Origin of the sequence: Streptomyces spinoverrucosus (assembly GCF_006539505.1) — a bacterium.
In the GTDB taxonomy this organism is placed as follows: domain Bacteria; phylum Actinomycetota; class Actinomycetes; order Streptomycetales; family Streptomycetaceae; genus Streptomyces; species Streptomyces spinoverrucosus.
In genome coordinates, this window is the sequence record NZ_BJND01000007.1 from 283,838 (window position 1) to 339,012 (window position 55,175).

General features: G+C 70.8%; 55 protein-coding genes and 2 pseudogenes (1 of these 57 cut by a window edge). 19 read left to right on the forward strand and 38 right to left on the reverse strand.

All coding sequences use genetic code 11. The annotated features are described in order from the left end of the window. From SSP24_RS05700 to SSP24_RS05720, 5 genes are all read right to left on the reverse strand, one after another. Positions 1-868 carry the 5' portion of an RNA polymerase sigma factor gene (locus tag SSP24_RS05700; RefSeq protein ID WP_141307661.1) on the reverse strand. Its footprint begins 344 nt before the window's first position, so only the first 868 of its 1,212 coding nucleotides appear in the window; its start codon is at positions 866-868; the stop codon falls past the left edge of the window. Further along, a complete protein-coding gene (locus tag SSP24_RS05705) occupies positions 865-1,221 on the reverse strand; it encodes a YciI family protein (RefSeq protein ID WP_141307662.1) in 357 nt (118 codons plus the stop codon). The genes SSP24_RS05700 and SSP24_RS05705 overlap by 4 nt, the downstream gene beginning before the upstream one ends. Before the next feature lie 12 nt (positions 1,222-1,233). Continuing rightward, positions 1,234-1,716: a VOC family protein gene (locus SSP24_RS05710; RefSeq protein ID WP_141307663.1), complete on the reverse strand. Its 483-nt coding sequence runs from the start codon at positions 1,714-1,716 to the stop codon at positions 1,234-1,236. A 106-nt stretch (positions 1,717-1,822) separates the two neighbouring features. After that, positions 1,823-2,500 carry a response regulator transcription factor gene (locus tag SSP24_RS05715; protein WP_141307664.1) on the reverse strand — a complete coding sequence of 226 codons (678 nt, stop codon included), beginning with the start codon at positions 2,498-2,500 and terminating at the stop codon, positions 1,823-1,825. Between the two features lie 265 nt (positions 2,501-2,765). Then, entirely contained in the window at positions 2,766-4,040 is a 1,275-nt protein-coding gene (locus tag SSP24_RS05720) for a sensor histidine kinase (protein WP_174864597.1), read from the reverse strand. 171 nt (positions 4,041-4,211) lie between these two features. On the opposite strand from SSP24_RS05720, the gene SSP24_RS05725 reads away from it, so the two are divergent. The 3 genes from SSP24_RS05725 (at position 4,212) to SSP24_RS45265 (ending at position 5,502) form a co-directional block, all read left to right on the forward strand. Further along, on the forward strand, positions 4,212-4,412 hold the full coding sequence (locus SSP24_RS05725) for a hypothetical protein (protein ID WP_141307666.1): 201 nt from the start codon (positions 4,212-4,214) through the stop codon (positions 4,410-4,412). A 127-nt stretch (positions 4,413-4,539) separates the two neighbouring features. Then, positions 4,540-4,926 carry a guanyl-specific ribonuclease gene (locus SSP24_RS05730; protein WP_141307667.1) on the forward strand — a complete coding sequence of 129 codons (387 nt, stop codon included), beginning with the start codon at positions 4,540-4,542 and terminating at the stop codon, positions 4,924-4,926. Positions 4,927-4,989: 63 nt separating this feature from the next. Further along, positions 4,990-5,502, forward strand: a complete 513-nt coding sequence (locus SSP24_RS45265; RefSeq protein ID WP_373306633.1) for an alpha/beta fold hydrolase — start codon at positions 4,990-4,992, stop codon at positions 5,500-5,502. Here SSP24_RS45265 and SSP24_RS05740 read toward each other — a convergent pair. After that, the gene (locus tag SSP24_RS05740; RefSeq protein WP_141307767.1) at positions 5,499-6,497 is read right to left on the reverse strand and encodes a LacI family DNA-binding transcriptional regulator; all 999 of its coding nucleotides are present in this window, start codon (positions 6,495-6,497) and stop codon (positions 5,499-5,501) included. The genes SSP24_RS45265 and SSP24_RS05740 overlap by 4 nt on opposite strands. A 280-nt stretch (positions 6,498-6,777) precedes the next feature. On the opposite strand from SSP24_RS05740, the gene SSP24_RS05745 reads away from it, so the two are divergent. Continuing rightward, the gene (locus SSP24_RS05745; protein ID WP_141307668.1) at positions 6,778-8,847 is read left to right on the forward strand and encodes a glycoside hydrolase; all 2,070 of its coding nucleotides are present in this window, start codon (positions 6,778-6,780) and stop codon (positions 8,845-8,847) included. Between the two features lie 104 nt (positions 8,848-8,951). Here SSP24_RS05745 and SSP24_RS05750 read toward each other — a convergent pair whose 3' ends face one another. The 3 genes and pseudogenes from SSP24_RS05750 to SSP24_RS05760 all read right to left on the reverse strand — a co-directional run bounded on the left by SSP24_RS05750 (position 8,952) and on the right by SSP24_RS05760 (position 14,153). Further along, entirely contained in the window at positions 8,952-12,422 is a 3,471-nt protein-coding gene (locus tag SSP24_RS05750) for a S8 family serine peptidase (RefSeq protein ID WP_141307669.1), read from the reverse strand. Positions 12,423-12,596: 174 nt separating this feature from the next. After that, complete coding sequence (locus SSP24_RS05755; RefSeq protein WP_141307670.1) at positions 12,597-13,220, reverse strand: dihydrofolate reductase family protein; 624 nt, start codon at positions 13,218-13,220, stop codon at positions 12,597-12,599. A gap of 107 nt (positions 13,221-13,327) precedes the next feature. Continuing rightward, positions 13,328-14,153 (reverse strand): annotated as a pseudogene (locus SSP24_RS05760) (AIM24 family protein). A 100-nt stretch (positions 14,154-14,253) separates the two neighbouring features. Here SSP24_RS05760 and SSP24_RS05765 point away from each other — a divergent pair. Beyond that, entirely contained in the window at positions 14,254-15,030 is a 777-nt protein-coding gene (locus tag SSP24_RS05765) for an SDR family NAD(P)-dependent oxidoreductase (protein WP_141307671.1), read from the forward strand. 58 nt (positions 15,031-15,088) lie between these two features. Here the strand turns inward: SSP24_RS05765 and alc are convergent, their stop codons facing one another. Together alc and allB are read right to left on the reverse strand one after the other, a co-directional pair. Beyond that, positions 15,089-16,204: an allantoicase gene (gene alc / locus SSP24_RS05770; protein WP_141307672.1), complete on the reverse strand. Its 1,116-nt coding sequence runs from the start codon at positions 16,202-16,204 to the stop codon at positions 15,089-15,091. 32 nt (positions 16,205-16,236) lie between these two features. Then, positions 16,237-17,571: an allantoinase AllB gene (allB, locus tag SSP24_RS05775; protein ID WP_141307673.1), complete on the reverse strand. Its 1,335-nt coding sequence runs from the start codon at positions 17,569-17,571 to the stop codon at positions 16,237-16,239. Positions 17,572-17,853: 282 nt separating this feature from the next. Between allB and SSP24_RS05780 the strand changes: the two genes are divergently transcribed. The 3 genes from SSP24_RS05780 to SSP24_RS05785 all read left to right on the forward strand — a co-directional run bounded on the left by SSP24_RS05780 (position 17,854) and on the right by SSP24_RS05785 (position 19,651). Then, positions 17,854-18,651, forward strand: coding sequence for an IclR family transcriptional regulator (locus SSP24_RS05780; RefSeq protein ID WP_141307674.1), 798 nt, complete (start codon positions 17,854-17,856; stop codon positions 18,649-18,651). A 131-nt stretch (positions 18,652-18,782) separates the two neighbouring features. Further along, the gene (locus tag SSP24_RS43880; RefSeq protein ID WP_229864758.1) at positions 18,783-19,043 is read left to right on the forward strand and encodes a hypothetical protein; all 261 of its coding nucleotides are present in this window, start codon (positions 18,783-18,785) and stop codon (positions 19,041-19,043) included. Between the two features lie 41 nt (positions 19,044-19,084). After that, positions 19,085-19,651: a helix-turn-helix domain-containing protein gene (locus SSP24_RS05785; protein WP_229864757.1), complete on the forward strand. Its 567-nt coding sequence runs from the start codon at positions 19,085-19,087 to the stop codon at positions 19,649-19,651. An 86-nt stretch (positions 19,652-19,737) separates the two neighbouring features. Here the strand turns inward: SSP24_RS05785 and SSP24_RS05790 are convergent, their stop codons facing one another. The 7 genes from SSP24_RS05790 to SSP24_RS05815 all read right to left on the reverse strand — a co-directional run bounded on the left by SSP24_RS05790 (position 19,738) and on the right by SSP24_RS05815 (position 26,718). Continuing rightward, positions 19,738-20,928: a thiolase family protein gene (locus SSP24_RS05790; protein WP_141307675.1), complete on the reverse strand. Its 1,191-nt coding sequence runs from the start codon at positions 20,926-20,928 to the stop codon at positions 19,738-19,740. Then, positions 20,925-21,566, reverse strand: coding sequence for a CoA transferase subunit B (locus tag SSP24_RS05795; RefSeq protein ID WP_141307676.1), 642 nt, complete (start codon positions 21,564-21,566; stop codon positions 20,925-20,927). Before SSP24_RS05795 ends, SSP24_RS05790 begins: the two co-directional genes overlap by 4 nt. After that, positions 21,563-22,321 carry a CoA transferase subunit A gene (locus SSP24_RS05800; RefSeq protein WP_141307677.1) on the reverse strand — a complete coding sequence of 253 codons (759 nt, stop codon included), beginning with the start codon at positions 22,319-22,321 and terminating at the stop codon, positions 21,563-21,565. Before SSP24_RS05800 ends, SSP24_RS05795 begins: the two co-directional genes overlap by 4 nt. A 2-nt stretch (positions 22,322-22,323) precedes the next feature. Further along, a complete protein-coding gene (locus SSP24_RS05805; protein WP_141307678.1) occupies positions 22,324-24,087 on the reverse strand; it encodes an FAD-dependent oxidoreductase in 1,764 nt (587 codons plus the stop codon). 17 nt (positions 24,088-24,104) lie between these two features. After that, positions 24,105-24,365: a dioxygenase family protein gene (locus tag SSP24_RS43885; RefSeq protein WP_373866235.1), complete on the reverse strand. Its 261-nt coding sequence runs from the start codon at positions 24,363-24,365 to the stop codon at positions 24,105-24,107. A gap of 19 nt (positions 24,366-24,384) precedes the next feature. Beyond that, positions 24,385-26,040 carry a maleylacetate reductase and hydroxyquinol 1,2-dioxygenase domain-containing protein gene (locus SSP24_RS05810; RefSeq protein ID WP_244951787.1) on the reverse strand — a complete coding sequence of 552 codons (1,656 nt, stop codon included), beginning with the start codon at positions 26,038-26,040 and terminating at the stop codon, positions 24,385-24,387. A gap of 387 nt (positions 26,041-26,427) precedes the next feature. Next, positions 26,428-26,718, reverse strand: a complete 291-nt coding sequence (locus SSP24_RS05815) for a DUF5955 family protein (protein WP_174864598.1) — start codon at positions 26,716-26,718, stop codon at positions 26,428-26,430. 226 nt (positions 26,719-26,944) lie between these two features. Between SSP24_RS05815 and SSP24_RS05820 the strand changes: the two genes are divergently transcribed. After that, positions 26,945-27,547: a nucleotidyltransferase family protein gene (locus SSP24_RS05820; protein WP_141307680.1), complete on the forward strand. Its 603-nt coding sequence runs from the start codon at positions 26,945-26,947 to the stop codon at positions 27,545-27,547. A 184-nt stretch (positions 27,548-27,731) separates the two neighbouring features. Further along, complete coding sequence (gene aceB, locus SSP24_RS05825) at positions 27,732-29,357, forward strand: malate synthase A (RefSeq protein ID WP_141307681.1); 1,626 nt, start codon at positions 27,732-27,734, stop codon at positions 29,355-29,357. Between the two features lie 16 nt (positions 29,358-29,373). On the opposite strand, the gene SSP24_RS05830 is transcribed toward aceB, so the two are convergent. The 6 genes and pseudogenes from SSP24_RS05830 to SSP24_RS05855 form a co-directional block, all read right to left on the reverse strand. Beyond that, the gene (locus SSP24_RS05830; RefSeq protein ID WP_141307682.1) at positions 29,374-29,670 is read right to left on the reverse strand and encodes an Rdx family protein; all 297 of its coding nucleotides are present in this window, start codon (positions 29,668-29,670) and stop codon (positions 29,374-29,376) included. Beyond that, the gene (locus SSP24_RS05835; RefSeq protein ID WP_141307683.1) at positions 29,667-30,581 is read right to left on the reverse strand and encodes a HipA family kinase; all 915 of its coding nucleotides are present in this window, start codon (positions 30,579-30,581) and stop codon (positions 29,667-29,669) included. The genes SSP24_RS05830 and SSP24_RS05835 overlap by 4 nt, the downstream gene beginning before the upstream one ends. Before the next feature lie 79 nt (positions 30,582-30,660). After that, positions 30,661-31,689, reverse strand: a complete 1,029-nt coding sequence (locus SSP24_RS05840; RefSeq protein ID WP_229864756.1) for a tyrosine-type recombinase/integrase — start codon at positions 31,687-31,689, stop codon at positions 30,661-30,663. Between the two features lie 90 nt (positions 31,690-31,779). Further along, complete coding sequence (locus SSP24_RS05845; RefSeq protein ID WP_141307685.1) at positions 31,780-32,172, reverse strand: hypothetical protein; 393 nt, start codon at positions 32,170-32,172, stop codon at positions 31,780-31,782. Positions 32,173-32,188: 16 nt separating this feature from the next. Beyond that, the gene (locus tag SSP24_RS05850; protein ID WP_141307686.1) at positions 32,189-32,944 is read right to left on the reverse strand and encodes a transposase family protein; all 756 of its coding nucleotides are present in this window, start codon (positions 32,942-32,944) and stop codon (positions 32,189-32,191) included. Between the two features lie 96 nt (positions 32,945-33,040). Continuing rightward, positions 33,041-34,271, reverse strand: a pseudogene (locus SSP24_RS05855) (IS701 family transposase). Between the two features lie 167 nt (positions 34,272-34,438). Between SSP24_RS05855 and SSP24_RS05860 the strand changes: the two are divergent. Next, on the forward strand, positions 34,439-34,843 hold the full coding sequence (locus SSP24_RS05860; RefSeq protein WP_141307687.1) for a type II toxin-antitoxin system PemK/MazF family toxin: 405 nt from the start codon (positions 34,439-34,441) through the stop codon (positions 34,841-34,843). 203 nt (positions 34,844-35,046) lie between these two features. Next, positions 35,047-35,250 carry a cold-shock protein gene (locus tag SSP24_RS05865; protein WP_141307768.1) on the forward strand — a complete coding sequence of 68 codons (204 nt, stop codon included), beginning with the start codon at positions 35,047-35,049 and terminating at the stop codon, positions 35,248-35,250. A gap of 586 nt (positions 35,251-35,836) precedes the next feature. Here the strand turns inward: SSP24_RS05865 and SSP24_RS05870 are convergent. After that, positions 35,837-36,229: an ArsR/SmtB family transcription factor gene (locus tag SSP24_RS05870; protein ID WP_141307688.1), complete on the reverse strand. Its 393-nt coding sequence runs from the start codon at positions 36,227-36,229 to the stop codon at positions 35,837-35,839. Positions 36,230-36,328: 99 nt separating this feature from the next. Between SSP24_RS05870 and SSP24_RS05875 the strand changes: the two genes are divergently transcribed. Beyond that, positions 36,329-38,299, forward strand: a complete 1,971-nt coding sequence (locus tag SSP24_RS05875; RefSeq protein WP_141307689.1) for a heavy metal translocating P-type ATPase — start codon at positions 36,329-36,331, stop codon at positions 38,297-38,299. Further along, positions 38,296-38,715 carry a (2Fe-2S) ferredoxin domain-containing protein gene (locus tag SSP24_RS05880; RefSeq protein ID WP_141307690.1) on the forward strand — a complete coding sequence of 140 codons (420 nt, stop codon included), beginning with the start codon at positions 38,296-38,298 and terminating at the stop codon, positions 38,713-38,715. The genes SSP24_RS05875 and SSP24_RS05880 overlap by 4 nt, the downstream gene beginning before the upstream one ends. Before the next feature lie 24 nt (positions 38,716-38,739). On the opposite strand, the gene SSP24_RS43350 is transcribed toward SSP24_RS05880, so the two are convergent. From SSP24_RS43350 to SSP24_RS05915, 8 genes are all read right to left on the reverse strand, one after another. Beyond that, positions 38,740-39,504, reverse strand: coding sequence for a methyltransferase (locus tag SSP24_RS43350; protein WP_174864599.1), 765 nt, complete (start codon positions 39,502-39,504; stop codon positions 38,740-38,742). 224 nt (positions 39,505-39,728) lie between these two features. Beyond that, positions 39,729-40,736 (reverse strand): ABC transporter substrate-binding protein, encoded by a 1,008-nt coding sequence (locus SSP24_RS43355; protein WP_373306631.1) that lies wholly within the window; start codon positions 40,734-40,736, stop codon positions 39,729-39,731. 23 nt (positions 40,737-40,759) lie between these two features. Further along, positions 40,760-41,533 (reverse strand): ABC transporter ATP-binding protein, encoded by a 774-nt coding sequence (locus SSP24_RS05895; RefSeq protein ID WP_141307693.1) that lies wholly within the window; start codon positions 41,531-41,533, stop codon positions 40,760-40,762. Between the two features lies 1 nt (position 41,534). Next, the gene (locus SSP24_RS05900; protein WP_141307769.1) at positions 41,535-42,554 is read right to left on the reverse strand and encodes a FecCD family ABC transporter permease; all 1,020 of its coding nucleotides are present in this window, start codon (positions 42,552-42,554) and stop codon (positions 41,535-41,537) included. Positions 42,555-42,763: 209 nt separating this feature from the next. Beyond that, positions 42,764-44,047, reverse strand: a complete 1,284-nt coding sequence (locus tag SSP24_RS05905; protein WP_229864755.1) for an MFS transporter — start codon at positions 44,045-44,047, stop codon at positions 42,764-42,766. Continuing rightward, positions 44,044-44,289 (reverse strand): hypothetical protein, encoded by a 246-nt coding sequence (locus SSP24_RS05910; RefSeq protein WP_141307694.1) that lies wholly within the window; start codon positions 44,287-44,289, stop codon positions 44,044-44,046. Before SSP24_RS05910 ends, SSP24_RS05905 begins: the two co-directional genes overlap by 4 nt. Before the next feature lie 39 nt (positions 44,290-44,328). Continuing rightward, positions 44,329-44,499 (reverse strand): hypothetical protein, encoded by a 171-nt coding sequence (locus SSP24_RS42740; RefSeq protein ID WP_167529510.1) that lies wholly within the window; start codon positions 44,497-44,499, stop codon positions 44,329-44,331. Further along, on the reverse strand, positions 44,496-45,296 hold the full coding sequence (locus SSP24_RS05915) for an ABC transporter ATP-binding protein (protein ID WP_141307695.1): 801 nt from the start codon (positions 45,294-45,296) through the stop codon (positions 44,496-44,498). The genes SSP24_RS42740 and SSP24_RS05915 overlap by 4 nt, the downstream gene beginning before the upstream one ends. 212 nt (positions 45,297-45,508) lie before the next feature. On the opposite strand from SSP24_RS05915, the gene SSP24_RS43890 reads away from it, so the two are divergent. The 3 genes from SSP24_RS43890 (at position 45,509) to SSP24_RS05925 (ending at position 47,597) form a co-directional block, all read left to right on the forward strand. Further along, positions 45,509-46,138, forward strand: coding sequence for a hypothetical protein (locus tag SSP24_RS43890; RefSeq protein ID WP_229864754.1), 630 nt, complete (start codon positions 45,509-45,511; stop codon positions 46,136-46,138). Beyond that, entirely contained in the window at positions 46,033-46,695 is a 663-nt protein-coding gene (locus tag SSP24_RS43895) for a sensor histidine kinase (RefSeq protein ID WP_229864753.1), read from the forward strand. The genes SSP24_RS43890 and SSP24_RS43895 overlap by 106 nt, the downstream gene beginning before the upstream one ends. 86 nt (positions 46,696-46,781) lie before the next feature. Next, positions 46,782-47,597 carry an alpha/beta fold hydrolase gene (locus SSP24_RS05925; protein ID WP_141307696.1) on the forward strand — a complete coding sequence of 272 codons (816 nt, stop codon included), beginning with the start codon at positions 46,782-46,784 and terminating at the stop codon, positions 47,595-47,597. A gap of 28 nt (positions 47,598-47,625) precedes the next feature. Here the strand turns inward: SSP24_RS05925 and SSP24_RS05930 are convergent, their stop codons facing one another. Beyond that, positions 47,626-48,699, reverse strand: a complete 1,074-nt coding sequence (locus tag SSP24_RS05930; protein WP_141307697.1) for an NAD(+)/NADH kinase — start codon at positions 48,697-48,699, stop codon at positions 47,626-47,628. Positions 48,700-48,868: 169 nt separating this feature from the next. Then, positions 48,869-49,519 (reverse strand): FMN-dependent NADH-azoreductase, encoded by a 651-nt coding sequence (locus tag SSP24_RS05935; RefSeq protein ID WP_141307698.1) that lies wholly within the window; start codon positions 49,517-49,519, stop codon positions 48,869-48,871. Positions 49,520-49,642: 123 nt separating this feature from the next. On the opposite strand from SSP24_RS05935, the gene SSP24_RS05940 reads away from it, so the two are divergent. Next, on the forward strand, positions 49,643-50,014 hold the full coding sequence (locus tag SSP24_RS05940) for a winged helix-turn-helix transcriptional regulator (RefSeq protein ID WP_141307699.1): 372 nt from the start codon (positions 49,643-49,645) through the stop codon (positions 50,012-50,014). A gap of 53 nt (positions 50,015-50,067) precedes the next feature. Here the strand turns inward: SSP24_RS05940 and SSP24_RS05945 are convergent, their stop codons facing one another. Beyond that, positions 50,068-50,811 (reverse strand): SDR family oxidoreductase, encoded by a 744-nt coding sequence (locus SSP24_RS05945; protein WP_141307700.1) that lies wholly within the window; start codon positions 50,809-50,811, stop codon positions 50,068-50,070. 95 nt (positions 50,812-50,906) lie between these two features. Further along, on the reverse strand, positions 50,907-51,890 hold the full coding sequence (locus SSP24_RS05950) for a hypothetical protein (RefSeq protein ID WP_141307701.1): 984 nt from the start codon (positions 51,888-51,890) through the stop codon (positions 50,907-50,909). Positions 51,891-52,043: 153 nt separating this feature from the next. On the opposite strand from SSP24_RS05950, the gene SSP24_RS05955 reads away from it, so the two are divergent. Beyond that, positions 52,044-52,493, forward strand: a complete 450-nt coding sequence (locus SSP24_RS05955) for a MarR family winged helix-turn-helix transcriptional regulator (RefSeq protein WP_141307702.1) — start codon at positions 52,044-52,046, stop codon at positions 52,491-52,493. Between the two features lie 43 nt (positions 52,494-52,536). Here the strand turns inward: SSP24_RS05955 and SSP24_RS05960 are convergent, their stop codons facing one another. Beyond that, the gene (locus tag SSP24_RS05960) at positions 52,537-54,975 is read right to left on the reverse strand and encodes a SpoIIE family protein phosphatase (protein ID WP_141307703.1); all 2,439 of its coding nucleotides are present in this window, start codon (positions 54,973-54,975) and stop codon (positions 52,537-52,539) included. Positions 54,976-55,175 lie beyond the last annotated feature (200 nt).

The following is a 55,175-nucleotide window of genomic DNA, read 5'->3' on the forward strand; positions in this document are numbered from 1 at the left end:
CGGCCTGGAGCTGGTACGGACCCGGTCGCCGCGCCTTCGCCGCGCGGGTCAGCAGCCGGGTGGCGTCGCCGATCGCCTCCCGGTCCCACCGGGACCGGTCCTGGTCCTGGAGCAGCACCAGTCCGCCCTCGGGGCCGAAGCGGGCGGCCGTGCGGGCGCGGTGCAGCCGGATCAGCGCGAGCAGTCCCGCCACCTCCGGTTCGGCCGGCATGAGCCGGTGGAGCAGGGTCGCCAGCCATTCGGCGTCGTCGACGAGGTCGCGTGACTGCGCCCGCTCGGCGGTGGACAGGTAGCCCTCGTTGAACAGCAGGTAGATGACCGCGAGGACGCCGGACAGGCGGGCGCCCAGCTCGTCGGCGTCGGGGATCCGGTACGGGATGCCCGCATCCGTGATCTTTCGCTTGGCGCGGGTGATCCGCTGGGCCACGGTGGATTCGCGTACGAGGAACGCGCGGGCGATCTGGGCGGTGGTCAGCCCGCACACCACGCGCAGGGTGAGCGCGATCTGCGCCTGCTGGGACAGCGCCGGGTGGCAGCAGGTGAAGATCAGCCGCAGTCGTGCGTCCGGTTCCGGCTGGACCGGCCACTGGAGCTCTTCCAACTGCTTCAGCTGCTCCACCTTGCTCCGGTACCTGCTCTCGCGGCGCAGCAGGTCCAGGCCGCGCCGCCGGGCGACGGTGAACAGCCAGGCGTCCGGCCGCTGGGGGATGCCGTCCGCCGGCCAGTGCCGGAGGGCGGCCAGCACGGCGTCCTGGACCAGATCTTCCGCCGTCGCGAAGTCCCCGGTCACATGCACGAGCGCGGCCGCCAGCCGGCCCGCGTGCTCTCGCACCACGCGGGCCAGCTGGTCGTGCGGCGCCTGAGTCATCCGACCGGAGTGGTGACGTCCACCGGGCGGATCTCCACGACCGGGCAGCCCGGCCAGGACTTGGCGATGCGCAGCGCCTCGTCGAGGTCGGCGACGTCGATCTCCACGTAGCCGCTGATCACCTCCTTGCCCTCCACGAAAGGACCGTCGACGACGACCGGATCGCCGCCCTCCAGCCGTACCGTCGTCGCGGTTTCCGCTGGCTGGAGCTTCTGGCCGCCCGTGATCCTGCCCGCGTGGGCCTCCCACCACTCGTGGACCCGCGCGAACGCCCGTTCCCGTTCGGCCGGTCCCATCGCCTGCAGTTCGTTGGCGAACTGCTCGGTCTCCACGAACATCAGCACATACTTCATGCGCTCCACCTCCTAGCCCTCGGCCCCGCTGTGCAGGTCGGCCAGCCGTCGCGCCATCTCGTCCGGCGCCACGTCCTCCACGTGCGTCGCGACGACCCATCCATGCCCGAAGGGGTCCACGATGTAGCCGTCCCGGTCGCCGTAGAACTGGTCCTGGGGCGGCCGCTGGAGCGTCGCGCCGCGCTCCACGGCCCGGGCGACGACGGCGTCCACCTCCTCGACGTACAGGAACAGGAACGCGGGCGAGCCGGTCAGGCCGCCGGCCGGCGGTGCCTTGGTGCCCCGCTCCGGCGACTCGTCCTCGACGATGACGACCGAGTCCCCGATCTGCACCTCGGCGTGGGCTACGGTCCCGCCCGGGCCCGGGAAGCGCATGCGTTCGGTCGCCCCGAACACCTCGGCGTAGAAGTCGAGGGCCTTCGCCGCGCCCTGGACGATGAGACAGGGGGTGATGCGACGGTATGCGTCCGGGATCGGTTTCGGCTTGGTGGTCACGGGGGTGTGCCTCCACTGGGTCGACGGGCTTCATGCCCTCTCACCAGTAAGACGTCCGGCGTACGCCCCGATACGACACCCCGCCGAGGAAGTTTTCGCCGGGACGCTAGTCCCCGTCCCCGTCTGCGTCGAGGAGTCCCGCGTCGTACGCCAGCAGCGCGATCTGTACGCGGTTGTTGAGGTCGAGCTTGGCGAGGATGCGGGAGACGTGGGTCTTGACGGTGGCCACGCTCATGAACAGCTCCGTCGCGATGTCGGCGTTGGCCAGGCCCCGGCCGACCGCGACGGCGACCTCGCGCTCGCGGTCGTTGAGGGCGGCGATGCGTTCCCGCGCGCGGGCGCGCCGGGTGTCGGCGGCGGTGCCGGCCGCGTGCTCCATCAGCTGGCGGGTGACGGTGGGCGACAGCACCGGGTCACCGGCGGCGACCCGGCGCACGGCGTCGAGGATCTCGGCGGGCGGGGTGTCCTTGAGGACGAACCCGGCGGCGCCCGCGCGCAGCGCCCGCAGCACCTGTTCGTCGGCGTGGAAGGTGGTCAGGACCACGACCTGAGGGGCGTCCGGACGGGCGCGCAGCCGCTCGGTGGCGGTGAGGCCGTCGACCGTCGGCATCCGGATGTCCATCAGTACGACGTCCGGGCGCGTGCGGTCGACGAGCGTCTCGACCTCGCCGCCGTCGGCGGCCTCGCCGACGATCCGGATGTCGTCGGCGCCGCCCATCATGAAGGACAGTCCGGCCCGCACCAGGGGGTCGTCGTCGACGAGAAGCACTCTGATCGCAGTCATGGCCCTCACGTAATCACGGTTGCGTCGGGCGGCCGGCACGGTCCTGCTGCAGGGCGGGCAGCGCGGCGTGCGCAGCGGCGGTGCCTGCCGCCCGGCCGCAGGGTGGCCAGTGCGGCTGGTACGGACCCGGCCCCCCGAAACTCACTGTGCTGCCCCCTCCCGGAACGCGCCCTCCTGATGGCCGCACCGCCGTCGGCCCAACACCACCACCACGCACTGCTCAACTGCCCTCCCGCGACAGCGACATGGGAGGATACGTGATCGCTCACGGGCCGGGCGCACCCCACGGCAGCCAGGCCCGCACCTCGAAGCCCCCGTCCGGCCGCGCCCCGTGCTCCAGCCGTCCCCCGGCCAGCGTCGCGCGCTCGGTCAGGCCGATCAGGCCCTGCCCGGAGCCGGGGACGTGGGGGACCTCGCCGTCGGGGGCGGGGTTGCGCACGCTGATGGTGAGGCCCTCGCCCGGCGCGCCGGTCACCGACACCGTGACCTCGGTGCCGGGGGCGTGCTTGCGGGCGTTGGTCAGCCCCTCCTGGGCGATGCGGTAGGCGGTGCGGCCGATCGAGGCGGGGACGGCGGCCGGGTCGGTGACCCGCAGGCCGAGGGTGACCTTGGTACCGGCCTCGCGGGACTCCGCGACCAGCGCGTCGAGGGCGGCGAGCGTCGGCTGGGGACGGCCCGCGTCATCGGGCTCGCCCGCCCGCAGGACGCCGATGATCTCCCGCAGGTCCTGCAAGGCCTCGTGCGCGCTCTCCCGGATGACACCGGCGGCCCGCGCGACCTCCTCGCGGGGCGCGTCCGGCCGGAACTCCAGCGCGCCCGCGTGCACGCTCAGCAGGGTCAGCCGGTGGGCCAGCACGTCGTGCATCTCGCGGGCGATGGCCTCACGCGCGAGCCGCTGCGCCTGCTCGGCGCGCAGATGGGCCTCCGTCTCGGCGCGCCGGGCGCGGTCGCGCAGGCTGAACATCAGCTGCCGTTTGGACCTGACGAGCATGCCCCAGCCGATGACGCAGACGGCGAGCAGCACGGTGAACGCGACGGCCACCAGGTACGGCAGGTCGGGTTCCGGACGCAGCCAGAAGAAGAGCGGGATCAGGGCGGTGGAGATGCCGCCGATCCAGGCCACGTACCGGAAGGGCCGGTGCACCGCGAGGGTGAAGAAGGCGACCATGCCGACGCCGCCCGCGGTGTTGGAGATGAAGCCGACCGGGATCATCGCGATCGCGAGCCCGACCGGCCAGCGGCGGCGCAGCCACACCGCGGCGCAGGACAGCGCTCCGAGCCACTGGTCGACGACCAGGAGGGCGTGCGGGGTGTTCTCCGGGGTCATGGAGTCCGCGGCCAGCAGGCCGACGACGATGGCCACGAAGAAGCAGGAGAAGTCGACGAGCCAGTCGCGCGCAGTGCGCCGGGGCCGTCGGCCGGGCTGTCCGGCGTCGAGGTCGAGCGCGTGGATCAGGGCGGACGGGAACAGCCACCGGCGCCCCTCGAACGCCGGCGCCGTCTGCGCCGTCCTGTCACCTTGACCTGTCACGGTCGACAAATCTACGCAGGTGCCGGACCCTGCCGCCGCCCCGCGGGCGGGATCGCCGACCAAAGTCGGCGCACCGGCTACTTTCGGCGCGGTCGCGGGCGAAGATCACCGACTTCGGTCGGCCGTGCCTCGCCCCGCGGCCGATGCGTGCGGGGGGCCCACGGGGCGAGGGTCGTTCCCATGAAGCAGTTGCTGGAGTTTCTCGGAGTGATCGCCCTGGCGCAGGGCGTCATGGGTCTGGTGCACGAGTTCACCGACTGGGACATCGGCCTCGTTCAGCGGGTCGGCTTCCTCGACGGATACGAGATCTACGCGAGCGCCGCCCTGGTCGTACTGGCGTTCGCGCTGTTCGCCGCCGCGGAGAGCCGACGGTCCGGCTGAGCCCGGCATGCAGACGACATGGAGGCGTCATGGGCAGGTTAACTTCCCGAAAACTCATCGGACTTGACGGGAAAATCCGCGGAGCTGTCGTTGACATGCCCCTGTCTACGCGCGTCATCATGAGGGCATGAGATTCCCCCCACGAATCACCCGCATCGGCACCGCGGCCGCCGTCCTGTCCGCCCTCCTCATCGGCGGTACCGTCACCGCCACCCCGGCGGCCGCGGCTGTCGGCAGCATTTGCTACAGCGACCTGCCCTCCCAGGCGTACGACACGCTCGATCTCATCGAGCAGGGCGGCCCCTTCCCCTACTCGCAGGACGGCACCGTCTTCCAGAACCGGGAAGGCATCCTGCCCAGCCAGTCCACGGGCTACTACCACGAGTACACGGTGATCACCCCGGGCTCGTCGACGCGGGGTGCGCGCCGCATCGTCACCGGTGAGGAGTACCAGGAGGACTACTACACCGCGGACCACTACGCCTCGTTCGACCTCATCGACTACGACTGCTGAGGGAACGGCGCCACCAACTGGAGGTCCGGTCGGTGCTCACCGGTTCCGGTCGGCGGCCTGCTTGTGGCGCTGGTAGTTCGCGTACGGCCGGGGGCGGTCGCGCTGAGCATCTGTGACGGCGCGCAGATCGGCCTCCGGGGGCGCCGCGCCGCGCAGCAGGGCATTGAGGACCGCCTCGGTGTGGGCGCGGACGGCATGGACGGGAGCGAGATCGCTGTCCGCCGGGACCTAGTCACCTGCCTCCCCGCACAGGCGGTCACCCGCTGCGGAGTGTCGAACGGCGCTCCGGTCGGCTTCCGCCTTGCGCTCCGTCACCCCGAGCGCGTCGCCGGGCTGGTCGTGCAGAACGGCAACGCCTACCTGGAGGGACTGTCGGACACGGCCCACGATTTCATCGCGCTCACCCCGGAGACTCCTGGCGCCGAGGCCACGATCCTCGGCCTGTTCACCCTGGCCGCCACGCGTGCCCAGTACGAGGGCGCAGGCGTGGCTGCGCGCGCATCGCCCGCCGACACTGATCGCCTCACCGCCCGCTTCCTCGACCGCACCTGGGCATGCCCCCCTCGCCACGGCTAGCGTGCAGGCGGCGGTGCCGTGCTGTGGCGCAGTACGAGTCGGGTCGGGACGAGCGTCGTACCGTGTTCCGTCCCGTGAGGTCCCGCGTGCCGCATCTTGCTGAGGACTCCCTCGACGCAGAGCCGTCCCACCTCGGCGAAGTCCTGGTGGATGGTGGTGAGGGGAGGCAGGAAGGACGCCGCCTCCGGGATGTCGTCGAAGCCGACGACGCTGACGTCGTCGGGAACCCTCCGGCCGCGTTCGTGCAGGGCGCGCAGCAGGCCCAGTGCCATCTGGTCGTTGGCGGCGAACACCGCCGTGCAGTCCCGCCGGTCGGCCAGCCGGAGACCGGACCGGTAACCGGATTCGGCCGACCAGTCGCCGCGCACCAGAGGTGGCGGAACGCGGCCCGCCTCGGTGAGGGTGCCACGCCATGCGTTGGCACGGCGCTGGGCGGCGAAGGAGTCCTCGGGACCGGCCAGGTGCCACACCGTGTCGTGGCCGAGGTCCAGCAGATGTCGTACGGCGTCACGGGCTCCGCCCGCCTGGTCGGTGTCGACCACGGTGTAGCGGTCACCGGCGTCCGAGTCGGCCACCACCACCTGGACGCCGGGCGGCAGCGAGACGGTCGCCGCGTCGAGCAGGTGGATCTCCATGATGACGATGACGGCGTCCACGGCGAGTTCCCCCAGCCGGGAGAAGGCACCGTTCACCTCGTCCTGGGTGGGAACGGCGACGGGCAGGAGCGTGACGGCGTAACCGTGTTGGGCGGCGGAGGTGGCGATCGCCTCCAGGGTGCGGATGTTCCCCATGGTGGAGAGGGAGAAGGTGATCACGCCGAGGGTGCGGAACTCGCCGCGCCGGAGCGCCCGTGCCGCGCTGTTGGGTCGGTAGCCCAACTCCCGCATCGCGGCCAGGACCTGCCGACGGGTCTCCTCGGTCACTCCGGGGAAGCCGTTGGAGACACGGGAGACCGTCTGGGAGGAGACGCCGGCGAGCCGGGCCACGTCCGCCATGGAGGCGCCCTGCCGGGGGCGGGCGGCACGCCTTCTCGTACGGGCTCCCTCACCGTCGGCTGTGTCCACCCCTGCCCCTCCGTTCCCCGGCTGCGCAACTTTCGGTCCGGAACGACTCCTTGACCGTCGCGATTCGGACAGTGTAGACATCGCGCCAGCGCATGTTTACGTAAACATTCCGTGTCGAAATCGTACGAGAACGTATCGAACCGTACCGAACCGGACCGCACGCACCGCACCGCACCGCACCAACACAGGCCACGGAGTTGGAGTACTCGATATGGCACACCGCACCCGCAAGAGAAAGCTCCTGGGCGCCGTCGGCATCACCGCCCTCGCGACCGGAACCGTGCTGGCCACCACCTCACTGCCCGCCGCGCACGCCGAGACGACGGCTGCCGCGGCTTCGGTCACCGTCCGGCCCGACCCCTCCTACCAGCAGGAGAGGTTCGAGGGCTGGGGCACCAGCCTGGTCTGGTTCGCCAACGCCACCGGCGACTACCCGCCCGCGATACGGGAGAAGCTCTACCGGCTCCTCTTCAGCGACGACGGCCTCAACCTGAACATCGCCCGGTACAACATCGGCGGCGGCAACGCCCCGGACGTCAAGGACTACCTGCGCCCCGGAGGAGCGGTCGAGGGCTGGTGGAAGGCCCCGGCGGGCACCACCCGCGAGGACGTCGACTGGTGGGACGCCGACGACCCCGCCGACTGGAACAAGAACGCCGACGCCACACAGCGCTGGTGGGTGGACCGCATCAAGAAGGACATCACCCACTGGGAGACGTTCAGCAACTCGCCGCCGTGGTTCATGACGGTGAGCGGCTATGTCTCCGGTGGCTTCGACTCGTCGAAGGACCAGCTCAAGACCGAGTCCGTCGACGACTTCGCCGAGTACCTGGTGGGCGCCACCGAGCGGCTGGAGAAGGCGCACGGCATCAAGGTCGACACCCTGGACCCGTTCAACGAGCCGAACACCCCCTACTGGGGCACGCGGCTCGGCGAGGACGGCGAGCCGGTCGGCGGCCGTCAGGAAGGGGCCCACATGGGTCCCGAACTCCAGCAGCAGGTGCTCCGCGCGCTGGCCCCCGCCCTGGAGAAGTCCCGGACCGGCGCGGACATCTCCGCGATGGACGAGACCAACCCCGGCACCTTCGCCACGAACTGGAACTCCTACCCCCAGGAGGTCCGCGACCTCGTCGGCCAGATGAACGTCCACACCTACGGCACCGGCCAGCGCACCACCGTGCGCGACCTGGCCAAGGCCGCGGACAAGCCGCTGTGGATGAGCGAGGTCGAGGGCGACTGGGGCGACGGCCAGAGCTTCACGGACATGCGGCCCGGCCTCGGTCTGGCCCAGCGCATCGTCGACGACCTGCGTGAACTGGAGCCCCGTGCCTGGGTGTTCTGGCAGCCCGTCGAGGACTACGACAACATGAAGCCCGGCGGCGAGTCCGCGAAGGGCGGCAACTGGGGCGAGATCCAGATTCCCTTCAGCTGCACGTCGAAGGACACCCTGGAAACCTGTCCGATCTACACGAACACCAAGTTCGACACCGCCCGCAACTTCACCCACTACATCAAGCCCGGCGACCGGCTGATCAAGACGGACGACACCTCCAGCACCGCCGCGCTCTCCAAGAAGGGCGACGCGGCAACCGTCGTCCACGTCAACAGCACCACCGAGGCCCGTAACGTCACCCTCGACCTGTCGAAGTTCGGCCGTGTCTCCTCCCGTGCCACCGTGACCCCGGTGGTGACCAGCGCCGACGGCAAGCTGGAGCGGCAGAAGCCCGTCCGGGTCACCGGCAAGCAGGCCACCGTCACCGTGCCCGCCCAGTCCGTGACCTCCTTCCTCGTCAAGGGAGTGTCCGGCGTCGCCAAGGACGCGGCCGAGCTGAAGAAGGGCCACACCTACCGGCTGACCGGCGTCCAGAGCGGCAAGGACCTCACCATCGCCGACAACGGCACCGGCCTCGTCATCAAGAGCGCGAACTCGGCCGACCCCAGTGGTCAGCAGTGGCGGCTGGAGCAGATCAGCGGCACCGACAACCGCAAGCGGTACGTGTTCACCGAGGCCGCGGAAGGAAAGCGCCTGGCCATCCGCGACGGCGCCCTGGTGGCCGAGCGGGACGAGGGCCGCCGCGACAGCGCCGCTCAGTGGATCATGTCCACGACCGGTGACGGCACCTGGACCCTCGTCAACGCCGCCACCGGCCAGCTCCCGGACGTCTTCGGCCAGTCCACCAGCGACGGCGCCACCGTCGGTGTGTGGTGGCCGAACTCCGGCTCGAACCAGCGCTGGAAGGTGACCGACGTGACCGGCGATGCGGGTGCACGGACCGAGTAGCGCGTCAGCCCTGTAGCACCTCGTAACGGGCATCCCTCTGCGACGCCCCCGCCTCCCGCCGAATCGCGGCGGGAGGCGGGGGCGTCGCGTCATCGGGTGCCGCGTCAGCGGAAGCGGACCCGCACGCTCTCGCGTGCCGTCTCGGTGCCGCGTTCCACCAGACGTACGACGATCGTGCGGTGCCCTGCGCCGTACGACGACGTGGTCAGCCGGAACGACCAGTCGGCCAGGCCCTCGGCGGGACGCCAGGCGGCCGGGTCCACGGGAGCGTTGCGGCCGACGACCTGCCACTCGACCCGGGCGTCCGGGACGACCTGGAAACTCGTCCGCGTGGCCTGCGACGGCGTGCCGTCCCGCACCGCACGGGCGTACAGCACGTGTTGGCCCACGCCGAGGCGCCCGGCATCGGCACGCCAGGTGCCGGTGGCCTCGTCGAGCTTCGCGGAGATCGGGGAGGCGAAGCTGTCGTCGTCGACGGACACCTGAACGCGGCGGGTTTCCGGACGGCCCCCCACACCTTCCGGGTCGGTGCCGACGTCGGGGAACGAGAACCGGCCGCCGGCCACGACGATCTCGCCCTCGCGGACCTCGCCGCCGTCCGCGGGTGCCTCGATGGTGGCGCCGAAGTCGAGGCTGGAGGGCGGTAGCGCGGCCGGGTCGACCGTGACCCTCGTGGCGTGGTCCCCCTCGTAGCCGACTGCGAGCAGCGCCGTGGTGTCGGACAGCAGTTGGACGGTCAGCTGCTCCTCGGTGAAGGCGTGCCCGACGGTCTCGAACTCGATGGTGAGTTTCGCCCAGGAGCCGGTGACCGGCTGGGTGGTGGCCTTGCCGCGCCCGATCTCCCGGTCGGTGGCGAGCAGGACGACGGACGGGCCGACGAGGGCCGCCGGGGCCCGGGTCCGCACATACAGCTCGGCCCGTACCTTCGAGCCCGCGGCGAGCGACGCGTTCAAGGAGTCCGTGGACGGGTGCGCGGCCGTGGGCAGATACGGCGCCGCGGAGGACAGCGTGTCGCCGACCGCGCAGCCGTCCGCGTCGCCCGCCCGGTCGGTACGGTCCATGGTCCGCTCGCCGGAGCAGTCCGGCCCCTGGTGCAGGTAGTAGCTGAACGCCTGCTCGGAGAACGGCTTTTGGTCCTGGTCCTGTTGCTCCGCGGCCAGGGCCCTGCGCAGGACGCCCAGGGTGCCGTCGAGCGTCGCGACGTCGTCGAGACCGGCCGATACGCCGCTCGGCAGCGGTGCGGGGTCCTCGGTTCCGTCCCCGTCCCGGTCGTAGCCGCCCCAGATGCTGTCCCGGACGGCCCGGTCGGCGGCGAAGAAGTCGTCCTCCACGGGGCGTTCGGGCAGCAGGGCCCGGCCGAGCAGGACGTCCGTGGCGCGGCGCGCGGTCTCGGGCGTGGCGGCGCCGTACCCCTCGAAGAGGACGTTGCCGGCCGTGTATGGGGAGGCCAGTGGCCAGCTCGCGGAGGGCAGGTTGTCCTCGCCGAGCGGGAAGGCGTTCTTCAGGACGGCCTCGCGCAGCTCGCCCCGGGTCAGCCTGCCGTCCTTCAGGTACACGCTCTCGTCGAGCGCGGCGCCTTCGGCGACGACCTGGCCGCCCTTCTGCCCGGCCCGGGAGTCGCCGATCGCCTCGCGCACCCGCTGCAGTGTCGTACCGAAGACACCGGCTGTGTACGGCGTGGCGGCCGAGGTGCCGCTGAACTGGTCCTGGCACAGGACACCGGTGTGGCAGGCGGAGGGGAGGCTTCCGATGCCCCAGGAGGAGAGGTGCACGGGGATCCCGTCGCCGACGACGGCCCGCTGGTCGTCGCGGCGCAGCGCGCCGACGGTGATGTTCCAGTCGGGTCCGGTCTGGTCGGAGTGCCAGGTGCTGACGGGCACGTCGAAGGCGTTGCCGACGCCGTTGCCCGCGGCGAACAGGACGGTCTGGCCGCGCTCGGCGGCCTCCTTGGTGACTTCCTCGCCGCTGACGATGGGGCCGACGGGGGCGCCTCCGACGTACCCGAAGGAGTGCGAAGTGATGTCCACCCAGGGGTACTTGGTGGCGACGGTCTCGTCGAGTCCCTCGACCATGACGAGCAGGCAGCTCGGACAGTAGCCGTAGCGGTTGCCGGCCGAGACGGAGGCGGAGCCGGTGCCGTGTCCGTTGTCGTCGAGGACCGGACGGGCGCCGTCGACGCTCGACGAGTACGCCCCGATGATCTTCGTGCCCGGGATCCAGTGGAGCTGTCCGCCCTTCACCTGCTCGCCGGTCCACAGGTCCTTGTCCTCGTCGGGCAGATAGCCCTTGCCGAGGGTGACGGGGATCGCGGGGGCGGAGGCCGGGTAGCCGGGGATGTACTCCGAGGGGTGCCGGGTGAAGTTCTTCGTCAACGCCAGGACGTCCGGGTCGGGGTAGGTGCGGGCGGAGAACTCCAGGTGGTACGGGTTGATGCCGGTGTCGGCGATGCCGATGACGGTGACCGGTGGGGCCGCGTCGAGCAGGTCGGCGTCACCCACGAGCACGGAGGTGGTCTCGCGCCGTTCCAGACCCCGGGCGTCGGTGGCTTTGAGGGTGACGAGGTGGCGGCCGTCGGGCAGTTCCGGGGTGACGGTGTTGCCCGTGCCGTCGTCGAAGCGGCCGTCGCCGTCCAGGTCCCAGGCCGCGGCCACGGGGTCCGTGCCGCCGGTGACCGTGCCGCCGAGCCGCTGCTCGGTGCCCGTCTCGAACCTGTACGGGCCCCCGGCCTTCACCTCGGGCCGCGGGTCGGCGGAGACCTCGTGGGCGACGACCTGCGCCGTCACGTCGGCCGTGACGGTGGCCCATTTGACGGCTACGACCTTCCAGGTGCCCTCGGCCGGGGAGGCCACGGACGTCTTCTCCGGGTGCCCGGCCGACTCCGACCGCGCCACGACCTTCCCGGTCGGGTCGGTGACCCGCAGGTCGTAGTCCTGCTCCGGCGTCGTCCAGGACAGGGCGACGTCCAGGGACCGCACACCGGAGGGCACGTCGAAGGGGAACTCGACGGTCTGCTCGGCGGGGAAGACACCGGGTGTCGGGTCGGTCCTTGTCTCGTCGAGCAGTTCGCTGCTCGTCTGCTCGCCCACGACGGCCTTCACGGTGTCGCTCGTGCCGGCGCCCGCGGCATCGGTGACGGTGAGCCGGATCTCGTACGTCCCTGGAGCCAGCCCTGTCGTGTCGAAGGCGGGGCTCGCCGAGTCCGCGCCGGTCAGCTTGCCGTGCTCGGTGGTCCAGGACCAGGTGTAGGGGGCGGTGCCGCCGTAGGCGCTGCCGAGGAGGGGGGCCTTGTCGCCTGCGACGACGAAGGGGCTGTCGCCCGCGTCCGCGTGCAACGGCAAGGTCTCCACGGGTGGTGGGGCGCCGGTGCGTGCCGTACCGGCCACGTCGACCGTCCCGCTCACCGGCTGCTTGACCGTGCCGTCCGCGGTGACGTGCTGACCGCCGACGGACGTGACCGCGACGAGGGGGCCGTCCGCCGCGACGGCACCCGCGGCGGGCAGCAGCGACAGGGACAGGGCCAGCGATGTGACGGCGGCGAGGCGGCGTCTGCGAGATCCTCGGGATGAACCAACCACATGAACTCCTGGCAGTAGTAGACGCACCGGCTGACCCGGGCGCGCCTCCTGAGCGGCCGGTCAACCGGGCGTTGCCCGATCATGTGGGGGTGGCGAACAGAACCTACCCTTCCGGATACAGCCCGTACACAGGTTCGCGTGAACACGGGAACGTGAACCGAGGGGGAGCGACGTCTATGCGTTCTCGGGGAGGTCGAACGAGCCGTACTCGGGGCGTCCGGCCAGGTCGTACGTCTGGATGGACACGCCCGTCGAGGTGATCCGGCCGCCGGTGTGCCGGAAGGCGGTCGGGACGATGCCTTCGGTGAACAGGCGGCGGCCGGCGCCGAGCACGACCGGGAAGGTCAGCAGGTGCACGGTGTCGACGAGGCCGAGGTTGAGCAGGGACTGGGCGAGCGCGCCGCTGCCGTGCACCTGGAGCTCGCCGTCGGTGTTCTCCTTCAGGGCGGTGACCTCCTTGGCGAGGTCGCTGATGACGGTCGTGCCGGACCACTCGGGGTCGGTGAGGGAGGCGGAGGCGACGTACTTCGGCATGCTGTTCAGCCGGGAGGCGATCAGGTTGTCGGGGTCGGTCACCTTCGGCCAGTACGCGGCGAAGATCTCGTACGTACGGCGGCCGAGGAGGAACGCGCCTACCTGCTGGAAGACCTCGTCGATGAACTGTCCGAAGTCGTCGTCGGCGTAGGGAAAGACCCAGCCGCCCTGCTCGAAGCCGTCGCGGGTGTCCTCCTGGGGGCCGCCCGGGGCCTGGTAGACGCCGTCGAGGGTGACGAAGCTGTTGAGAACGAGCTTGCCCATGGGGTGCCTTCTTCCTGGATCCGTGTGGGGTGGGGTCTGCGTTCATCAGGTTTCATCAGGTCTGACCCCATCGGCACCCGCAACTCATCGGTGGCCCGCGCGAAAACTCAGCCGGCGTGCGTTGAGAACAGTCCTCCCGTGGGGCCCTGCTTGTCGCCGCCCTGGGCCTTCTTCAGCGCGTTGGCGAGGCCCTCGATGGTCATCGACTGCAGGATGACGCTGCCGTTGCCCTCCAGGGTCGCCAGCGATAGGCCCTCGCCGCCGAACACGGCGTTCATCAGGCCCTGGCGGTTGAGGCCGCCGACGCGCTGGACGCCGTACTCGATGCCCTCCTCGAAGGCCACCACGCAGCCGGTGTCGACCTCGATGCGGCCGCCGAAGTCGGCCGGGTTGAGGTCGATGAAGTTGCCTGCGCCCGCGATGATCACCGTGCCGCGCCCGGTGAACTTCTCCAGGATGAAGCCCTCGCCGCCCTTCATGCCGGTCCGCCCGCCCTGGAAGGCGATGCCGAACTCGACGGTGGACTCGGCGGCCACGAAGGCGTCCTTCTCGGCGAACCACGCGCGCTTGCCGTCGAGTTCCAGGGCGCGCATCTCACCAGGGAGGACGCCCGCGAAGCCGACGGTGCCCTCGCCGCCCTGCGCGGTGAAGTACTGGAACGCCAGCGACTCGCCCGCCAGCGCACGCTGGCCGACCTGCATGGCGGTGCCCATGGCCTGGCGCAGCAGGCCGCCCATGCCCGCCGCGGCGGCGCCCGGATCCGCCGCCCTGTGTCGCGCCGCCGGCCGACGGGCCGGTCAGCCGGGTCTCCATGGTCACGTTCGCGGTTTTGAACAGGAACTTTCCCGCCTCGCAGTACACGGTCTGGCCCGGTCGCAGGGTGACGACCGCCATCTGCATGGCGTTGCCGACGATCTCTTGCTGAAGTGTCACGTGGGGAGAACGCGGGAGGTGAGGCCGGGAGTTCCTGGCGCGCCACGTCGGTGTCCGTTCGCCGCCAGCACTCTCGTGGGGTCGCCGCTGGAATGGGCGTATGACTTCTCAAGCGACCACGAATGTAACTTCTCAGGCTTACAGGACAAGCCTCGACGGCAAAGTGGCCCTGGTGACCGGCGGCAGCCGCGGGATCGGTGCGGCGACGGCGGTGCGGCTGGCGCGGGAGGGCGCCGACGTGGCCCTGACGTACGTGAACGGCAAGGAGGCGGCGCAGGACGTCGTACGGGCCGTCGAGGCGCTGGGGCGCCGGGCGGTGGCGCATCGGGCGGACGGTGGCGACGCGGCCGAGGCGACGGGGGCCGTGGAGCGTGCGGCGGAGGCGCTCGGTGGGCTCGACGTGCTGGTGAACAACGCGGGGGTCGGGGTGCTGGGGCCGTTGGAAAGCCTGTCGCTCGCCGACGTGGACCGGGTCCTTGCGGTGAACGTCCGGGGCGTGTTCCTGGCCTCCCAGGCGGCGGCCGCGCGGATGACGGAGGGGGGCCGGATCATCACTATCGGATCCTGTATGGCCCAGCGGGTGCCGGGGCCCGGCGGGACGCTGTACGCGACCAGCAAGGCGGCGCTGATCGGGCTGACCAAGGCGCTGGCCAGGGAGCTCGGCGGGCGCGGGATCACGGCGAACATCGTCCATCCCGGGCCGATCGACACCGACATGAACCCGGCCGACGGGCCGTACGCGGCCGGTCAGGCGGCGATGACCGCGCTGGGCCGGTTCGGGACGGCCGAGGAGGTGGCGTCCATGGTCGCCCACCTCGCGACCACCTCGTACGTCACCGGCGCCGAGTTCTCGATCGACGGCGGCCACGCGGCATGAGCGACGCGGGGCGCGCCGGTGCTGTCCGGGCCGGCGCGCCCCGCGAGCCGAACGGGCGTCAGCCGCCCAGTTCCTGGTGCCGGGCCGCCAGGTGTGTCCTGCCCTCCTCCGTCAGGGACCCGAACAGGCGTAGGCGGGAGATGCCGCCGTCCGGGAAGATGTCCACGCGCGCGTGCGTGCCGACGGCGGGGGCCGGGAGTACGAAACGGTGGTTGGTGTCGGGCTGGAGGCGGGTTCGGGGCAGGGCCTCGGTCCAGTCGCCGTCCTCGCCGTCCCGCACGGACACCGACGCCCAGCCCGCGCTGTTGCCCTTGAGGTACGCGGTGTCGATCTCGATCGCGCGGATCTGGGACTGGGACACCAGGCGGTAGCGGATCCAGTCGTGACCCTGGTCGCGGCGGCGGCGCGTCTCCCAGCCGTCGTCCATCTTGCGGGAGCGGCCCGGCTGGATGGTGTTGGTCGCCGGTGAGTAGAAGAGGTTCGAGGCGTCCTCGACCTGACCGCCGTTCTCCAGGGCGACCACGTCGAAGGTGCCCAGCACCGAAAGCCACTCGGGGTCCGGTACCACCTCGCCGTACACGCGCAGGCGCGCGATGCCGCCGTCGGGGTGCTGGTTGACCCGCAGGTGCGTGAAGCGCTGCTCGGCCGCGACGGCGAAACCGTTCGCCGCGTGGCCGCCGATCGGTGTGCGCGGGACGAGCGTCGTCCACTTAACGTCGTCGGCCAGCAGTTCCTCGGGGGACGGGGAGCCGGGGACCGACGCGCCCTCGATGGACACGGACTGCGGGTAGTTGCCGCGGAAGTGGGCGGTGTCGACCACGATCCCGCGGATCACACCGGGCGCGCCGAGGCGGATCAGCGCCCAGTCGTGGTCCTCGGCGGTCGGCCATGGGTGCTCGGCGGACGCGCCCCGGCGGCGCCGAGTCTCCCAGCCGTCCATGATCTTGCCCTTGTGCCCGAAGTGCTCGGGGTCGAACTCGGCGCGCTCGGGCACCAGCAGGTTCTCGCGCTGGGCGAAGAACTCGTCGTTGGCGGCGATGACACCCGCGCCGAGCCGGCGGTCGGCGAGGTTGGCGTACTGGGTGAAGGGGAAGTCGGCGGTGCGGTAGTCCGCGTACGGGTCGCCGCCTCCGTAGGGGCTCGCGTCGCCGGTGAAACTCGGTATCGCCGTCACGGTGATCAGTTCTGCCTTTCAGACGTCGGGATTCAGGGGGTACGGGTGAGCAGTCGCCCCTTCGGATCGGTGAACTCGCCGTCCGCCACGATGCGCTGCCCACGCAGCCAGGTGGACTTCACAACGCCGCTGAGGGTGCGCCCGGCGTACGCCGTGACGCGGTTGCGGTGCTGGAGGGCGGCCGGGTCCACGGTGAAGGTCTCGTCGGGCGCGAGGACGGCGAAGTCGGCGTCCCGGCCTGCCTCGATGGCGCCCTTCTGGCCGAGCCCCACGAGCTCGGCCGTCCGCGTGGACATCCAGCGGACGACGTCCTCCAGGGTGTGGCCGCGCTTGCGGGCCTCGGTCCAGACCGCCGGCAGGCTCAGTTGGAGGCCGGAGATGCCGCCCCAGGCGGTGGCGAAGTCGTTCGTCTTGAGGTCGGCGGTCGACGGGGAGTGGTCGGTGACCACGCAGTCGATGGTGCCGTCGGCCAGCGCCTGCCACAGCAGGTCCTGGTTGGCGGCCTCGCGAATCGGCGGGCAGCACTTGAACTCGCTGGCGCCGTCCGGGACTTCCTCGGCGGTCAGGGTGAGGTAGTGCGGGCACGTCTCGACGGTGACGCGCACGCCCTCCGCGCGGGCGGCGGCGATCAGCGGCAGCGCGTCGCTGGAGGACAGGTGCAGTACGTGCACGCGCGCGTGGAGGCGTTTCGCCTGGGCGATCAGGTGGGCGATCGCGGTGTCCTCGGCGTCGCGCGGACGGCTGGCGAGGAAATGGGCGTACTTGGGGCCGCCCTGCTGCGGGGCGGCGGACAGGTGGTGCGGGTCCTCGGCGTGCACGATCAGCAGGCCGCCGAAGGAGGAGATCTCGGCCATGGACCGGGCGAGCTGCTCCTGGTCGAGGTGCGGGAACTCGTCCACGCCGGACGGCGACAGGAACGCCTTGAAGCCGAAGACCCCGGAGTCGTGCAGCGGGCGCAGGTCCTTGACGTTGTCGGGCAGCGCGCCGCCCCAGAAGCCGACGTCGATGTGCGCCTTGTCCCGGGCCACCTGCTGCTTGGTGCGGAGGTGGTCGACCGTCGTGGTCGGCGGCAGGGAGTTGAGCGGCATGTCGACGAGGGTGGTGATGCCGCCGGCCGCCGCGGCGCGCGTGGCGGTCCAGAAGCCCTCCCACTCGGTGCGGCCGGGGTCGTTGACATGCACGTGGGTGTCGACGAGGCCGGGCAGCAGCACGTGGTCGCCGACGTCCTCCACCCGGGCGGCCTCGACCGGGGCGTCGTACGGCAGTACGGCGGCGATCTTTCCGTCGGCGACCGCGACGGACGCGGGGTGCGTCCCCTCGGGCGTGATGACGCGCGTCGAGCGCAGCACCAGTTCAGCGTCGGACACCCGGACCCCTCTCCTAGCCGCCGTCCCGGCTCCCGAGACATCCGGGAAACGGGATTTACTTCCGCGTAACGGAATTCAACGTTCTGTTGAAGGAGTCTTCACTCCCGCCCGCGCACCGTCAAGGGGCACACTTCTCCACAGTGCACCCACGGCGCCCACTCTGGACGTTTCCACAAAGCGGAATTACAATTCCAGCAAGCAGAACGTAGCTACGCACAAGCGGGGAGTCAACCGGCTGCCGGGTACGCTTCTGCCTCCTGTCAGCCTCGAAAGGAACGCGCCGTGCCGACGTCCAGCGCCAGCACCACCGATGCCGCCAAGTCCGCCAACGGCGGCGGCGTCCAGTCCCTTGAGCGCGCCTTCGACCTGCTGGAGCGGATGGCGGACGCGGGCGGTGAGGTCGGCCTGAGCGAGCTCTCGGCGAGCAGCGGGCTGCCGCTGCCGACCATCCACCGGCTGATGCGCACCCTGGTCGCGTGCGGGTACGTCCGCCAGCAGCCCAACCGGCGCTACGCGCTCGGCCCCCGTCTGATCCGGCTCGGCGAGTCCGCCTCCCGCCTGCTCGGCACCTGGGCCCGCCCCTACCTCGCCCGACTGGTCGAGGAGACGGGCGAGACAGCCAACATGGCGCTGCTCGACGGGGACGAAATCGTTTACGTCGCCCAGGTGCCGTCCAAGCACTCCATGCGCATGTTCACCGAGGTGGGCCGGCGTGTCCTGCCGCACTCCACGGGCGTGGGCAAGGCGCTGCTCGCCGGCTTCCCGGACGAGGAGGTGCGCTCGCTGCTGGCCCGCACCGGCATGCCCGCCGCGACGGAGAAGACGATCACCACGCCGGAGGGCTTCCTCGCGGCGCTCGACGACGTCCGCCGGCTCGGCTACGCCCTCGACGACAACGAGCAGGAGATCGGCGTCCGCTGCCTGGCGGTTTCGGTGCCCGACTCCCCCACCGCCGCCGCGATCTCCATCTCGGGCCCGGCGGGCCGGGTGACGGAGGCGGCGACGGACCGCATCGTGCCGGTGCTCCAGCAGGTGGCTACGGAGCTGTCCGAGGCACTGGTCAGCCAGAACCCCGCCTGACGCCGCCGAAGGGACGGCACGGCCGGTGGCCGTACTCTCAGCGCCGCGGCCGCGCGCCCGCGCCACGATCCCACCCGAGTCGCCATGATTGAGCATTCAACTAGCTTGATGGTGCCCGAGGAGGTCGCACCGTGGCAGAGCTCGGACTCAGCGACACAGTGGGGATCCTGCGCATGCCCGGCGTGCGGCCCAGGTACACGAGCGCGGGGCTCGGATGGGAGCACCTCTACCTCTCCGCTCAGAAGGAGCAGTCCTACCGGGCGACGTTCGACCCCGCATCCACCCATCTGCTCATCCTGCACCTCAGCGGACCGGTCACCGTGCGCCGGGTGAGGGCACCACGGCGCGGTCGAGGACCGTCCCGGCCGGTGGCCTGTTCCTGCAGCCGGTAGGCCGGGAACTCAGCGTCGAGCTGGGCGGCCCCCTGGACACCGTGCACGCCTACCTCACGGATCAGGCGCTGCGCGAGGCCAACGAGGGACGGCCCGTCGAGCTGTCCGAAGAACTGGGTGCCACCGATCCGCTCGCCGAACAGCTCATGATCGCGTTGGACGTCGCGGTGCGCCGCTGGGAGCCGTCGGCGCGCACGTACGTGGACCACCTGACCGGCATGCTCGCCGCGCAGCTCGCCCGGCGGCACGCGGCCCGCCCCGCCGGGCCGGCGCCTGTCCGCTCCGGGCTCTCCGCCCGGCAGCTGGCCGCCGTGCGGGAACTCATCGGGGAGCGGCTGGCCGAGCCGCTGCCGATCGCGGACCTGGCCGCTGCCGCCTCGCTCAGTGTCAGTCAGTTCACGCGCCAGTTCCGCGCGAGCACGGGCCAGTCCCCGCACCAGTACCTGCTCGGCCTGCGCCTGGAACACGCGTGCCGGCTGCTGCGCACCGGGTCCGCGCCGATCGGGCAGGTGGCCGTCGAGTGCGGGTTCTCGCATCAGGAGCACCTGACCAGGGTGATGCGCGCCCGCCTGGGCACCACCCCGGCCGTCGTGCGCCGCGACGGCTGAGAGGGCGACGTCGCCCCTCCCCGGCCGACGTTCCCGCACCACCGCCCTCCCCCGGCCGACGTTCCCGCACCACCGCCCTCCCCCGGTCAGCGTTCCAGCACCAGCGCCAGCGCCTGTCCCACTCCGATGCAGAGTGCCGCCAGGCCCGTGCCCGTGCCGGCCGCGGCCAGCTGGTGGGCGACCGCGCCCGCGACGCGCGCACCGGAGGCGCCCAGCGGATGTCCGATGGCGATGGCGCCACCGCGCGGATTGACGATGGACCGGTCGAGCTCCGGGAGCGCCGCCAGACAGGCCAGCACCTGGGCGGCGTAGGCCTCGTTGAGCTCGATTGTGCGCAGGTCGGCCGCATCGACCCCGGCCTTGGTCAGGACCTTGCGGATGGCGTCCACCGGACCCAGCCCGAAGTACTGCGGCTCGATGCTCGTGACCGCCGGCGCCCGCACCCGGGCCAGCGGTTCGCGGCCGATCGCCGCGAGCCCCTCCTCGTCGGCGAGCAGCAGCGCGGACGCTCCGTCGTTCAGCGGTGAGGCGTTGCCGGCCGTGATGGTGCCGTCGGGCAGGAACGCCGGTTTCAGCTTCGCCAGGGCCTCGAGGGAGGTGGTGTCGCGGATGTTCTCGTCGCGCGGAAGGTCCACGCCGTCGACGGCGACGACCTCGCCGTTGTAGAGGCCGTCACGCCAGGCGGCCGCGGCGTTGCGGTGGCTGGCCAGGGCGAAGGCGTCCTGCTCCGCGCGCGTCACGCCGTACTTGGCGCCCACCAGCTCCGCACTCTCACCGAGGGGGATCGTCCACTCCCCCGGCATCTTCGGATTGACCATCCGCCACCCCAGGGTGGTGGAGTGGAGCTGCTGATCCTTCGCCGGGAAGGCCCGGTCCGGTTTCGGCAGCACCCACGGGGCGCGGCTCATGGACTCCACGCCGCCGGCGATGGCGACGGAGGCGTCGCCGAGGGCGATGGCGCGGGCCGCCTGGACGACGGCCTCCATGCCGGAACCGCAGAGCCGGTTGACCGTGGCGCCGGGCACGCCCACGGGTAGCCCGGCCAGCAGGACGGCCATACGCGCCACGTTCCGGTTGTCCTCCCCGGCTCCGTTGGCGTTGCCGAGCAGCACGTCGTCGATGCGGGCCGGGTCGAGGCCGGGGCTGCGCTCCACGAGGGCGCGCAGCACGCCGGCGGCCAGGTCGTCCGGGCGTACGCCGGACAGCGCGCCGCCGTAACGGCCGAAGGGGGTGCGCACGGCGTCGACGACGTACACGTCCCGCGGTTGTTCGATCATTGGGGGCTCCTCACGATGAGAGACACGGGCGTGGCCGCGACGACCTGTTCTGCCGTCACGCCCGGCGCTGTCTCGACGAGTGCGAGTCCCCGCGGGGTGACGTCGAGCACGCACAGGTCGGTGATGACGCGATCGACGCAGGCCCGTCCGGTCAGCGGAAGCGTGCACTCCTGGACGATCTTGGAGCTGCCGTCCTTGGCGGTGTGCTCCATCAGCACGACGACCCGTCCCACGCCGTGCACGAGGTCCATGGCGCCGCCCATGCCCTTGATCATCTTTCCTGGGACGGCCCAGTTGGCCAGGTCGCCGCGTGCCGAGACCTGCAGCGCACCGAGGACGGCGGTGTCGATGTGGCCGCCGCGGATCATGCCGAAGGACAGCGCGGAGTCGAAGAACGACGCCCCCGCCCGTACCGTCACCGTCTCCTTGCCCGCGTTGATGAGGTCGGCGTCGACCTCGTCCGGTGCCGGGTACGGTCCGACACCGAGCAGGCCGTTCTCGGAGTGCAGGACGACGTCCACGCCCGCCGGCAGGAAGTCCGCCACCAGCGTGGGCAGCCCGATGCCGAGGTTGACGTAGTCACCGTCACGCAGTTCGCGTGCGGCTCGTGCCGCCATCTCCTGTCTGCTCCAGCTCATCGCTCGCGTACCGTCCTCTTCTCGATGCCCTTGTCGGCCGCCTGCTGCTGGGTCAGTGCCACGACCCGCTGGACGAACACGCCCGGCAGGTGCACCTCGTCGGGGTCGAGTTCACCCGGCTCGACCAGCTCCTCCACCTCGGCCACGGTGATGCGGCCGGCCATGGCGGCGAGTGGGTTGAAGTTGCGCGCCGCCCGGTGGAAGACGAGGTTGCCGTGCCGCTCGCCGCGGGCGGCCCGGACGAGGGCGTAGTCCGTGGTGACGGCGTGCTCCAGGACGTGCTCCACACCGTTGAACACGCGTGTCTCCTTGGGCGGCGAGGCCACGGCGACCGAGCCGTCGGCGGCGTAGCGCCGCGGCAGGCCGCCCTCCGCCACCGGGGTGCCGACACCGGCCGGTGTGAAGAACGCGGGAATGCCACTGCCGCCTGCCCGCAGCCGCTCGGCGAGCGTGCCCTGGGGAATCAGCTCGACCTCCAGCTCACCTGCGAGGTACTGGCGGGCGAACTCCTTGTTGTCACCGATGTAGGAGCCGGTGACCCGGCTGATACGGCCCGCCGCCAGCAACACGCCGAGACCGCGCCCGTCGACGCCGCAGTTGTTCGACACGACGGTGAGATCTGTCGCGCCGGACTCGTACAGCGCGCCGATGAGGACCTCCGGCACACCGCTCAGTCCGAATCCGCCGACGGCGAAGGACCGTCCGTCCGTGACGTCCGCCAGGGCCTGCGCGGCCGTGGCCACCTGCTTGTCCATGGTCACCGCCCCAGGACCCGGCGCAGGGCGCCGAGCAGCTCGTCGCGCGCTTCCGGCGCGGTTTCGGGTGCGGTGTCGCGGCGCCAGGCCACGTAGCCGTCCGGGCGCACCAGCAGCACCCCGTCCTCGGCTGCCTCGCGCACCCTGTTCCACTCGCCGTAGGCGTCACGGCAGTCGTCGTCGCCGACGCGCACCGATCGCAGGGATATGCCGAGCTCGTCGCGGCAGGAGGCCACCGCCGCGTCCCACACCCCGCCCGAGAGCCCCGTCAGCACGGTGAACTCGCCCTTGCCGACGACGTCGAGGGTGGACACCCGCTCGCCGTTGCTGTCCACGAGCCACGCGTGGGGCAGCTTGGCACCCGGCCGGGTCGTCGGACGAGCCACCAGCTCCGGGTCGTTCTCCCACTCCTCGGCGGGACAGTCGTCGGCGAGGACCGCGCCGGAGACGTAGCGCTGGTTCATCTCGACACCGTGCGCGTTGAACTCGTAGTTCTTGAGCTGGATCGCGTCCTCCAGCAGCCGGCGCCGCTTGGCGCCCTCGGCGGTACCGGCCCGCAGTGCCGCGATCCCCTCGGCGATGGCCCGCTCGTCGCTGTCGGCACCGACGCCCAGCGTCTCGAAGACCGGTCCGAACTGGTCCCGGCTGAGGTTCGCGCGTTCGACGATCTGCCGTCCCACGGGGGCGCGTTCGGCCGAGTAGCTGTCCAGCAGTACCGGTCCGGCCTCGCCGCGGATCACCATGGCGAGCTTCCAGGCCAGGTTGTACGCGTCCTGGACCGAGGTGTTGGAGCCGAGCCCGTTGGACGGCGGGTGGCGGTGCACCGCGTCGCCCATGCAGAACACCCGCCCGGACGAATAGGCCGAAGCGTAGGTGTGGTTGACGGTCCACAGGGAGGTGGACGTGATCTCCACGGGCAGGTCCGGGTCGCCGATGAGGTCGCGTACGATCCGGCGGGCCTCCTCCTCGTCGACCGAGGGCGGCGGCTGCTCGATGTCGTAACCCCACACCAGCAGCCACTCGTTCCACGGCCGGACCATGCGGACCAGGCCCATGCCGATGCCGCCGGTCGCCGCGCCCGGCCGCAGCACCCAGTACAGGACGCTGGGACGGTGGGCGCAGTACTGGGCGAGGTCGGCCTTGAAGACGATGTTCATGCTGCCGGCCTTGCCCATGCGCCCGTCCATGGGGAGGCCGATCTGCTCGGCGACGGTGCTGCGTCCGCCGTCGGCGCCGATCAGATAGCGGGCCCGTACGGTGAACTCGTCACCGCGGACCCGGTCGCGCAGCAGGGCCGTGACGCCGTCCTCGTCCTGCGTGAGGCTCAGGAACTCGGTGTCGAAGCGGATCTTGGCGCCGCGGGCCGCCGCGTTGGTGGTGAGAATCGGCTCGAGGTAGGTCTGCGGCAGGTCGATCATCTGGCACGGGCTGGCCGACGTGTACTCGGTCAGGGAGCCGGGCCCCGTGCCCCAGCTGCGGATCCGGCCGATCTCCTCGCCCTTGAGCGCGGTGCACAGCACCGTGTCCCCCATGATGTGGGACGGGCTGCCGTGCGCCAGCGCCTCGGCTTCGACGCCCAGGTCGCGCAGCACCTCCATCGTGCGCTGATTGGTGATGTGCGCTCGCGGGGTGTTGGCGAGCCAGCCGTACTTGGTGACGAGGAGGGTGCGGATGCCGTAGGTGGCCAGCAACAGGGCGGCCGAGCCACCGGCGGGGCCGCTGCCGACAACGAGGACATCGGTGTCGTAGCTGTCCGTGCGGGTCATGAAAGTCTTCTCCTCGTTCAGTCGGTCACGGGGGCGATGCGGAAGGAGTGGTCCAGACGGCGCCACTCCCCGTCGACGCTCCGGCCGTCCGGGGTGGGACCGGCCTGCGCGACGAAGTCGACGATGAGCTGGTCCTTCACGCCGAATACCGTGTCGCTGTCGAGGTACGAACCGCCGGCCACGAACAGCTGCGTGACGAGCCGGCGATGGCCGGGAGCGTCGATCATGAAGTGCAGGTGCGGCGCCCGGTAGGGATGACGGCCGACCGCGGAGAGCATCTGTCCCACGGGGCCGTCCTCAGGGATCGGGTACTCCGAGGGCAGGATCGACCAGAACGTGAGCCGCCCCCTCGGCGTCGCTGCGCAGCCGGGCCCGCAGGACGGGCCCGTCCAGCTCCGGCAGCTGAACGTCGTAGAAGCCGTCCTTGTTGGACTGCCATACGTCGACGACCGCGTCCTCGACCGGCACCCCGGCCGTGTCGGTGACGCGTACGTCGACCCACAGCGGTGTACCGGGCAGGCCGCCGGAGATGTCGCTGCCGTGCGCGGCCTCGGGCGGTCCCTCCACGTAGAAGGGGCCGAGGACGGCGGACGGGGTGGTGTCCGGGGTACGGGAGTTGGTCAGCAGATCCACGGCGCTGGAGACGCCCAGCACGTCCGAGAGCAGCACGAACTCCTGCCGGGTCGGGCCGCACAGCTGTCCCGTCCGGGTGAGGAAGTCGATCGCGTACTGCCATTCCGCCTCGGTGACGTCCTGCTCGGCCACGAAGGAGTGCAGATGCCGTACGAGACCGGTGAGCAGCGCGCGGACCCGGGCGTCGGGCGCATGCGCGAAGCTCGCCACCACCTTCTCGGTGAGCCGGGCCGGCGAGGAGTCGGTGGCGGCGGGCTCCGGGCTCCGGGGACGGCGGCCGTGCCAGGCGTCGGCCAGCAGGCCCTCGATGCCTTGGGCGGTCAGTTCCCGGGGGTTCGGGTACGGCGTCGCCACGGCCAGCTCGGCCGCGCGGCCCAGCTCCGGCTCGGGCATGCCCAGACCGCGCAGCGAGGTCGGCCCGCCAAGCGCGGCGATCAGGTCGTACACGCCGCTCGGAGCGTCGGGCACGTCCAGCGCCCGGGCGATGCGGCGCATGGCGTCGGGGGCGGCGGGCGCGTTGTAGGCCATCGCGTGCGGCAGGATCACGGTGTGCGTCTCGGCGTGGGGCAGGCCGAAGCTGCCGCCCAGGGTGTGGCAGAGCTTGTGGTGCAGGCCCATGCCCACCGTGGCCAGGCAGGCACCGGCGAGCCAGGCGGCCTGCAGCAGGTCGGCCCGCGCCTCCCGGTCGGCGGGGTCGGCGGCCAGCCGGGGCAGCGCCCGCCCGATGAGGGTGATCGCGTCGAGGGTCCGGCGGTCGGTGACCGGGTCGGCGTCTGCGGAGTACAGCGCCTCCACGGCGTGTGCCATGGCGTTCACGCCGCTGGTGATCGACATCGGCAGGGGCAGGGAGAGCGTGAAGTCGACGTCGTAGACGACTGTCTCGGGCAGGATCGCGGCCGAGGACCGGGTGACCTTGTGTCCGTCCCGCGTCTCCCCGAGCACGGGGGTCACCTCGGATCCGGCGTACGTGGTCGGTACGACCACCTGGGGCAGGTCCGTGCGCAGCGCGAGCGCCTTGGACAGGCCCGTGGTCGAGCCGCCGCCGACGGACACGAGGCAGTCGGCGCCCGCCTCCTTCAGTACGACGAGCGCCGCTTCCGTCACCCCGGTCGGCGTGTGCATGGTGGCGCCGTCGAACTCCGCCGCCACCAGGGCGCCGAGGGCGTCCCGGACCCGCGCGGACGCCTCCGCGAGCGGCGGGCTGGAGAGCAGCAGCACCCGGGAGCCGCCGAGCCGTCGCACCTCGTCGGCGAGGTCGCCGACAGTGCCGGAGCCGAAGAGCACCCGTGCCGGATGGGAAGTGTGCACGAACGTCCGCATGGTCCATCGCCTCCGTGGGTCGGCCTCATCGCCGTTGTGCCTGGCCACCGAGTGTGCGGGTTACGCGCGGGTCAACTTCTGCACGATCGGCGCGTGCCGTTGCACGAAAGACGCATGGGCGCGGGCGGCGTCGGGAGGGGACGCGGATCGGCCGGAGGCCGGCCGCCCGCTACCTCGCAGACCGCGACCAGGGCCTGTCGTTTGGATCAGGCCGGCTGAGAGAGACTGCGCCTTTCGGCTGACCCGAGCGGGGGCGATGGGGGTGTCCCCGCGCGAGCTCGTTCGAGCGTGGGGGAGTCGGCGACCGACGACAACACGGCTGGGGTACCCCCTCTGGGGGAGCGCGTGCCAGACCCCGCGACGCCGACATGATCCAAACGACAGGCCCTAGCCTCGCACCGGCGGCTCGCCGAACAGGTCCACCGCGTTCCGTACGTCCGACAGCCCCCGCGACAGGGCGCTCACCGACCCGATCGCCCCGGCGATCAGCAGCAGGGACCGGCGCAGTCGCGGGACCTCGGGCGTGCCGTCGGCGGTCATCGCGGCGAGCGCCGCGAGTTCGTCCTCGGCGACGGCACGGTCGGGGAACTCCACGGGATGCGCGGCGAGTTCACGGCGCAGCCGGGACACGGCGGTCCGCAGTTCCGCCACCCTCGGGTCCTCGTCGCTGCCGGTCACTGGCCTCTGCCCCAAGCTCCGCAACACAGCTCTCCCCCCTCCGTGCAGGCCCGGCACGCCGTTGTGCACAGTCACGCCCTGCTCCCCCATGCGCCCCCGTGATGCCGGTCGTGCGCCGGGGGACGCGGGCCAGTAAACGCCACCGGGTGCGGATCCGCCACCGCGAGGACCGAAATTCAGTCCATGGACACCGTCCGGCCCGTGCAGGGTCAGGTATGCAGGACCCATGACGGACAAGAACGAACGCCCGGTCGCCGCCCTGTTGCTCGCCGCGGGCGGCGGACGCCGGCTCGGCGGCCGACCCAAGGCGCTGCTCGAACACCGGGGCCGCCCGCTGGTCGAACACGCCGTCGCGGTGCTGCGCGCGGGCGGATGCGCCCGCGTGCACGTGGTCCTGGGGGCGCACGCCGACGCCGTACGGGAGCGGGCGGAACTGTCCGGCTGTGTGCTGGTGGAGAACCCGGAGTGGGAGCAGGGCATGGGCTCCTCGCTGCGCGCCGGGCTGGACTCACTCGCCGGCACGGGGGCCCGGGCCGCACTGGTGTCGCTCGTCGACCAGCCCGGGATCGGACCCGAGGCGGTCGCTCGCGTCCTGGCCGCCTACACGGACGAGTCCTCGCTGGTCTCGGCCGCCTACGACGGCGTACGCGGCCATCCCGTGCTCTTCGGCGCCGCGCACTGGGCGGACATCACGGCGACTGCGACCGGCGACCGAGGGGCACGCGCGTACCTGAAGGAGCACGCGTCCGGAATCCGTCTCGTGGAGTGCGGTGACGTGGCGCGGCCGTACGACATCGACACGGCGGCCGACCTGAAGCACCTTGAGTGAACGGGGTGGCACCCAGCGCCACCTTGCCTCGACTCAGAGAATCTCGACATCAACAAACCATTGAAGTTCCACGATGAGAAAACTAATATCCACTGACCAGAAGCACCCGACCGCACAGCGGGTGCGATACACCCCATTCGTGCCTCCTGGCACCCGGTGCCACCGCTGAAGGAAGTGACAGCTCATGTCCGCACCAGCGCCGTCTCCGCTGGCCATCGTCGACGCCGAGCCCCTGCCCCGGCAGGAGGAGGTCCTCACCGACGCGGCGCTCGCCTTCGTGGCCGAGCTGCACCGCCGGTTCACGCCCCGGCGTGACGAACTCCTCGCCCGCCGCGCGGAACGCCGCGCCGAGATCGCCCGCACCTCCACCCTCGACTTCCTCCCGGAGACCGCACAGATCCGCGAGGACCCCACGTGGCGCGTGGCGCCCGCCCCGGCCGCGCTGAACGACCGCCGGGTCGAGATCACCGGCCCCACCGACCGCAAGATGACCATCAACGCCCTCAACTCGGGCGCGAAGGTCTGGCTCGCGGACTTCGAGGACGCCTCCGCCCCCACGTGGGAGAACGTCGTCCTCGGCCAGCTCAACCTGATCGACGCCTACACCCGGAACATCGACTTCACGGACCCCAGGTCCGGCAAGTCGTACGCGCTCAAGGCCGACGAGGAGCTGGCGACCGTCGTCATGCGCCCGCGCGGCTGGCACCTGAACGAGCGTCACCTCGTGGGCGCGAGCGGCACCCAGGTCCCGGGCGCCCTGGTCGACTTCGGCCTGTACTTCTTCCACAACGCCCAGCGCCTGCTGGACCTCGGCAAGGGCCCGTACTTCTACCTGCCGAAGACGGAGTCGCACCTGGAGGCCCGCCTCTGGAACGAGGTGTTCGTCTTCGCGCAGGACTACGTCGGCATCCCGCAGGGCACCATCCGGGCCACCGTCCTGATCGAGACGATCACGGCGGCGTACGAGATGGAGGAGATCCTCTACGAACTCCGCGACCACGCCTCCGGGTTGAACGCGGGCCGCTGGGACTACCTCTTCTCCATCGTGAAGAACTTCCGCGACGGCGGCCCGAAGTTTGTCCTCCCGGACCGCAACGCGGTGACGATGACGGCCCCGTTCATGCGCGCGTACACGGAGTTGCTGGTCCGCACCTGCCACAAGCGCGGCGCGCACGCGATCGGCGGCATGGCGGCGTTCATCCCGTCCCGCAAGGACGCCGAGGTCAACAAGGTCGCCTTCGAGAAGGTCCGGGCCGACAAGGACCGTGAGGCGAACGACGGCTTCGACGGCTCCTGGGTCGCCCACCCCGACCTGGTCCCGATCGCCATGGAGTCCTTCGACAGGGTGCTCGGCGACAAGCCCAACCAGAAGGACCGGCTGCGCGAGGACGTCGAGGTCAAGGCGGAGGACCTGATCGCCATCGACTCCCTCGACGCCAAGCCGACCTACGCCGGCCTGGTGAACGCCGTGCAGGTCGGCATCCGCTACATCGAGGCCTGGCTGCGCGGCCTGGGCGCGGTGGCGATCTTCAACCTGATGGAGGACGCGGCCACCGCCGAGATCTCCCGCTCGCAGATCTGGCAGTGGATCAACGCGGGCGTGGTCCTCGACAACGGCGAGCAGGTCACCGCCGAGCTGGCCCGCAAGGTCGCCGCCGAGGAGCTGGCGGCCATCCACGCCGAGATCGGCGAGGAGGCCTTCGCGGCCGGAAACTGGCAGCAGGCCCACGACCTGCTGCTGAAGGTCTCCCTCGACGAGGACTACGCCGACTTCCTGACGCTCCCGGCGTACGAGCAGCTCAAGGGCTGAGGCGCTTAAGAACCGCTCACTTGTCCGAGTGGCCCAGGGACTTCCCCGGGGCCACTCGGTCGCGTACGAGCCGCTTGACCGCCGTCGGCTCCGGGAAGCCCTGTTCCCGCCGGTCCCACACCACCTCGTCGTTCACGCGCACGACGAAGACACCGCCCGTGCCGGGCTTGAGGGACAGCTCGGTCAGTTCGGCCTCGAAGGTCGTCAGCAGCTCCTGCGCCAGCCAGGCCGCCCGCGGCAGCCACCGGCACTGGGTGCAGTACTCGATCTGCACACGCTGGTTCTCCCCTACGGGCTGGCTCTCGGACGTCATCCCGGATGCACCGACCAATCCTGTTCCGCGGCCGGTTTGCCGTGCAGGTCGGGGACCTGCTTGAGCCATTTCGGCCTGCCTCGCTGTGTCCTCGCCGCGCGCAGGGCCTCCTCGGCGGCGATCTCCTCCCGGGTGGGGAAATCAGTCGGCAGCCAAACGTCGGACGCCCGCACGCGCGCGTGCAGGTAGCCGACGTATGCCTCCCGGACCTCCTGGGGCGTGGCGAAGTCCAGCTCGCCGAGCAGCCAGGCGTCCGGTACCTCCGACACGACCTCGCGCAGCAGCTCCTCGGTCACCTTGGGCGCCAGCTCGGCGTTCGCGGCCCGTACGTCGGGCGCGTAGTGGCCGAGGGCGTGATGGCGGAAGTCGTACGACTTCTCGGGCGCCGACAGGTCCCAGCGGTGGTGGAAGACCAGGGCCGCGCCGTGGTCGATCAGCCAGAGCCGGGGCGGGGCGATGCCGAGCGTCGGCCAGATCATCAGGTTCGAGCTGTGCACCGTACGGTCGACGTTCGCGGTCAGCGCGTCGAGCCAGACGATCCGTCCGGCCTCCAGCGGATCGACCCGGAAGGCGTCGGCGACCTCCGGCGTGAAGTCCCGCGCGCCCGGCAGATAGTCCATGCCCAGATTGACGCCGGCGCTGGACGCGTGCAGGTTGCGTACCTCCTGGTGCTCCTCGTGCCCGGCGATCACCGGGTCGAAGTGCACCAGGACCAGCTCCGGGAAGCGCAGCCCCAGCGCCCGCGCCAGCTCACCGACGATCACCTCGGCGACCAGCGCCTTGCGGCCCTGCGCGGAGGCGGTGAACTTCACGACGTACGTGCCCAGGTCGTCGGCCTCTACGACGCCCGGGACGGAGCCGCCGGATCGCAGGGGCTCGATGTAGCGGGTGGCAGTGACCTTTCTCAGCATCTTCAAAGGTCCCACAGCTCGATTGCCTTACATTTCACGGCCAGCTCCAACGCGGTGCAATCCGGCAAAAACTCCCCGCTCAGCCCTGGGGAGAATCTGGGGAGTTTCGGCCGGCATGCTCGTCTCCCGTTCTCCCCAGCAGTCCGTCAATGGCGGTGCGCCCCTTACTTCCGGCCTCCGGCATGAAGTGAGCATAGTAACCAAGCGTGACAGCCGGGGAGGAGTGCCCGAGCCATCGGGCCAGCGTCACCACGGACTCCCCCGCCTCCAGCATGATCGAAGCGTAGGTGTGCCGCAGCACGTGGAAGCCGTCCTTCGGCGCCGCCTCCCACCAGTCCTTCGCACCCTTGTCGCGCGGCGGAATGACGCCGGCCTTGGCCAGCGCCGGCTTCCAGGTGTAGGTATTCCACGTGTTCACCGCCACGGCGTTGCCGAATCGGGTGGTGAGCAGGAGGGAGAACTTCTTCCGCTGCTTGTCCGCCTCCGGCTTTCCCCAGGGGAGCTCCACCTCTACCGGCGGGAAGGTTTCGACGTGACGCTTCAGCTCGTCGGCCACCGAGGAGGGCATGTCGACGATGCACGTTTTCGCCCCCTTCGGCAAGGCGAAGTACAACCTCCCCTTGATCGCCTGAACTTGGCGACGAACATGGAGGACACCTCGGGCATAGTCGATGTCCTCCGGGCTCAAACCGAAGACTTCGCCCTGCCGAAGTCCGCACCCGAGTCCAAGTACGACGGATATCCGGTGCCGAGGGCTGATCTCGTCCCGGACTCGGACTGCCCTCTCCAGCGACCACGCTTCGCGTCGCTCCTTCGGCGCCTTCGGCCACCGTACGGACTTCGCGTGCATGGGGTTCCTGGCGAGCCGCTTGTCGTCGACGGCCGCCTCCAGAATGCTGGACAGCTCGGACAGGATGCCGCCCCGGTAGTCGACCGAGGAGACTGTTGTCTCCAACTTGGATATGTACGCGCGGAGTTCGGCCGCCGTGATGTTTCTGAGCGGGAGCTCGCCCAGATGCGGAACGATATGAAGGCGCGCTCTCCGCTCCTGGTTCTCCCGTGTCTTCGGAACACCCCCTCTGCCCGGCGCCCAGTGAGCCTTTTCCAACCTCAGGTTGAGGCGTGATGAAGGACGAGAACGGTCTTCACGGGGCTGCTTCCGGTGACGCGCACCGGGGCCGGCCCCTCGCTCATTCGGTCAGGAAGCCCGGATCGCCCGGTCGATCTCCGCGCCGGTACGGGCCACGACGACGGGCCACTCGTCCCTGAGGGCAGCGGGCAGAAGCTCCTGGTCCTCGTCCCGCTGGATCACGGTCGGCCCGCCCGGGACGACGAGCACGGCATCCAGCCGTCGCAGCAGGACGGCCAGGAGGTCCATGATCCCGTCCCCGCCGAAGCGGTTGAAGGTGATGCCGGTCGGGTTGTTGAAGTACACACCTGCCTCCTCCCTCTCCGCCGTACGCACCAGCAGGAAGTTCGTCTCAGGGTCCCGCGCCACCACATGGGGGCCGAGGACCTCGTGCGCGGCACTCATGTCCAGCGCCGCCGGCTCACCGTTCTCGAACCGGCACACGAAGATGTCAAAACTCACGGAACCCTTTCTAACCTCAGGTTGAGGCATGGTGAAGGACGACGACAGCCTTCACGATGTCGGTGATCCGGGTCGTGCTGCAGCGAAGCTTCCGCAGGAGGCGCCAGCTCTTGAGGGTGGCCATGGCCTGTTCGCCGAGGCAGCGGATCTTGGCGTGGGTGCTGTTGTGTCGCCGTTTCCAGCGTTTGAGCCGACGAGCCCTGAACGGCACCCGGACGGGGCGCCCGGCGCCCTGGTAAGCCTTGTCCGCCCAGCACTTCACGTCGGCCTCGGCGAGTGCGTCGATGATGCCGTGGCGCCGCGCGGCGGTCAGGTTATGGGTCGATCCGGGCAATGCCGGTGAGGCCCACAGCAGTCGGCCGAACGGGTCGGTGAGGACCTGGACGTTCATGCCGTGGCGTTTGTGTTTTCCGGAGTAGTACGGGGTGTCGGCGGCGATCCGGTCGATCGGCAGCAGGGTGCCATCCAGGATCACGAAGGCTTTCACCTGCATGGTCTTCATCGCCTCGCTCAGAGTCGGCGCGGCGGCGGCCAGGACGTCGATTACCTCACGTATGTAGCGGTATACGGTCGCGACGCCGATGCCGAACCCGGCGGCGAGCCGCGCGTAGGTGTCCCCGCACCGCAGATGAGCGAGGGCGAGCAGGGCCTGACGGCCGGCAGACAGCCGTCGCCACCGGGTCCCGATCTCGCGCTGCTGGGCACGGAGCCGCGTGGTCAGGAAGCGCAGGGTGCGGTGGGACAGATCGATCGACGACGGGTACGCAAGCACGCAAAGCCCCTGGCAAGCACGGGTCATCTTGGTCGAAAACCCGTCTACCAGGAGCTTCGCCGTTCTGCATAGTACTCCAGCCGTAGATCGTGATCTTCATGCCTGAGTGGCTTGTCGACGGTAGTGGCTGGTCTGGGATCGGGCCTGGTGGCGGCGCCGCCAGTCGGACCAACCGAGCCGGTGGGCGGCATCGTGGACGGGTCGGACAACGAGTGTGATGAACAGGCGCTGGATCTCGTTGCAGGTGAGTGGAATGAGGGCATCGGGTGCGGGGCGGGTGTGCTCGTCTGCGCGTACGACGGCGAGGAAGGCGGCGCGAGCATGGCGAGGGTGCCCCAGCGGGACCAGGAGGCATAGCGGCGGACCTGGTGCTCGTCGAGTGCGGCCAGGCCCTTGCCCGACTGGAAGAACTCCTCCACCCGCCATCTTGATCCAGCGACTCTGACCAGCACGGTCAGCGGCACGGGTGCGGGCGAGTAGCAGCGGCAGTAGGCGAGTTCGCCGGTGCTGCGGTTACGGCGGATCAGCAGCTGACGACTCCCGGGTCGGGGGTCGGCGAGGTCGATGACTGCCCAGTCGTAGAAACGGTGGCCCTTGGCCCCGGCCCCTGCGGAGAGCTTCTGGCAGGCCCGCTTGGGCACCTTCTTGGCCAGGGTGTCCGCACGGAACTTCCCCGCCCCGGTGGTGACTTCGTGCGAGCAGGCCACCGCGAGGACGTAGCCGGTGCCGCGTTCCTCCAGTGCGGTTCGCAGCCTGGGGTTGCCGCCGTAGACCTCGTCGCCGGCGACCCATGCGGCCTGGTGGTCGGCGTCCAGGAACCGGGCAACCATACGAGTGGCCAGTTCCGGCTTGGTGGCGAAGGCGGTGTCCTGGTCGAGTCCGGCATCCCGGCAGCGGTCAGGGTCGGAGGTCCATGAACGCGGGACGTACAGTTCCCGGTCCACTGCCGCGTGCCCGCGCCGGCCGGCGTAGACCAGGTAGACGGCGACCTGGGCATTTCGATCCTGCCCGCGGTGCCGGTGTACTGGCGCTGGACGCCGACCGTGCCGGTGCCCTTCTTCACGTCCCCGGTCTCGTCGACCACCAGTACCGCCTGGTCGTCGTGCAGGTGGTCCACCACGTAGTCACACACATCGTCGCGGACCCGGTCGGCGTCCCACTTGGCCCGCCCCAGCAGGTGCTGCACGCCGTCCGGGGTCCTCTCCCCGGCCCATTCGGCGATGGTCCAGCAGTTCTTGCGCGGCAGGTCCGACAGCAGTCCGAGCACCAACTTCCGGACCCGGAACCGGGGTTCGACCCGTGTGAACCGTCCCGCTATCCGGCTCATCAGGCCCTCGAACGCCTCCTGCCAGCGGGCAGGGTCTACGCTGTGACCTGCGGCCACCGCGTGATCGTTTGTCTTCACACACCGATGATCAACGGGTGGCCGCACCCGTCTCCACAGCGCGTCGGGGTCGCGCAGCGTCCGCCCGCCGTCCTGTGTCAGGAGGACATGTGCAACGTGGCGAAGTCTGGTGGGTGGAGTTCGACGAGCGGCGGCCGGTCGTGCTGCTGTCGGGAGACGACGCGTCCGGGATCCGGGTGATGCAGGTCGTCGCTCGGGCGGGTGTCGACATCACCGGTCTGGGCGTCGAAGTGGCAGTAGGCGCCGTGGAAGGACTGCCCTTTGAAGGCGTGCTTCGGTTCGCGTTCCCGCGTCCGGGTTTTACCCCTTGCACGTGGCTGACCACCGTGTCCCGGGACGACCTGATCGAGCGGGCGGGCGCCCTGTCCTCCGCGAAACTCAGCGAGATCGAGAACGCCCTCCGTCTCGGTGAGCGGGCGAAGGAGTGGACCCCGGCGACGACCGCGAAGCTCAGCGAGATAAGGAACGCCCTCCGTCTCGGTGGACTCGGGTAGGCGGAGAAGGAAACGAACGCCCGCGACAGCGTGGTCGGTCTCGTCCAGATGATCGACGCTGCCAGCTGCCTCCTCGGCGCCCCTCACGATCGAGATCACGAACTACGGCTGGAGTATTAACCTCCGCAGCCCTGGGAAGTCGGACGGCAAAAAGACAACGGCGCAGCAGGCGAACTCACGCTGTGCCCATGAAGGAGATCAAAATGGCTACGGGCATTGTGAAATGGTTCAACGCGGAGAAGGGTTTCGGCTTCATTGCCCAGGACGGCGGCGGCCCCGACGTGTTTGTCCACTACTCGGCCATCGCCAGTACCGGCTACCGCGAACTCAACGAGGGCCAGAGGGTCCAGTTCGACGTGACGCAGGGCCCCAAGGGACCCCAAGCCGAGAACGTCACCCCCGCCTGACCGAGACCCGGCACTTGTAGCACTTGTCCCCAGGTCGGCGAAACCGGGAAACCACCGCATCATTCGCCCCTGACAACCGTACTCACTGCGACCGTCAGGCTCCGAAAGCCCTGAAGCCGGTCCCTGTCGCCCTACCCATATTGAAGGCCCGGGCGACCTGCCACGATCGCCCGCCGCGCCTACAGGTCTGCGCAGGAGCAGGCCAGCACGGGGGAACCACCCTGCCCCTGCACGTCAGAGCCCGCTACCCCCTCCACAGAGGGTGGGCTCTTCGACCCTCATGATCGGGTCACCTTCTCCAGCACATTTGGCGCCGATGTGTCACCTGGGTCCTGGACGGTGGCGTCGAACGCCGCCCGGGCCGCCCAGCCGGCGGGAGGCTCCAGTGATCAGTGCGGTAGGGGTAAGACTCCTCAGCTGCAAGGTGTGATCGACGTGAGCGTCTGACCCGGGTGGACCGGCAGCGATCGACGGCTCTCTTCCCTGACGGCCGCACCCGCCTTCAGCCGGGCCGGCCAGCTGTGATCAGTGGTCCTCGTCCTTCTCGCCCCGGTGCTCCCGCTTGCCCCCCTTCCCGGGCGCCTTTTCATGGGATCGCGACCGACATGGGCTCTTTCTCGGGCTGGTCGGTGAGGCCCAGGTGCAGGTGCTCGATGTGATACAGGGCCTGGTCGAGCAGTCCGGCGACGTGGTTGTCGTGCAGGGCGTAGACGACGGAGCGGCCCCGGCGGGTGCCGGTGACCAGGCCGAGGTTGCGCAGCACGCGCAGTTGATGGGAGCAGGCGGACTGTTCCATGCCGACGGCGTCGGCGAGTTCGGTGGCCGCGCAGGGGCCTTCGCGCAGCCGGGCCAGGATCAGCAGCCGGGAGGGGGTGGCAAGGGCCTGGAGGGTCTCGGCGACCTTTGGCGCGTTCTCCGGCGTCAGCCGGGTGCGCGGGGCGGCGTAGTCGCTCGCGGGGGGTTTCTGTCCGTGACCCATGGGGCCATAATACGAGAATGAACGCATGAATAGCTGTTCAGATGTTCCTGTAGCGTGGAGGGGTCGGAAACCCCCGTCCCCATCGAAGGCACCCGTCTGATGACTTCCACGCTGACCGCCCCCGCGCCGCCCGGGCACCGCGTCGCCGGTTCCCCACCGCGCCGGCGCACCCGGATCCTGGCGCTGCCCGAGGCCCGCTGGGCGCTCGCGGCGCTGGTCCTGTTCCTGATCGCGCTGCCGCTGCATCTGCTCGGCGCCCCGGTGTGGCTGTGGGGGCCGCTGTATGCCGCCGTCTACGTCACCGGCGGGTGGGAGCCGGGCTGGGAGGGCCTGAAGGCCCTGAAGGACAAGACCCTGGACGTGGATCTGCTGATGGTGGTCGCCGCGCTCGGTGCCGCCGTCATCGGCCAGGTCCTGGACGGCGCGCTGCTGATCGTCATCTTCGCCACCTCTGGCGCCCTGGAGGCGGTGGCGACCGCCCGGACCGCGGACTCGGTGCGCGGCCTGCTCGACCTGGCCCCCTCCACCGCGACCCGGCTGCTGCCCGACGGCGGCGAGGAGAGTGTGCCGGCCGAACAGTTGGCGGTCGGGGACGTGATCCTGGTGCGGCCCGGTGAGCGGGTCGGCGCGGACGGCCGGGTCGTGGCCGGCGCGAGCGAGGTGGACCAGGCCACCATCACCGGCGAGCCGCTGCCGGTGGCCAAGGAGGCGGGCGACGAGGTGTTCGCCGGCACGGTCAACGGCACCGGCGCCCTGCGGGTGCGGGTGGAGCGGGATCCGTCGGACTCGGTGATCGCCCGGATCGTGAAGATGGTCGAGGAAGCCTCCGAGACCAAGGCGCCGACCCAGCTGTTCATCGAGAAGATCGAGCAGCGCTACTCGGTCGGGATGGTCGCCGCCACCGTGGCGGTCTTCGCCGTGCCGCTGCTCTTCGGCGATGACCTGCAGTCGGCGCTGCTGCGCGCGATGACCTTCATGATCGTGGCGTCACCGTGCGCGGTGGTGCTGTCCACGATGCCGCCGCTGCTGTCGGCCATCGCCAACGCCGGACGCCACGGGGTGCTCGCCAAGTCCGCTGTCGCAATGGAACGCCTCGGCCAGATCGACACCGTCGCCCTGGACAAGACCGGCACCCTCACCGAAGGCACGCCCCGCGTCACCGACATCCGCCCGTTGACCGGCAGCGGCCTGAGTGAGGACGAGTTGCTGGCCCTGGCGGCCGCCGCCGAGCACCCCAGCGAGCACCCGCTGGCCCGAGCCGTCGTCGACGCGGCCCGCGAACGCCATCTGACCCTGGCCGACGCGGACGGCTTCACCTCCGTGCCGGGCCACGGCGTCACGGCCACTGTCGAGGGCCGCACCGTCCAGGTCGGCTCCCCGGACCGGCTCCCGCGCGCCGACGCGAGCCAGGCCCATGCCGTCGTGCAGGGGTTGGAGGACGCCGGGCGTACCGCCGTGGTGGTCCTGATCGACGGGGATCCGGCCGGGGTGCTGGGTATCTCCGACCGGCTGCGGCCCGATGCCGCCGCGACCGTCGCCGCGCTCACCGCCCTGACCGGCCGCGCCCCGACCCTGCTGACCGGCGACAACGAACGCGCCGCACGGCATCTGGCCGCCGAGGTCGGCATCACCGATGTCCGCGCCGGGCTGCTGCCGGAGGAGAAGGTGGCCGCTGTCCGTGCGTGGGAGGAGGAAGGCCGGAAGGTTCTGGTCGTCGGCGATGGTGTGAACGACGCGCCGGCCCTGGCCGCCGCGCACACCGGCATCGCCATGGGCAAGGCCGGCTCCGACCTCGCCCTGGAGACCGCCGACGCCGTCGTGGTCCGCGACGAACTCGCCACCATCCCCACCGTCGTGCGGCTGTCCCGCACCGCCCGCCGCCTGGTGATCCAGAACCTCGCCATCGCCGGGGCGTTCATCGCCGTACTGGTCGCCTGGGACCTGATCGGTACGCTGCCGCTGCCGCTCGGCGTCGCCGGACACGAGGGCTCCACCGTCATCGTCGGCCTCAACGGCCTGCGCCTGCTGCGCGAGGCCGCCTGGACAAGCCCCGGGAAGGACACCGCGTGAGCAAGCGCTCCCGCCGTACTGCCGCTGCCGCCTCCGCCCCGTCGGCGGGGGCGGCGCGGTGCACGGTCACCGTGTGCCGGGGGTGCTGCTGCGGCACGCCGAAGATCCCCGGCCTCGACCACGCGGCTCAGCTGCGCGGCCTGCGCCAAGCCCTCGACGGAACCGCGACCGTCCGCGTCACCGACTGCCTGGACGCCTGCGAGCACGCCAACGTCGTCGTCGTGCAGCCCTCGACCGCCGGCCGCGCGGCGGGCGGCCGGCCCGTGTGGCTCGGCCTGGTCAACGACACCGACGCCACCGCCGACATCACCGCCTGGATCGAGCGGGGCGGGCCCGGGCTCGCCGACCCGCCCGGCGTCCTCGACCTGTACGGCTTCATTCCCTCCCGCCGCGTGCGGGGGCAGGTGGGGGGCTGACGCACGAGACCCCGGGGAAGTGGCTCACAGGGCCTGGGGACGCCGCCATGCCTGGATGCCTTCGGGCGCGGCCGGGTGTCGTTCGAGGCCCACCGCCGACAACTCGGCGGCCAGCGTCTCGTCGGAGATGACATGGCAGTCGAACCCCGCGGTCTCTTCCCGGATCAGTTCGTCGCCGCGCCAGGTCCGGTAGGTCATCCCCCAGCGGATCAGATCCTCGTCCACGACGTCTGCCCGCGCGAGGGTGTCGTAGCGGTACCGTCCCAGCGTGCCGCCAGAGACCACCGAGGGCGGGATAGCGGCCGCCGTCTGGGGGTATTGCGACTCCATGATCAGCGCTCCGCCGGGCCGGAGCGCGCCGGCCCACTTGTGCCAGAGCCGAGCCCGCTGCTCCGGCGAGAAGTGCATGATCATGTTGAACATCACCACGGCGTCCAGCGGTATGTCCACCTCGGCTTCCAGCGCGCCCTCGGGCAGCACTGTCACTCTGTCCGCGGCTGCCGGTATGCGGGACAGCCGCGTCACCAGGGCGGCGCGCATGATGCGCGTCGGCTCGATCGCGAAGATCTCGCCCTCCGGCTCCAGCAGCTCCAGCAGCGCCTCGGTGAACACCCCTGTGCCAGGACCGATCTCGGCAACCGTGCGGGACCCGGACACCAGCCGCCGCAGGGCATCCGTCAGTGAGACCCGTACCGGCTCGGGGAAAATCACGTCGTAGTACGGGCCGTTGACGGCATAGCCGAGCCCTTGATCGGCGCGGTCGGCCTCACTCGCGGCGGTCCCGGTCATCTGTGGCCTTTCTCGATGGTGAGCGAACCGATTCCCCATGCGGCACCCGGCCCTCCGCTGCCCACCCAGCAGCCGATCCGGGCCACTGACGGTGGCGGCGGCCGCCACGCGAGGTCTGTGGGCGGCGCTTTCCACGGCGTAGCAGCCGCCCAGGCTCAGCGCCTGCGAATCAGAGCGCCAGGCCCGTGCGGATCGGACACGGCCCTGGCGCGGGTGCGACCCGGTCAGCTCTGGAGTTCGCGCAGATACTTCGCGAACTTCTCCAGGCCGTCGATGTTGCGCGGCCCGCTGATGCCCTCGTTGTAGTTGAGGATGAAGAAGTTGTTCTTCTTGACGGCGGGCAACTCCTTCGTGTGCGGGGACTTCTTCAGGAAGTCGATCTTCTCCTTGGCGGGCAGGTCGCCGTAGTCGAGGATGATGATGACTTCCGGCTCGGCCTTGGCTACGGCCTCCCAGTTCACCTGGGTCCACCGCTCGTCGAGGCCGTCGAAGATGTTCTTGCCGCCGGCGGTCTTGATGATGTCGTTGGGCGGGACCTGGTTGCCCGCGGTGAAGGGCTGGTCGGTGCCCGAGTCGTAGAGGAAGACCGGGACCGGGTCGCCCTTGGGCGCCTGCGCCTTGACTGCCTCCACGCGCTTCTTCAGCCCACCGACGACCTCATCCGCCTTGTCCTGGACCTGGAAAATCTTGCCCAGTCGGTCCAGGTCGGTGTAAAGGGCCTCGAAGGGGGTGAGCTTCTCTGGGTACTTGGGGTAGTTGAAACAGCTCTCGCTGTGCATGAAGCTCTGGATCCCGAGCTTGTCCAGAATCTCCGGGGTGATACCCCGCTCGTCCTTGAAGCCGGAATTCCAGCCGGCCACGACGAAATCGGACTTGGCCTCGACGACGATCTCCTTGTTGAGGAGATCGTCGCTGAGCATCTTCACCTTGGCGTAGTCGCTCGCCCACGGTGACTCTTCCACCGGCGGGTTCGCCGGGGGCATCACGTAGCCGTACACGTGGTCGGCCAGGCCGAGGCTGAACAGCTTGTCTGCGCTTCCGCCTTCGTACGCCACGGCGCGCTTCGGGATCGTGTATTCGACCGGCTCACCGCACCTGTTGACGGTGACCTTCTCGGACGCGGCCTTGGCGTCCGATTCCACCTCGGCGCCGCAGCCGCTGAGCAGGAGTGTGGCCGCGAGCGCGGAGCCGAGGATGGTGTGCTGCCGCACCGAGCGGGAAGATCGAGTCATGGTCATGACCTGGTGGGTGCCTTTCACAGGGAGGGGGTGAGCGAGTACAACAACTGCGGGTCACCCGTCAGTGGGTGGGACACGATGCTGGCCTTGACCCCGAACACCTCGTCGACGAGTTCCGTGGTGAGTACGTCCTCGGGCGTGCCGGTGGTGACGAGGCGGCCTTCGCAGAGCACGCCGAGGCGGTCGCAGGCGGCCGCTGCGAGGTTGAGGTCGTGCAGCACGACGAGGACGGTGAGTCCCGAGCCGCGCAGGAGCGAGAGCAGTTCGACCTGGCGGCGTACGTCGAGGTGGTTGGTCGGCTCGTCGAGCACCAGGATCTTCGGCTCCTGGACGAGCGCCCGGGCCAGCAGGACACGCTGGCGTTCCCCGCCCGAGAGCGTCAGGACTCCGCGCCGGGCGAGGTGGCGGATGTCGAGCTGGTCCATCGCCCGTTCGCACAGCTCCCACTCCCGGCGGCTGAGTGCCTGGTTGCCCTGAAGGTGGGGGGCGCGTCCGAGTGCGATGACCTCTTCGACCGTGAAGTCGAGGTCGACGGCGCCGTCCTGGGTCATGGCCGCGATGACCTGTGCGGAGCGGCGCATGGTCAGGCGGGAGAGTTGCTGCTCGCCCACCCAGACGGTGCCGGAGCTGGGGCGCAGTGCGCGGTACACGCACCTGAGGGCGGTGGATTTGCCGCTGCCGTTCGGGCCGACCAGGCCCACGACCTGGCCGCTCTCCACGTTCAGGGACAGGTCACGTACCAGGCTCTTGCCGTCGGTCACGACCGAGAGCCCGTCAAGTCTGAGGTCCATCTCAACGGCTCCCGAACATGTAGCCCTTGCGGCGCATCAAGGTGATGAACACCGGCACTCCGACGAGTGCGGTAATGACGCCCAGGGGCAGCTCGCGCGGTGCCACCAGCGTCCGGGACACCAGGTCGACCCACACCATGAAGATCGCCCCGGCCAGTGGCGCCACGGCCAGCACGCGGGCATGGGTGGCGCCGACCACCATGCGCACCAGGTGGGGCATGACCAGTCCGACGAAGGCGATGGCGCCACTGACGGCGACCATCACCCCCGTCACGAGCGAGGCCAGGACGAGCAGGGCCTTGCGGTGCCGGTCGGGGCTGATGCCCAGGCTCGCGGCGGTCTCGTCCCCGAGGGCCAGCACGTCCAGCGCCCGGCCGTACCGGTACAGCACCACCAGGCCGAGAATGACGACCACGGACACGACCGGGAGCGCACCCCAGGTCGCGGCGCCGAAGCTGCCCATCGTCCAGTACAGGACCATGCTGGTCGCCTCGCTGTCCGGCGCGAAGTAGATGATCAGGCTCATCACCGCTTGGAAGCCCAGCGACATGGCCACGCCGGTCAGGACGAGACGCAGCGGGGAAAGCGCGCCCCGGCTGGAAGAGGCGGTATACACCAGGAGCGACGCGACCAGGGCCCCGATGAAGGCACCGGCCGACACCGCGTAGATGCCCAGCGCCGCCAGTCCCCCGGTGACCGTGACACCGACGGCTCCGACGGACGCACCTGAAGAGACGCCCAGTACGAAGGGGTCGGCGAGCGCGTTGCGCACCATGGCCTGGATGGCCACGCCGATCGCGCTCAGCCCGGCCCCCACGAGCGCCGCGAGCAGCACCCGTGGTGTACGGATCTGCCAGATGATCTGGTAGGTAGTCACCTCGTCCGATGCGATGCGGCCGCCGCTGACAGCCGCCCACAGATACCGGGCGGTCTCCCCCGGCGTGATCACGGCGGCCCCCAGACCGATGGCCACCACAACCGAGGCGAGGAGAACGACGAGCAGAACGGCGCAGGCCAGCACCAGGCCCTTACGGGAGGCGAGCCGGCCCTTCAGGCCCGTTGCGGGTTCTGGGGGTGCCGCGTCGGCTGACGTATCGGCGCCGCTGCTCGCTGATGGCGCGGAGATCGCGGGCGGTGACATAGAACTCGGCCTTCCAGGTTGAACGGAACGTACTCATCAGGCGCGTGGCGTCCGCCCGTCGCCCCGGGCGGACGCCAGTACTGCGTCGGCTATGCGGAAGCAGGCGCGTCGCGTGCCTCTTCCTCGTCCGCCTGGCCCGCGCGATGCACCAGGACGGCGGCCCCCAGCGCCACGACGACCAGGGCGCCGAAGACGATGGCGACGCCCGGGTAGCCGGCCAGACCGAGGCCGGCGCCGCCCAGGGCCGCGCCCATGAACACTCCGAGACTCTGGCCCGCGGCGTTGAGGCTCAAAGCCGAGCCACGCAGCGAGCCGCAGCGCCGGACGAGGAGACTGACGGCGCACGCGGCCACTACCGCGTGACTGGCCGCGTGCAGCGACGTCAGCACGAGGGCGAGCGGAAGCCAGTGCGTGAAGCAGAAGCCCACAACGGAAGCCAGTGCCGCGACCAGACTGATGACCAGCATGCGTTCGGTGCTGATCCGGGGCTCGGCGGCGTTCGTGATCCGCCCTGTGAGGAGGTTGCTCACGAAGAATGACGCGCCGCTCAGAGTCCAGACGAACGCGAAGAGGGCGGGGTCGAGTTGGAAGCGCTCGTCGTAGTAGGCCGCCAGGTAGGCGAGGTAGCCCATGAACACCGCGGTGCGGAGCAGTGAGATGACAAGCAGCGGCACCACTCCGCGCATGTCTCCCAGGGCCTTGAACGACGCGAGGTAGCTCAGGCGCTCCTCTTTCGCGGTGTCCTCGGCGGCCTTGTTCCTGCCCCGCACATAGAACACCACGGCGAGCAGGAGTGAGGCCGCGGTCACGGCGACGAGGTCACCCTCCCAGCCCCAGAGCAGCGCGGGCAGGGCCACGACCGGTGCCGCGAGCATCGCGGTCATCGACTGCGTCGCGGTGACCAGGGTCGCCGCCCGGCCGGCCGCATTGCCGGTGCCGAAGCGGTCGGCGGCCGCCGCGGTGAGGGCCGGGTTCAGTACGGACGTACTGGCGCCGACCAGCAGGCAGAACACCGCCAGCAGGATGAAATCGCCGCTCGCGCCCAGTGCCGCTGATACGCCGAGAGCGGCGAGTCCGCCCGCAGCGGCCCATTCCTTGCGCACCCGGTCGATGAAGGGAGCGAGGGCGGTGCCCACCAACAGGGCCGCCAGGCCACCCAGTCCACGCAGTCCGCCCATCGCGGCGACGCTGCTGCCGGCCTCGTCGGCGATCGGTACCAGGTAGGTGCTGAAGATGGTGAACGGCAGCAGACCGACCGCGGAGGCCAGCAGGACCGGCCACAGGGTACGGGCCATCCGCAGATCGCTCGGCAGCGGCTCCTCCGCCTCGGCGCTCTCGCGGTCCGTCGCGGAGTCCTTGGCGTCGAAGCTCAAGCACCCTCCTCGTTCGCGAGCACCGGCTTGTCGGCCGCGTTCACGCCGTGCGGGCCGACTTGCTCGGCGGCCGGGATCGCGGACGCACCCGAGCCGCAGCACGCGTCGAACACATGCGCACCAGGGCGCAGTTGCGCAGCCTTGACGGTCGCTGCACCGATCGGCGACCACAACGCGCTGAACAGTCGGTCGAAACTCTCCGCTCCGTCTGCGAATCCGGCGGCCAGGTCGCGCGGCTCCATGCAAACTCCCGTCCGAGTGTGACAGCGAGGACTGACAGCCTATATGAAAATGAAAACCAATTCATTGTTGGTGGCGACGCAGAGCAGCAGGAGCGCGGTGCTGATGGCGGCCGCGGCGACGGCCAGAGAGGTGGCCAGCAGCCCGGTGCGGCCTCCGGCGCGGGTGAGCCGCCAGGTCAGGGTCCAGGTGGTGCGATCCAGTGCCCTCATCGGTCGGACCTCGCATCCGCGTCGTAGGAGTCGGCCGGGTGCCCCAGGCCCGCCGCTTCGGCGGCGTGGGCGACCGCGTTCGTGACCGCGGCTCCCTCCGGCATGCCGTGTTCCTCGGTCAGGCGGCCGTCGCGGACCCGGACGGTGCGGTCGCAGTAGCCCGCCACGTTCTCGTCGTGGGTGACCACGACGAGTGCCGCGCCCTGGCTGCGGGTGGTGGCGACCAGCAGGCTGATGACCTCCATGCCGGTGGACTGGTCGAGCGCGCCGGTCGGCTCGTCGGCGAAGATCACCTGCGGGTCGCCGACCAGGGCCCGCGCGATGGCCACGCGCTGTGCCTGCCCGCCGGACAGCTGTCCCGGCCGCCGGCCCTCCTTGCCCGCAAGGCCCAGCAGCGGGAACCACTCCCGCGCCTTCCGAACCGCCCGGCGGCGCGGCATACCGCCGAGCATCAGCGGCAGGGCCACGTTCTCGTCGGCGGGCAGCTCCGGCAGCAGCTGGCCGGACTGGAAAACGAAGCCGAACCGGGTGCGACGCAGCTCGCTGCGCTGCGGCTCGCCCAGCTGATCCACGCGCTCCCCGGCGAGCAGCACCTGCCCCTCATCGGGGCGTTCGATTCCGGCCAGGCAGTGGAGAAGGGTGGACTTGCCCGACCCGGACGGACCCATGACCGCCAGCGATTCGCCCGCCGACACGGACACGTCGACACCGGCCAGGGCGCGGGTCAGGCTGTAGGACTTCTTCAGACCGGTGCCCGCAAGGACGGGGGAGGCGATGGTCGTACGGTACGAGTTCATCAGGCCGCCTCCACGGTGACGAGGGCGCACAGGACGAAGCACAGCCCGGCGAGCGCCGCCAGGGCGAGATCGAGAACGGTGAGGATCTGCATGCCGTCGACGATCCCGGCAGACCGGCCCGCCCGTCCTCGGCCGCCGGGCCGGTCCCGGGCGGCCGGCATCGGCCTGCGCGCCGACCCGCTGCTCGGCCGTACGTCCGTACCCTTCAGGGCGTGGAACCCGATACTCCGTTCCCCCCGGCCGCCCGGCGCGTCATCACGGTCGCGCTCTGCGGGGGCCTGGCCCTGGTGTGGCTGTTCGACCTGGCGGCCCACTACGACCCGCAGAACCGGTGGTCGAGCTGGCTGCCCCTCGTCTCCGGCCCGCTCGCCGCCGCCGCGCTGCTCTTCCCCGACCGTCGGCCGGGTCCCGCATGGCGGGCCGGCGCCACCGCGCTGGGCTCCCTGGCCCTGACCGCGGGACTGTGTGGGTTTGCCCAACTCAACAGCGGTACGTGGGGCCTGCTGGAAACGGTCGCCCTGCTCATGCTGCTCGCCCGGACCGCGCGGCGGGTGGAGCGCCCGGCCACCGCCGTGGCGACGTCGGCGGCACTGGCTGTCGCGGTGATCGCCATGCCGCTGCGCGGGGGCACAGAGTATGGCTTCTTCGGATATTCCTTCGTCCTGACCTTCGCCGTCGGCGGAGCCGTGGGCCTGGGCTGCTATCTGCTCTGCTGGACGCCCGCCGGGCCCGCGCCATGGACGCCGTACGGCAGAACGAACGCCTGGAACTCGCCCGCGACCTGCACGACTTCGTCGCCCACCACGTCACCGGCATCATCGTCCACGCCAACGCCGCCCTGATGATCCAGGAAACCTCACCGGAGCAGGTCAAACCGCTGCTGGAGGGCACCTCACGAGCCGGCGGGGAGACCCTGGACTCCATGCGCCGCCTGGTGCGGGTGCTGCGCGAGGACGACCACCAGACCGCACGCCCGGGCGAGCTGCTGACCGAGCTGGACCGCCTGGTCTCCGCGTTCGCCGGACACGGCACCGAGGCAAGGCTCGACGTCGGGGACGCGGTGCACGGAATCCGGCTGGCCCCGGAGGTGGAGACGTCCGTGCACCGCGTGGTGCAGGAGGCGCTGACGAACGTACGCCGCCACGCGCCCGGCACGGATGCGGCCGTCCGCCTCGAACTCGACGCCCCAGGTCAACTGCGGGTGGAGGTGCGCAACACGGCGCCGGCGGTGCGCGCCACGGTCCCGACCGGCGGCCGGGGCGGCTACGGCCTGGTCGGGCTGCACGAACGCGTGGAGGCCGTGGAAGGGTCGCTGACCAGCGGCCGGACAGCGGACGGCGGCTGGTGCGTGAGTGCCGCCTTCCCCGTCCTGGCGGCCGTGGAAGGATCATCGGCATGAACGATGCCGGTGCTACGAACGGGGCCGACGGGGCCAGGACGCGGGTACCCGGCGATCACCTTCCTGACCGAGAAGGGAACACACCCATGCCACGACGCACACAAGTGGCGTTGCACTTCGAAGAACGGGGCGAGGGGACGCCGGTGCTGGCGGTGCACGGCTGGACCCCCGACCACCGTCTGATGCTGGGCTGCCTGGAGCCGGTGTTCACCCACCGCCCCGGTTACCGGCGTCTGTACCCGGACCTCCCGGCCATGGGCAAGTCCGCGGCACCGGCGCACATCAAGAGCTCCGACGACATGCTCGCCGCCGTACAGGACTTCGTGGACGACCGCATCGGGGATGAGCCGTTCCTGCTCGTCGGCGAGTCCTACGGCGGCTACCTCGCCCGCGGTCTCGCACGGGCCCGCCGCGAGCAGGTGCTCGGCCTCGCCCTGATCTGCCCCCTCGGCACGGCCGTGGAAGACGCCGAACGGCGCGTGCCTCCCCAGCAGGTTCTGCGCCCCGACCCCGAACTCATCGCCACGCTGGACGAACGGACCGCGGAGCAGTTCACGGACGTCGCCGTCGTCCAGACACCGCGGACCCTGCGACGGACCCGCGAGGAGATCATCACCGGGCTGGACGTGGCCGACACCGAGGCCATGGCGCGCATCCGGCAGAACTGGACGCTCACCGAAGACCCTGAGGGCGGCGAGCCCTTCACCCGCCCGACGCTGATCCTGACCGGGCGCCAGGACCACATGGTCGGCTACCTCGACCAGTTCGCCCTGCTGCCGCACTATCCGCGAGCCACCTACGCGGTCCTGGACACATCCGGGCACAACCTGCAGATCGAACAGCCCGACCTGTTCGACGCGTTCGTCGGTGAATGGCTCGACCGGACCGCCGCGGAAGCCTGAGGGTTCGCCTCCGCCAGGACTCCAACAGTCACAGAAGAGGTGACGAGTTGTCCTGGACCGTCAGCAGGGCCAGGTGGGCGAGGTCTCCGGGCGGTGGGGTCGTCACCGACCACAGGGGTGCGGGGGATCCGTCGGCGACCGCGGCGGGGGCGTCGGTCAGGTTCATCCGCTCGCGCAGGCGGCCGTAGAAGTCCATGGGTCCCAGCCGTACGGCCCGGAGCCGGTGCGGGGCGGCGTACACGCCGATCCAGTCCCCCGGGTCCAGTACGCCCCGCAACTGGCCGTCGATACTCACCGCGGCCGGACCCGACCGTTCGAGGATCCGCAGCCCGACGGGCTCGTCGGGGGCCGTGACGACCGAGCGGTTGAACGCCATGTGCGGGGCCACCGGCGTGAAGACGAGGGCATCGGCCCGCGGTGAGACGACGGGTCCGCCCGCGGCGAAGCTGTAGGCGGTCGAGCCGGTCGGGGTGGCGACCAGCAGGGCGTCGGCGGAGTAGGAGGCCAGGAGTCTGCCGGAGACGTAGACGCCGACCGACACCTGCCGGTCCCTGGCCAGCTTCTCCAGGACGACGTCGTTGAGCGCCGTGACGTCCAGCGGGATGCCCCACTCGTCGTTGACCGCGCAGTCCGGGCGTACCTGGGGAGGCGGCAGCAGCGGCCCACGGCCGAACCGCACCCATGCCTCCATGCCCGCCGGCACTTCTAGGCGGCGCGAGGCCCGCAGGGCGAGCAGCATGCGGCTGTCGATCCCGAGCCGGTCGTCACGCACCGCGTCCAGCGCCGTACCCACGTCCGAGGCCGGCACCTCGGTCAGAAAGCCCACCCGCCCCAGGTTCACCCCGAGGAGCAGGGCATCGTTCACGGCGGCCAGCCGGGCACCGCGCAGAAAGGTGCCGTCGCCGCCCAGCGTGACGATGAGTTCGGGGTCGCCCGCGGCTTCGACCTCCTCTCGGGCGCTGCGCCGCCCGCCGTCCTGCCATACGTCGATGTCCGTGCACCGCACGGCGTGCTCCGCGGACCACGAACGGACCACGCAGGCCGCCTCCAGAGCCTCCGGGCGTCCACCGTGCACAACCAGGCCGAGTCGGCTCACTCTCATCTCTGCCTCCAGGACAGCTCGGTCGCCCCACCCACAGGATCGCCCCATCGGCGCGGCTCCGCGTCCTCCGCGGACACCAGCGGCCGAAGCGCTACGACCATGTACGCCGAACCGGCGCCTCGGGAAGGGTGAGGCGCCGGTTCGGCGGTGCTGTTGCCGGGACGGTCCGTCAGGCGGCCAGGCGTTCGGCGAGTTCCTTGGCCTTGTAGGCCGCCTCCTCGAAGGCGCGGTCGCGGGAGGCTTCGAAGAGCGGGACCAACTGGGCCATCGCCGGGTTGTGCGGGGCCATGGTGAGCTCCGGGACGATGAAGTCGAGGTCCAGGGCGAGGGTGTCGCTGAGGATGGCGCGCAGGTAGTTCTGGACGTACTCGAAGGGCTCCTTCGGGGTGCCCGGCGCGTAGGAGCCGCCACGGCTGGCGACGACGGTGACCGGGGTGCCCTTGGCGGAGGGGTTCTCGCCGGCGGTGCGGCCGAAGAGGATCACGTTGTCCAGCCACGCCTTGAGCGTGGACGGGATCGTGTAGTTGTACATCGGCGCGCCGATCAGCAGGGCGTCCGCCTGCTCCACTTCCTCGATCAGCCTGACGCGCTCGGCGAAGGCCGCGGCCTGCTCGGCGCTGTGGGCGGCCGGATCGGCGAAACCGGCGGTGTGGGCGTGGGCGGTGATGTGCGGGACGGGGTTCGCGGCGAGGTCACGGTAGATCACCGTGCCGCCGGGGTGCTGCTCCTGCCAGGTCTTGCGGAAGGCGTCCGCGACGGCGCGGGACGAGGATGCCTCGCTCGGGAAGACCGACGAGTCGATGTGCAGCAGGGTGGCCATGCGTTTCTCCAAAGAGCGGTGCCCAAGGGATTCCCCAGGGGCTGAGTTCTCGTACGCAGCTATTGATAACACGGGAACTTACTTTTTTTCACCCCCCAACGGCCGGGTAGTACCCTGAGGGGCATGACGGACGTGCAGAGCCACGACGCAGGGGCGTGCAAGCGGGTGGACGAGGGCATCACCCGGGTTTTCCAGCTGCTGGGCAAGCGCTGGACCGGCCCGATCGTGTCCGTACTGGTGGAGCAGCCTGCGCACTTCGCGGATCTGCGCAGGGCGATTCCCGGCATCAGTGAGCGCATGCTCTCCGACCGGCTGAGCGAGCTGGGCGCGGCAGGACTCGTCGTGCGCCAGGTCGACGAAGGGCCGCCACTGCGGGTCTCCTACCGGCTGACCGAGGCGGGGGCCGCACTCGAACCCGCACTTGAGGAACTCGGCGAGTGGGCCAAAACGCACCTGCCGGAAACCCGGCCCGGAGCGACGTCGCCGCAGAAGTGATCGGCCCGCGTCAGCCCCGGCCGCTGACGCACACCTGGCCTATCTCAGTGCACTCAGTGCGGCTTTGCGAGCCACTCGTCGAAGGTCGTGGGCGCGATGCGGGCGTCGTCGCCGGGCAGGAGTACGTCGCCGGCCATCTCCGCGCCCAACAGCGACGACCACGTCGGCACGAGTTTGACGGCGTGTCCGCGCGCCTCGTTGGTGCGCCGGGCCATGTCCACCAGGTCCTGCGGCTCCGGACCGGCGACGTCGCGATAACGCCCCTGCGGGGCGCCCGTGGCGATCTCGGCGAGGATGTCGGCCACGTCCGCGGGCGCGATCGGCTGGACGAGCAGCGGGGGAATCGTGGCGACGCCGTCCTGCTCGGTCCAGCTCGTCACCGTCGCGGCGAAGTCGTGGAACTGCGTGAAGGGAACGATGGTCCACGGCACCGGACCCTCGGCCACGAGGCGCTCCTGCTCGCGCTTGCCGGCGTAGTGCGCGTTGCCCTCGACACGATCGACTCCGACGATCGAGAGCAGCACATGGTGCCGGACACCGGCCCGTTCCTCGGCGGCGAGCAGGTTGCGGGTGCTGGTGCCGAAGTACGCCACCGCGGCGTCCCGGTCGGCCGTCTCATGGCTCGTGGCGTCCACGACGGCGTCGACGCCGGTCAGCGCGGCGTCGAGGCCCTCCCCGGTGCTCAGGTCCACGCCGAGTGAGCGGCTGATCCGTACGGCTTCGTGTCCGGCCTGCTCCAGGGCGGCGACGGTGCGGGCTCCGATGTTCCCGGTTGCTCCGGCGACAGCGATGCGCATGGTGCCCATGGTGATCTCCGCCTTTCACTTCTGCCACTTGTGTGCCGGCACGGCGTCTTGTGGTCAGGCGGCGGCTGCGGCACAGCGGCTTGTGGTCAGGCGGCGGCTGCGGTACGCCGGACCAGGCGGGGGCGCAGGCCGACGAGGAGCGCGGCGAGGACGGCCCACAGCGCGAGCGTGATGACCGGCCCTGTCGCGTGCGCACCGCCGAAGTAGCTCAGGTCGCTGATGGCGCGGACCGCCGCGCCGGGCGGCAGCAGGGCGGAGACTGCTCGGGCCGCCGCGGGCAGCAGATCAGCCCCTATGACGGCGCCGCTGGTGGCGTTGCCGAGGGTGAGCAGCAGGAGGGTGGCGACCGGGAGCCCGACCGGGCCGAGGTAGGTGCCGAGCAGCTTGGTGGTGAACGCGGCCGCGCCCGCCAGCAGGGTGAGGGTGAAGGCCAGCGGGACGACCGGAGCCGGGACAGCACCCAGGATGGGGCCGGCGATGATCGCCGCGACGGTGCCGATGGCCGCGGAAGCGCCGCCCAGCAGCCAGAAGCGGTGGCGCAGACGCAGCAGACCGGCCAGGCCCAGCGCGTTCGAGGCGAGGACGAAACCGGCCAGGGTCACACCGAAGGCTATGTAGAACCCGGCCAGTCCCCGGGCGTCGAAGCGGGTCAGGGGGACGACATCCTCGGTGGTGACGTGCAGGCCCGCACCGTTGGCGTAGGCGCCGACGAGGGTCTGCACAGCTGACGTGGTGGACGTGCCGTCCGCCCCCGCGATCTCCAGCCGCAGCCGGTCCGGCCCGTCGGCGCTGAGCGCGGCGGTGACGTCGCCGCGCTCCACCGCGTGGCGCGCGGCCGCGGCGTCGGCGGCCGGGTGGACCTCGACGCTGTCGCCGAGAGCCTGCCGTACGTCACCCGGCAGGTCGGGTGCGGTGACAGCGATCGGGACCTGATGGGGCTGGGGGTCACGCTGCAGGCCGACATAGAGGCCGATGAAGGCCGCCACGACGATCAGGGCGATCAGCGTCGGCTGGAGCCAGGACCGCACCGGCGGGCGGCGCTCGGGGACGGATCGGACGAGGGTTTCCATGGCGGGGCTTTCCGGTTGAAGGCGAGAGGCACCGCGGTCAGGCACGTGGCGGCGATACTCCACAGCAATTACGAGCATATGCTCGTATCTATTGGAACGCAACCCCCTTGCGAGCACATGCTCCTATCATGGACGGGAAGGCTTGGAGGAGACATGACCCCTACGGCGAACCTTGACCCGGCGTGCAACAACCTGGCCCTGCGCAAGGCGGCCCGATACCTCGGCGCGACGTACGACAAGGCCCTGGCCCCGGTCGGTCTCCGGGCGACGCAGTTCAGCATTCTGCAGAGGCTCAGCGCTCATGGAGAGATGACGATCACCCGCCTCGCCGACATGATCGCCATGGACCGCACGACGATGGCCACGAACCTCAAGCCGCTCACGCGGGAGGGGCTGATAACCGTCGAGCCGTCGGCGGCCGACCGCCGCGCACGGATCGTGACGATCACGCCGGAAGGCCTCGACCGGATGAAGGCGGCGCTACCGCTGTGGCAAGACGTGCAGGCCCGGTTCGAGGAGAGTTTCGGAGCCGATGAGGCAGCCCGACTGCGCACAGCCCTGGAAGCCGTCCTGCACACCGGCTTCCAGCCCTGGTCCGAGTGAGGCTCGGCCGCGCCGTTTCCGTGACACCGTTGGCTGAAAAAGCTCAGTCCGTGCTCTGCTCGACCCAGACGATCTTTCCGTCCTCCGTGTAGCGGGTCCCCCACCGGTCGGAGGACCGCGCGACGAGGAGGAGCCCGCGACCGCCCTCATCGGTGGTGCGGGCGTGCCGCAGCCGCGGCGACGTACTGCTGCCGTCGGACACCTCGCACGTCAGAACATGGCTGCGGATGAGCCGGAGCGTCACGGGAGGCTTGCCGTAACGGATCGCGTTGGTGACCAGCTCGCTGACGATCAGTTCGGTGACGAACGCCGCTTCACTCATGTCCCACGCGCTGAGCTGCCGGGTGGCGAGTGAGCGGGCCGTGGCGACCGTGGCCGGATCGCACGGGAGGTCCCACGAAGCGACGTGGGCCTGGTCCAGCTCATGTGTGCGGGCGACGAGGACGGCGGCATCGTCGCGGGGCCGGGACGGGATCAGTGCGTCGGTCAGTGCACTGCACGTCGCCTGCACAGAGCCGGGAGAACGGGCGAGCAGGGCGGTCAGGCGCGCCGCACCGCCCGCATCGTCCGGCTCGTGTTCCCGCTGCTCCCTCTGTTGCAGCTGTTCCCTCTGTTCCCGCTGTTCCGACTGAAAGAGCCCAGGGGTGTACAGAACGAGCGTCGAGTTCTCGGGAACTTCGAAGTCCTCCCTGCCGAACGGCGCACCCGGGCAGCACAACGCGTCGCCGGGCGGGCCCTCCAGCCTCCGCACGGTGCCGTCCGGATGCATCACCACGGGCCAGGGGTGACCGGCGGTGGAGGCCGAGCAGCGCCGGGACACGGGATCGTAGATCAGATAGAGGCAGGTGGCGCCGCACAGTTGCCCGTGGGGGGACGGTGCGGTGCCCGGTGCCGGTGACGGCTGGTCGTACCTCCTGACGGAGCCGTTCATCCTGCCGGGCCCGCGCACGATGTCGTCCAGCCGGGCGAGCAGTTCATCGGGTTCCAGCTCCAGCTCGGACAGCGTGTGCAGGGCGGCGCGCAGCCGTCCCGCCGCGGCGGCGGACTGTATGCCGCGACCCGGCACGCGGCCGGCCACGAGGGCCACCCGGGCCCCGGAGAGCGGCACGGTGTCGACCCAGTCGCCGCCGGAGTCCGCGGACACGTAGGCGTGCGCCACCTCCAGCGCCTGCTGAGGCGGAAGTCCGTCCGGGCGCAGGACGTGTTGCAGGGCTACGAGGGAGTTGTGCTCGCGCAGGTGGCGGCGGGCGTTGTCCAGGCTCTCGGCCGTGCGCCGGGCGAGTTGCGCGACGAGGGTCAGATCATCGGGCCCGAAGGGCCTGCGTTCTGCCCAGCGGCAGAATGTCGCGAGCCCGAGGGCCCGGTCCTGGGCGACCAAGGGCGCAACGATCAGCGAGTGCACTTGTTCTTCCGTGGGCGTCCTCATGCCCCGCAGGACCTGTTGTCCCAGGGAGCACAGTGGGTCGACCAGACGCGGCTCCAGATCGGCTAGGGCCTCGCCGGACGCCGTGGGAGGGAGCGGGCCTTCGTGGTCGGCGGCGGTCCCGGAGGGCTCGTCGTCCCGGGAGCGGGAAGCCGCCCGGCGCAGCACGGTGCCGGGTCGTACGGCCCCGGCCTCCAACTCCTCGCCCGCGAGCACCTTTTCCAGTACGTCGACCACGACGCTGTCGGCCGGTACGGGCACCGAAACCTCCGCCAGGCCCCGGGCTGTGTCCAACGCGTCGAGCGTGGAGCCGATCCGGGAGCTGGCCCGGGCCAGCACGGTCAGCCGCTCGTGGGCAAGGTGGCGGTCGGTGACGTCGACGGTGGCGTCCGCGACGCCGAGGATCCTGCCCTGAGCGTCCTCCAGGCGGAAAACGGAAGCGGAGTAGACGTGGTCGTGGTGTGGATCGCCCGGGGGACGCACCCGCTTCTCGACGCCGATCGCCGGCTGCCCGGTGGCGAGCACCTCTCTCATCGCCCGCTCCACCACCTCCACGGCGAGGCCGGGCCACACCTCCGTCGGGCGCCTGCCGACAGATTCCTCGACCGAGGTGCCCTGCATCCCCTCGGCCGCGGGGTTGAACCGGAGCAGGCGCAGCTGGGGGTCGAGGAGGAACAGGCCCATGGGAGAGAGGGTGAAGAGTGTCTCCAGAAGCGCCCTCTCGGCTTCCGCCGTCCCGTCCTCTTCGGCGGGTGTGAGCAGCACCTCCCAGCCCGTGCCCGCGTCACCCGCGCGCTCGGGCCGGACGGCCAGCCGGCACCTGACCAGGCCACCGTCGCGGTGCCGCAGCGCGACGGTGACCTGGTCAGGTGCCGGCCCGGCCAGCAGGTCCAGTGCGGAGCACCCCCGTACGGCATCCTCCGGATAGCCGAGCAGTCTCTCGGCCGCCGGGCTCCATCGCACCAACCGGCCCTGCCGATCGACCAGGACGTGAATCCGCTCCCGGGCCACGGGGCCGTGAACCGGGCGACCGCTGCCGGTGCTGTGCGTCGCAGACATAACGATCAGCTCTCACTCGCCACGGAGGCTTGCCCGCGTCCAGTCTGCTGCAGGGCCCGCAGGCGCGACACCGGAGCGGCTGCGGCAGCCCACGGCCCCGGGATTCTGATCATCCCGCCCCAGGCCGCCGAGGCGTCAGCAACCGGAACACCCCGGCCTGCGCCAGCGCGTCGACGACCTCCTGTGGCACGACCCGCTCG

Bases quoted from the DNA above. Each gene is read 5' to 3' on its own strand.
- SSP24_RS05925 (WP_141307696.1), top strand. From the start codon at position 46,782: ATGCCACGACGCACACAAGTGGCGTTGCACTTCGAAGAACGGGGCGAG.
- SSP24_RS05755 (WP_141307670.1), bottom strand. From the start codon at position 13,220: ATGGGCAAGCTCGTTCTCAACAGCTTCGTCACCCTCGACGGCGTCTAC.
- SSP24_RS05940 (WP_141307699.1), top strand. From the start codon at position 49,643: ATGACGGACGTGCAGAGCCACGACGCAGGGGCGTGCAAGCGGGTGGAC.
- SSP24_RS05745 (WP_141307668.1), top strand. From the start codon at position 6,778: ATGGCACACCGCACCCGCAAGAGAAAGCTCCTGGGCGCCGTCGGCATC.
- SSP24_RS05915 (WP_141307695.1), bottom strand. From the start codon at position 45,296: ATGAACTCGTACCGTACGACCATCGCCTCCCCCGTCCTTGCGGGCACC.
- SSP24_RS43350 (WP_174864599.1), bottom strand. From the start codon at position 39,504: ATGACCGGGACCGCCGCGAGTGAGGCCGACCGCGCCGATCAAGGGCTC.
- SSP24_RS05725 (WP_141307666.1), top strand. From the start codon at position 4,212: ATGAAGCAGTTGCTGGAGTTTCTCGGAGTGATCGCCCTGGCGCAGGGC.
- aceB (WP_141307681.1), top strand. From the start codon at position 27,732: ATGTCCGCACCAGCGCCGTCTCCGCTGGCCATCGTCGACGCCGAGCCC.
- SSP24_RS05765 (WP_141307671.1), top strand. From the start codon at position 14,254: ATGACTTCTCAAGCGACCACGAATGTAACTTCTCAGGCTTACAGGACA.
- SSP24_RS05910 (WP_141307694.1), bottom strand. From the start codon at position 44,289: ATGGAGCCGCGCGACCTGGCCGCCGGATTCGCAGACGGAGCGGAGAGT.
- SSP24_RS05870 (WP_141307688.1), bottom strand. From the start codon at position 36,229: ATGGGTCACGGACAGAAACCCCCCGCGAGCGACTACGCCGCCCCGCGC.
- SSP24_RS43885 (WP_373866235.1), bottom strand. From the start codon at position 24,365: ATGCTCTCCGCGGTCGGCCGTCATCCCTACCGGGCGCCGCACCTGCAC.
- SSP24_RS43355 (WP_373306631.1), bottom strand. From the start codon at position 40,736: ATGACTCGATCTTCCCGCTCGGTGCGGCAGCACACCATCCTCGGCTCC.
- SSP24_RS05875 (WP_141307689.1), top strand. From the start codon at position 36,329: ATGACTTCCACGCTGACCGCCCCCGCGCCGCCCGGGCACCGCGTCGCC.
- SSP24_RS42740 (WP_167529510.1), bottom strand. From the start codon at position 44,499: ATGAGGGCACTGGATCGCACCACCTGGACCCTGACCTGGCGGCTCACC.
- SSP24_RS05810 (WP_244951787.1), bottom strand. From the start codon at position 26,040: ATGCGGACGTTCGTGCACACTTCCCATCCGGCACGGGTGCTCTTCGGC.
- SSP24_RS05930 (WP_141307697.1), bottom strand. From the start codon at position 48,699: ATGAGAGTGAGCCGACTCGGCCTGGTTGTGCACGGTGGACGCCCGGAG.
- SSP24_RS05895 (WP_141307693.1), bottom strand. From the start codon at position 41,533: ATGGACCTCAGACTTGACGGGCTCTCGGTCGTGACCGACGGCAAGAGC.
- SSP24_RS05805 (WP_141307678.1), bottom strand. From the start codon at position 24,087: ATGACCCGCACGGACAGCTACGACACCGATGTCCTCGTTGTCGGCAGC.
- SSP24_RS05790 (WP_141307675.1), bottom strand. From the start codon at position 20,928: ATGATCGAACAACCGCGGGACGTGTACGTCGTCGACGCCGTGCGCACC.
- SSP24_RS05795 (WP_141307676.1), bottom strand. From the start codon at position 21,566: ATGAGCTGGAGCAGACAGGAGATGGCGGCACGAGCCGCACGCGAACTG.
- SSP24_RS05740 (WP_141307767.1), bottom strand. From the start codon at position 6,497: ATGGCGGACGTGGCCCGGCTCGCCGGCGTCTCCTCCCAGACGGTCTCC.
- SSP24_RS05830 (WP_141307682.1), bottom strand. From the start codon at position 29,670: ATGACGTCCGAGAGCCAGCCCGTAGGGGAGAACCAGCGTGTGCAGATC.
- SSP24_RS05935 (WP_141307698.1), bottom strand. From the start codon at position 49,519: ATGGCCACCCTGCTGCACATCGACTCGTCGGTCTTCCCGAGCGAGGCA.
- SSP24_RS43895 (WP_229864753.1), top strand. From the start codon at position 46,033: ATGGACGCCGTACGGCAGAACGAACGCCTGGAACTCGCCCGCGACCTG.
- SSP24_RS05945 (WP_141307700.1), bottom strand. From the start codon at position 50,811: ATGCGCATCGCTGTCGCCGGAGCAACCGGGAACATCGGAGCCCGCACC.
- SSP24_RS05950 (WP_141307701.1), bottom strand. From the start codon at position 51,890: ATGGAAACCCTCGTCCGATCCGTCCCCGAGCGCCGCCCGCCGGTGCGG.
- SSP24_RS05835 (WP_141307683.1), bottom strand. From the start codon at position 30,581: ATGCTGAGAAAGGTCACTGCCACCCGCTACATCGAGCCCCTGCGATCC.
- SSP24_RS05800 (WP_141307677.1), bottom strand. From the start codon at position 22,321: ATGGACAAGCAGGTGGCCACGGCCGCGCAGGCCCTGGCGGACGTCACG.
- SSP24_RS05865 (WP_141307768.1), top strand. From the start codon at position 35,047: ATGGCTACGGGCATTGTGAAATGGTTCAACGCGGAGAAGGGTTTCGGC.
- SSP24_RS05955 (WP_141307702.1), top strand. From the start codon at position 52,044: ATGACCCCTACGGCGAACCTTGACCCGGCGTGCAACAACCTGGCCCTG.
- SSP24_RS05730 (WP_141307667.1), top strand. From the start codon at position 4,540: ATGAGATTCCCCCCACGAATCACCCGCATCGGCACCGCGGCCGCCGTC.
- SSP24_RS05960 (WP_141307703.1), bottom strand. From the start codon at position 54,975: ATGTCTGCGACGCACAGCACCGGCAGCGGTCGCCCGGTTCACGGCCCC.
- SSP24_RS05820 (WP_141307680.1), top strand. From the start codon at position 26,945: ATGACGGACAAGAACGAACGCCCGGTCGCCGCCCTGTTGCTCGCCGCG.
- SSP24_RS05705 (WP_141307662.1), bottom strand. From the start codon at position 1,221: ATGAAGTATGTGCTGATGTTCGTGGAGACCGAGCAGTTCGCCAACGAA.
- SSP24_RS05715 (WP_141307664.1), bottom strand. From the start codon at position 2,500: ATGACTGCGATCAGAGTGCTTCTCGTCGACGACGACCCCCTGGTGCGG.